Below are 56,388 nucleotides of genomic sequence, written 5' to 3' on the forward strand. Positions count from 1 at the left end.
CTTCGACAACGACGGCAACTGGCCTACCGCCTCTGATCTGGTGGATGCCGCCGAGGCCTGCGCCGACGCTGGCGCCTCGGTTATCAACATGAGCCTGGGTGGCGGCGGTTCGTCCACCACCGAGTCCAACGCCTTCAGCCAGCTGCTGAGTAACGGCGTGCTCTCTATCGCCGCTGCCGGTAACGACGGTGACAGCACCCTGTCCTACCCTGCCTCCTATAACTCGGTGGTGTCGGTAGCAGCGGTGGATAACAACGAAGACTGGGCCTATTTCTCCCAGTACAACAACCAGGTCGAACTGGCTGCCCCCGGTGTGGCGGTGCGCTCCACCGTTATCCCCGGTGACGGCCGCGAAGCCCAAATCACCGTCGGCGGCACCAGCTACGCCGACCAGGGCGTGGTGCCGCATCAGCGCTACACCATCAGCGGTAGCAGCTATGTGTCCAACGATGTCAACGGCTCGGTCACCGCCGATCTGGCAGCCTGTACCACCACCGGCTCCAGCGCCAGCTGTAGCGGCGCCAGCGGTAAAATCTGCGTGGTGGAGCGTACCGCCAACGAGTCTTCCGGCACCTATCCTGAAGGGGATGCTGCCCAGGCTTGTGCCAGCGCCGGCGGCGTCGGTGCCATCATCTACTCCAAGTCGTCCCTGCCCGGGCTGGAAGCGCCTTACCTGATTGATTCCACTGGTAATGCCGACTTCCCCACCGCCTCGGTTGACCGTGCCACCGGTCTTGCCCTGGCAGCCAAAGCCGGCCAGAGCGCCACCCTGACCGTGTCTGGCGGCCAGGATTACGACTACTACAACGGCACCTCCATGGCCACCCCGCACGTTGCCGGTGTTGCCGCCCTGGTGTGGAGCTACTTCCCGAGCTGCTCCGCCACCGAGATCCGCTCTGCCCTTGACGCAACCGCCAAGGACCTTGGCTCCAGCGGCCGCGACAACTACTACGGCTACGGCCTGGTGCAAGCCCAGGACGCCGTTGACTACCTGACCGAATACGGCTGCGCCGGCGGTAGCGACGGTGGCGATAATGGCGGCGGCGATGGCGACACTGGTGGCTTTACCGAAAGCAACCTGTCTGCCACCCGCAACAACTGGCTGTACTACCCGGTTGAGATTGCGGCCGGCACCACCAGCCTGGACGTGTCCATCAGCGGTGGCAGCGGCGATGCCGATCTGTACCTGCGCCAAGGCTCCCAGCCCACCACCACCAGCTACAGCTGCCGCCCTTACCTGAGCGGTAACAACGAAAGCTGCTCTATCAGCTCTCCTGCTGCTGGCACCTGGTATATCGGTATCCGGGCCTACCGCACCTTCAGCGGTGTCACCCTGACCGCCAGCTACCAGTAATAAAAAAGCCCCTCAGCGAGGGGCTTATCAATAAAAACGGCGCCCTTGGGCGCCGTTTTTGTCATCAGGCCACTGTGACCCTGGCAAACTTGCGTTTACCCACCTGGAACACCGCCGTGGTGCCTTTGGCCACCACCAGCTTGGCATCCTCGACCTTCTCGCCATCCTGCTTGACCGCGCCTTGCTTGATCATGCGCATGCCGTCGGAGGTGGAGCCCACCAGGCCGGCGTCTTTCAAGAGGTTGGCAATGGCCAAGCCTTCGCCTTCGGCCTGCACTGTCACGTCATCCATTTCATCGGGGATGGCGTTTTTCTGGAAACGCTGGATGAAGTCTTCGTGGGCCGCTTCGGCGTCAGCATCGCTGTGGAAGCGGGCGATGATTTCCTTGGCCAGCAGAATTTTATAGTCGCGGGGGTTGGCGCCGCCGCTGATGGCCTCTTTAAAGCCGGCGATTTCGTCCATGGGGCGGAACGACAGCAGCTCAAAGTAGCGCCACATCAGCTCGTCGCTGACCGACATGATTTTGCCGAACATCTCGGTGGGAGCGTCGTTGATACCGATGTAGTTGCCCGCCGACTTGGACATCTTCTTGACGCCGTCCAGGCCTTCGAGAAGCGGCATCATCATCACCACCTGGGTAGGCTGGCCTTCGGATTTTTGCAGCTCACGGCCCATCAGCAGGTTGAACTTCTGGTCGGTACCGCCCAGCTCCACGTCGGCCTTGAGGGCCACAGAGTCGTACCCTTGCAGCAGCGGGTACATGAACTCGTGAATGGCGATAGGCTGGTTGCCGGCAAAACGCTTTTTAAAGTCGTCCCGCTCCAGCATCCGCGCCACGGTGAGGTTGGAGGCCAATTTGAGCATACCGGCCGCGCCCAGCGCTTCAAGCCAGGAGGAGTTGAACACCACTTGGGTCTTGGCCGGGTCGAGAATTTTGAACACCTGCTCTTTGTAGGTCTCGGCGTTACGCAGCACATCTTCGCGGGTGAGCGGCGGGCGGGTGGTGTTTTTGCCGGAGGGGTCACCGATCATGCCGGTGAAGTCACCGATGAGAAAGATCACCTCATGACCCAGATCCTGGAACTGGCGCATTTTGTTCAGCACCACGGTATGGCCGAGGTGGATGTCGGGTGCGGTCGGGTCGGCACCCAGTTTGATGCGCAGCGGGCGGTTTTCCTTGAGCTTGGCGACAAGCTCCTCTTCAACCAGGATCTCTTCTACACCCCGTTTCAGGATTTCCAGGGCGTCCTGGGCCAAAGTCATGATCAAAACCTCATTTCACGGCAAAAAGTCATAAGGGCCTAGTGTATCCGATTGGCTAAGGCCAATAAAAGCCGATAGACTGCCCAAGGATTAGGCAGCTCAGCTGCATTCAATAACTTACCTGCCCAAATCGCCTATGCTGCAGCATTTTCAAGCCCTACCGAAGGGCCATAAAATTCTGGTGAGTGGTATCAGCGCCCTGTTGGCGCTGGCGCTGCTGCTTCCGTCCGAAGACGCCGAAGCCACCCGCGACCATGATCTTGAGAAGCTCAAGGTCGGGGAGCGCTACCCGCTGGTGGTTAATGTCGAGTCCCGCCCGCTGGTGGAATCCGACACTGCCCCGGAATACGCCTGGCACACCGAGACCGTAAAATCGGGCGATAGCCTGGCCAAACTCTTTGACCGCGCTGGCCTTTCGGCCCGTACCCTGCACGACATGCTGGCCAACCTCGGCGCCAAAGCCAAACCGCTCACCGAGCTTCGCCCCGGCGAGAAACTGGATTTCGCCAAAGACGAAAACGGCACCCTGCTGGCCATCCGCTACGCCATGAGCCGCACCCAGATCCTCAACGTGGTGCAGCAAGACGGCAACTACCAGCTGCAAAGCGACACCATTCCCGTTGAACACCGCGAAGAGTTCGCCACCGGCACCATTACCTCCAACTTCTGGAACGCCGGGGTCCGAGCAGGCCTGAGCCCGGCGGTGATTGACGGCATTGCCAACATCTTCGGCTACGACATCGACTTTGCCCTTGAGCTGCGCCACGGCGACAGCTTCGCGGTGCTTTACCAGCAAGATTATGTGGACGGCGATTTCGTCTCAGACGGCGATATCCTGGCGGTCAGCTTTACCAACCAGGGCATCACCTACAACGCGGTGCGCCACAGCGACGGCAACTACTACACCCCCAACGGCCAGTCCCTGCGCAAAGCCTTCTTGCGCTCGCCGGTGAGCTACAAGTACATCTCGTCGAGCTTCAACCCGCGCCGCCTGCACCCGGTAACAGGTCGGGTACGCCCTCATAACGGCATCGACTACGCCGCTGCCGTGGGCACGCCGGTGTATGCCTCGGGTGATGGCCGGGTAGTAAAATCGGGCTATTCGAGCCTTAACGGCAACTACATCTTCATCAAGCACGGCGAGCAGTTCGTCACCAAGTACCTGCACCTCTCCAAACGCTTGGTGGCAGCCGGCATGAAGGTGCGCCAGGGCCAGACCATCGGCAAGGTGGGCGCCACCGGCCGGGTTACCGGGCCACACCTGCATTACGAATTTTTGGTTAACGGCGTACACCGCAACCCCCGCACCGTGCCGCTGCCAGAGGCCGCCCCGGTGCCCAAAGCCGAGCTGGCCGACTTCAGGACCCAGGCCCAGGACATGATGGCCCGCCTGAGTAACCAAAAGCGCATCATGCTGGCCATGAAATAACCAGCCGCCGCACCAAGGCTGAACCCCGTCACAACGCCCGCATTTAGCGGGCGTTGTTGTCTGTGCCAAACCTGCCAAATCCGCCCCTTGCCATGTATGCTGGCCACAGTAAAAAGCCCTGTGCACAAAAGGGAGATTGGCATGAGCCTCTATATTGGCCTGATGAGCGGCACCAGCATGGACGGCATCGACGCGGTGCTGGTGGATTTCGAGCACCCGGCGCCCAAGCTGCTGGCCACCCACCTCGAACCGCTGCCAGACAAACTCTGCCAAGGGTTGCACCTGTTGTGCCAGCCGGGCAGCGACAGCCTCGATGCGGTGATGAGCATGAGCCTGGCCTTCGCCAAGGCCAGCGCCAAAGCCTGCCGGGCGCTATTGAAAAAAGCCGCCATCTCCCCTGACCAGGTCATGGCCATTGGCAGCCACGGCCAGACCATCCGCCACCGCCCTCAGTGGGGCTTTAGCGTGCAGATTGGCGACGCCTCCACCCTGGCGGTGGAAACCGGCATCGACGTGGTCAGTAACTTTCGGATGAAGGACTTGGCCCTTGGCGGCCAGGGCGCACCTTTGGTGCCGGCTTTTCATAAGGAAGTGCTGAAAAGTGATGCGGTGCTCAACATCGGCGGTATTGCCAATGTCACCTTCCTCGGCGACAGTGTCTGCGGCTTTGATACCGGCCCCGGCAACACCCTGATGGACGCCTGGATGCGCCGCCACCAAGGCCAGAGCTTCGATAAAGACGGCGCCTTCGCCGCCTCCGGCAAGGTGCTGCCCGAGTTACTTGAAAAACTGCTGGCCGAGCCGTACTTTTCCCAGCCCTGGCCCAAATCCACCGGCCGCGAGCTGTTTCATCTGGACTGGCTGGACGGCTTTTTAACCGGCAAGGAAGCGCCAGCCGATGTGCAGGCCACCTTGTTGCAGCTCACCGCCGAGTCGGTCGCCTTGCATTTAAAGGCCCTGGCGGTAACAGGCCGGGTGGCAGTGTGCGGCGGCGGCGCCCAGAACCCGGTGCTGATGCAGGCCTTGAAGGCCAAACTGCCAGCCCTTGACTGGACCACCACCGACCAGCAGGGCATTCCGGGCGACTGGCTCGAAGCCATGGCCTTTGCTTGGCTGGCCCGGCAATTTATCAACGGACTTCCTGGCAACCTGCCGGAGGCGACCGGCGCCGCGCGCCCCGCCATATTGGGACAACTGACCAAAGCCTTATAAAAGGCTGAGAGACTGCATGCATCACCCCAGCAAAATCATACGGTTGCTGGCCGAACACTGGTCTACCTTCGAGCGTTTGGTAGAGCACTTCGGCTTCAGCCCCTTTAGTTTTCAGGATCTCCAGGGCCTGTTTCGCCAGCAATACCCGGATTGGGGCCACGACAAGGTCTTTAAAGAGGCCGAGCGGCTGCTGAGCCTGGACCTCGTATTGCCGCTACCCAAATCCAGCTTGCTGGAGATGAACGGCGCCGTCTTCGAGTTTGTCCAGTACCTGGTCAAAGAACACCAGTTGGGCCTGGCCGGGGAAATTGAAGCCCAGCTCGAAGAAATTGCCCGCCTCAGCGCCAAACTCGAAGAAAGCCTCGAAGCCCTGGATAACGAAGACAGCCGCCGTTACCTGCGCCGCATCGACAACCTGGTGCGCAAGGTGGCCGGCCAGTTCAAAGACAACGAAGGGGCCATCTACCGCCTGGCGGAAACCGCCAAGGGCCAGAGTGATTTGTCTCTCAATCACCGCTACCAACTGGTGCTGGACGCCTTTGATGATTACGTCGAGCCCATGGTGGACATGCTCGACACCAACGGCCGCTTTGCCCAGGCCCTGGACGCCCTGGCGGTAAACCTGCATTACCAGCACCGCCGCCTGGAAAAGGCCGGCCACCTCTTTGAAGTGCGCAATGGCCTGTTGCTGCTGCGCACCCGCATCCTGGTGCTCTTTAACGAGGGCCGCGAAAGCCTGCGCCGCGCCTCCGACTTGTTGCTGCCGCTGCGACAAGAGCTGCGTAAGAACACCCTGATTGCCAAGGCCGCCTCGGCGCTCTTGGGCGAGGTGCGTAAAAAAGGCCTGGAGCGGGCCCTGACTGCCATGCCGGTGCTGGCCTCTGATAACCAGCGCCGCACCTTGGCCAGCCAACACCAGTTGCTGGCCTACTTGGGTGATATAGCCAACTTCCAAGAACAAGAAGTGGTACTGCCCGACGATGACGACCTGGCGCCGCCCAGCCACATGCACCTGCCAGACCCGGCCGAGGTGCAAAGTGCCTTCAAGGCCGCCAAACAAAAAAGCGCCATCCACTGGCTGGTAGCCAGCTACCCAGATCTGGCGGCAGACGAGCTTTTGCACCTCTACCAACACATTCAGCTTCAGGCCGAGGCGCCCCACGGCGAGCGCCAAACCCTGGAACTCAAAGACTGCACCATTCAACTTCATCCGCTGGAGATCCGCCATGCAGATTGATTTGGCCGAACTCAAGGCCCTGGAAGACATTCACCGCAAGCTGGCGGCCGGCTATCACCTGAGTGAAACCGAGCCCGGCCTGTGGCTGGAGCTAAGCGCCCAGCACGACGCCTACGCCGCCCTCTTTGCGGCTCTGGGCTACAGCCTCAAGCATGACGAACGCGGTTTTTTCTACTTCGACACCCCGGAAACCTCGGTGAACATGTCGAAGACCTCCCAGTGGTTTGCCCTGACCCTCTACTGCCTGGTGGAAGACTTTGCCGACGCCGGCAAAGACCCGGTCAACGCCCTTTTTGACAACGTCTTGGGCTTTACCGAGATGGACCAACTGGTAAGCCGCCACCTGCCGCTTTTTGAGCAGCTCAACGTGCAAAGCGCCTCGGACCTTCGCAAGGAAGTCTTTAACCGCATGGTGCGCCTGGGCTTTGCCCGCGAAGAGGGCGACGGCTTCAAACTGCTGGCCCCCTGCCACCGTTTCCTGGACGCCGCCCTGGCCCTGACCGAGGAGAAAGTCGATGGCTGAGTGTTATGGCCTGACCAAGCTGGCCCTTTTAAATACCGCCGGTTACGGCAAGTGCGTGCTGCCATTGGATAAATCGGTGTCGGTGTGCGCCCCCAACAACACCGGCAAATCGTCGGTGATCAACGCCTTGCAGTTTCCCCTGATCAACGACATGCGGCTCACCGAATGGGACGGCCACAGCTTTGAAGAAACCCGCAAGTTCTACTTCGCCACCGACCGCTCCTATGTGCTGCTAGAAGCGCGCCTGCCGGGCGACCGTGCCATGACCATAGGCGTTGCCGGCCGCGGCAAAGCCAGCGGCTACCAGTACCAGTACTTCTGCTACGAAGGGCCGCTGGACATGAGCGACTACATGGACGGCAAGGCGATACTGCCCTACGGCAAGCTGATGGAGCGTTTGCAGCAATACGGCCGCATTCCCCAGGAGCTGAAAGCCTCTGAACTGAACGCCCTTTTGACCGGTGGCGCCAGCCCTTACGACCACCTGGCCATGAAGCTCATTCCCCTCAATAACGTCTCGGACGCGCCGGTTTATAAAGAAATTTTCCGGCGCATGCTGAACCTGCACAAGCTCACCGCCCAGGACGTGAAGGGCTTTATGCTCAAGGTCTTCGACCGGCATTTTTCCAATGCCCGCATCGATTTTTTGGCGGTGTGGCACAGCGCCTTTGACCGGGTTAACCGCATGCGCGCCCAGCTTTTGGCCATGGAAAAAGAAGCCGACGCTGTTAAGGCCCTGGAGCATCTCTTAGACAGCCGCGCCGTGCTCAAGGGCAAACTGGCCGCCTACCAGCCGCGCCTGGACGAAGCCCTGGTGCAGTGGCACGACCATATGGACGAGAAACACCAGGAGCTGTCGTCCCGCCGCGAGCAACTGTCAGAAGACAAGGCCGGCCTCAAAGACAAGTTCAGCTTCTTGCAAAACCAGATGCTGGCCCTGGGCGGCACCAAGACCAGCCTTGGCCAATGGCTGGACGAGTACAATGCCCTCTACCAGGACTTTGCCCTGGTGGACGAACCCACCCTCAAGGCCAATATCGCCAGCCTCAAGGCCGAATACGAAGAATTGGTGGGCCTGCTGGCCTCGGCCAAGGCCCAGCCGATGTCCGCCATCGAGCGGCGCATCAAGGACCTTCGCCGCCAGCTCAGCTCCAACAAGCTGCAATTTAAGAACCTCGAGTACAACCTTTACTCAAGGCTCCGTGAAGATCTGGCGCCGGGAGAAATGGCCGAAGTCAGCAAGCTGCTGAACCCGGATCTGCTGGCGCTGTCCACCGCCAAGGGCGGCGAGGTGGAGATAAACGACGACAGCGCCTTTGGCGACTTCTTGGAAGCCGTGGCCAGCGCCATCAAGGGCCATATCATGCAGCTGCCGGGGGCGACGGTGGATTTGAGCCACCTGCACTCGGCGCAGTTCTCCGCCAGCGAAGACAAGCTGCATTTAAAAGAAACCATCGACCAGCAGGAAGCGGAGCTCAACCAGCTTAACGCCCAGCTGAAGGTGGCCCAGGACTTGGAAGCCAAACTGGCCGAAAAGAGCGCCCTGGAACGGCAGGTGGAAGAAGAACAAGCGGCCCTTCGCGCCTTCAAGCGCTTTGAGGAGATGCAGGCCCTTTACCCTGAGCGCCAGGCTCAATTCGACACCCTGGCCGAGGAAGAAGCGGGCCTTCGCGAGCAGCTCGAAGAGCTGAGGGCCATGGAAAGCCGCCTTAACGATCAGCTGATGCAACTGAAAGTCACCGAGGACCAGTTCAAGCGTCAGGACGAGACCCTAAGCCGGGTCAAGGGCCAGCGCATCGACGACCAACTGGATCTTATCAGCGGCCGCACCACCCCTTACATGATTGATATCCGTCTGGACATGGACGCCCTGAGTGAGAGCCTGGAGCACTTTAACCGCGAGTGCCGGGAGCTGCGCGACCATGACCTTGGCATCAGCAACACCTACATGCACCTGTTCAAGCAAGGCATCAGCCAGTTTGACGGCGAGCCGGACGAAGAAACCCGCTGCATGAAGCTCATTAACAGCTTCCACAACCTGCCGGCAGAGCGGGAAGTGATCGCCCGCCAGGCCCGCGCGGCGCTGGTAGACGTGGCCGGGACCTTAAGTTCCTTGCGTAACGACCTGCACCGCCTGCACGGCGAGATGGAGCGCTTTAACCAGGGCATCACCCGCCACCCCATCTCCAACCTCAAGGGCTTTAAAATCGAGGTGGTGGACAGGCCGCAGCTGGTGCAGCACATCGACACCATCTTGGAGACCTCCCGCACTTACGAGAGCGGCGAGAGCTTTGACCTTCTTGACCTCAACCAACCCACCGACGACAAGGCCCTGGGCGAAGCCAAGGATTACCTTATCAAGGTGGGCACCGACGCCGCCGGCCTGACTCTGGACGACCTTTTTGATATCCGCTTTAAGGTCACAGACCGGGCCGGTAACACCGACTCTTACGACAAAATCGACTCGGCCGGCTCCAACGGTACCCGCATCACCATCAAGCTGCTTTGCGGCATGCTGTTTATCCGCCAGCTACTCAGCGAAAAAGAGCGCGGCCTGTACCGCATTCCCCTTTATATCGACGAAGCGGCGGACATAGACCCCTCCAACCAGCGGGCCATTATCGACACCGCCCGCCACTTTGGCTTTGTGCCCATTTTCGCCTCAGTGAAACCGCAAATTTCCTGTGACGTGGTGGTGCCCATTCGCACCACCCGCGACGGCACCGTCAACCTGGTGGAAGAAAAAGACTGGATCTTTATCGACGCCAAGGCCCCCGAGCCGGAATCGGCAATGGAAGAAGCCTGATGCCTCGCCGCTACCTGTATCTGCAAACCGCAGACTTCGCCGATAACAACGCTTTTGCCCAATGGCTGCTTGGCGCCCTGGAAAAAGAAGGCGTCATCACCGGCAATGTGACCGACGAAGATTTTATGCAGGTGGTGGAGGCTAACGTTGCTGGCATGCCAGTGTCGTTTTATCTCGGTAAAACTGAGGATGACACCACGCCACCCACTTGGTTGGTCTGGCCGCAACAACAGTGGAGCTGGCTTAGCCGCTTACTTGGCAAGGCCAATTACGAGGCTGAAGCTGAGGCTCAAGCCTTACTGGAAAAGGCAGCGAGCAGCGCCGGATTCTTTACCCATATCGAATGGGACGACAAATAAAAAGGGAGGCAAAGCCTCCCTTTTTATTGTTTGAAGAGCTTATCCAATAGGCCAAGGGCCTCGGCCACTTCGGCCTCGCTGATATTGAGCGCTGGCATAAAGCGCAGGGTATTGGCCCTGGGGGCGTTGATAAGGAGCCCCAGCGCCATAGCCTTTTCCACCAAGGCGCTGGCATCCAGCATCCCGGTATTGAGCGCCAGCAGCAGGCCCTGGCCCCGCACCTCGCCAAGGCCGTACTTGGCGCTCAGCAGACCCAGGCCTTCTTTCAATTGCTGGCTGCGGGCATTGACCCCATCCAAAAAGCCGGGGGCGGTGACCGCCTCTACCATAGCCTGGCCCACGGCGCACATCAGCGGGTTGCCGCTGAAGGTGCCGCCCTGGTCGCCGTATTCAAAGCAGCTGACCGCGTTATCTATCAGCATCGCCGACAGCGGCACGCCGCCGCCCAGGCCCTTGGCCAGGGTCATGATATGGGGCTTGATGCCGTGGTGCTCATAGGCAAAGAGCTTGCCGGTGCGGCCAATGCCGGTCTGTACCTCGTCAAAAATGAGCAGCGCATTTTGTGCCTGGCAAAGGGCAGCCAGGCCTTGCAGGAAATCGCCGCTAGCCTCCACTACCCCCGCCTCCCCTTGGATGGGTTCGAGCATCACCGCCACCGTGGCGTCGTCCATGGCCGCCGCTACCGCCGCCAAGTCGTTAAAAGGCACCTTGATAAAGCCCGGCACCTTGGGCTCGAACAGCGCCTCAAAGGCCGGTTTGCCGCAGGCAGACATACAGGCCAGGGTGCGGCCGTGAAACCCCCCTTCGAAGGTGATGATTTTAAAGGCGCCGTTCTTGTGTTTTTGGCCCCAGCGGCGGGCCAGCTTGATGGCACCTTCGTTGGCCTCGGCGCCGCTGGAGGCAAAAAACACCTGGTCGAACACCGAATGCTTCACCAGGGTGTTGGCGAGCTCCACCATGGGGCCGTTGTAAAAACCGGGGCTGGCGTTCACCAGGGTAGCGGCTTGGCGGGCCAGGGCTTCTTGCATGACCAAAGGGCTATGGCCCAGGGTATTTACCGCCCAGCCCTGCACCAGATCCAGGTAGCCCTTGTTGGTATCGTCAAACAGATAACCTCCCTGCCCTTTGACAAAGAGTTGCCCGGGGCGCTTGGCTACGGGGATAAGAGCGGAATAGTCGGGGCTGGTCATAGGGTCTCCAGGCAATAAAAAACCGCAGCGACGGCTGCGGCTTGGGCGCGATACACCAAGCTCAGCCGCGGCGCCAAAGGAGGCGTCGGTACTGAGCGGGGCTTGAAAAACAGGCATCAGGTTGCATGGCAGCACTATCACGCCACAAGAATAAAAAATCAATATAAAAACATAAAAATTCAATTTGGATTTTTAAGGCACGCCTGTTCCTGCCTAAATAACCCTTTTATTACATTCTGTTGCCGGCCTTGATGTTGCCCGAAACTCTCCTAGGCTAAACAGATAATCAGCGAGCCCAAGCCAAGACTTGGCCGTCACCTCAGCATTTCGCAGCCCACATAACTCCCGCCGTCAGCCCCCTTGATAGAGGCTGGCGGCAACCTATGTTTTGCCCGGAGGAAAGACGTAATGGCGACAGCACAACAAGAGGTATCGGTGGATCTGGCGTTACAAGGCGGCGGCTCCCACGGCGCCTTTACCTGGGGCGTGCTGGATAGGTTACTGCAGGAAGAATGGCTGACTATAGAGGGCATTTCCGGCACCTCCGCCGGGGCCATGAACGCGGCGGTGCTGGTGGACGGCTACGCCGAAGAGGGCCGGGTGGGTGCCCGCCGAAAGTTGCACCAGTTCTGGCGAATGGTGGCCAATGCCGCCATGTTCAGCCCCATTCAGCGCACCCCGCTCAATGTGCTGCTGGGCAGTTGGTCGCTGGAGAACTCGCCGGCCTACCAACTGATGGACATGACCGCTCGCATGTTCTCTCCTTACGATCTCAACCCCTACGGCGGCAACCCGCTGGCGATGATCCTAGACAACTGCCTGGATTTCGAGCGTATCGCCAATGGCCCCATCAAGCTTTTTATCAGCGCCACCAACGTGCACACCGGCGCCGGCAAGGTGTTCCGCCAAGAGCAAATGAGCACCGCCGTGCTGCTGGCCTCGGCCTGCCTGCCCACCCTCTATCACGCCGTGGAAATAGACGGTGAATACTACTGGGACGGCGGCTACTCCGGTAACCCAACCCTTGGCCCGCTGATGCTGGGCTCAAGCGCCAACGACACCATTTTGGTGCAGATAAACCCGGTGCTGCGCGATGAAATCCCCACCACCGCCCACGCCATCACCAACCGCATCAACGAGGTTTCTTTTAACGCCGGGCTGTTAAAGGAGCTGCGGATGATCGCTTTTTTACGGCGCAGCATCTGCTCGCAATTCCAGGAGGGCAACCGCTGGGCCACCATGCGCATGCACCGCATCACCACCGACATGATGCTCAAGCTCGACTACTCCTCCAAGCTCAACGCCGAATGGTCCTTCCTGATGGTGCTAAGGGACGAAGGGCGCCGCGCCGCCGAGCAGTTCCTGGCCGAACACGGCCACCGCATCGGTAAGGAAGCCACCCTGGATCTGGACGCCATGCTGCCCAGCCAGGAATAAGCAAAGAGCCGGCTCACACTGCATCAATTGTCACTCAGCTTGGGTAAGGTAGGGAAAACACCCGGACAAGGACCCCCGATGCTGCGCTACCTACTGCTTACCTGCCTGGCCCTTGGCGGCTGCCAATCGGCCCCCAAAGTACCGGCCCAGGTGGGGCCACGCCCCTTTTATCTGGTCGATGACATGAGCCCAGGCCCCCTTAAAGACCGCCTGGAGCAGTGCCGCAAAGGGCCCTTTTATCGCAGCGATTTCGTGTTTGGCCACCGCGGCGCGCCGCTGCAATTTCCCGAGCACACCAAAGAGGCCTACCAGGCCGGGGCCGTAATGGGAGCGGGCACCCTCGAATGCGACGTCACCTTTACCAAAGACAAAGAGCTGGTGTGCCGCCACAGCCAGTGCGATCTGGCCACCACCACCAATGTGCTGCTCATCCCCGACCTTGCCGCCAAATGCTCGGTCCCCTTTACCCCGGCAAACGGCGACCAGCCCGCCCAAGCGCAGTGCTGCACCAGCGATTTCACCCTCGCCGAATTCAAGCGCCTTAAAGGCAAGATGGACGGCTTTAACCCCAAAGCCCAAACCCCGGCCCAGTACCTCTTGGGCACCCCGGGCTGGCGCACCGACCTATACAGCCAGACCGGCACCCTGATGACCTTAAAAGAGAGCATCGCGCTCTTTAAAAAGCTCGGCGTCAAACAAACCCCCGAGCTCAAGGCGCCCATGGTGAAGATGCCCTTTAGCGGCATGACCCAGCAGGCCTACGCCCAAAAACTCATCGACACCTTTGTCGACGCCGGCATCGACCCCAAAGACGTCTTCCCCCAGTCCTTTAACCTTGAAGACATCCGCTACTGGCTCAAAGCCGCCCCGGCCTTTGGCAAACAAGGGGTCTTTCTTGACGAGCGCGACGAGCAACCGGGTTTTGACCCCATGAACGCCGCCAGTTGGCAGCCTTCCATGGCCGAGCTAAAGGCAGAAGGGGTGAATATCCTGGCGCCGCCGCTGTGGATGCTGGTGACCCTGGACGAGAACGGCCAGATAGTCCCCTCTGCCTATGCCAAAGCGGCCAAGGCCGCCGGTCTTGACATCATCACCTGGAGCTTTGAGCGGGCCGGGCCCCTGGCCGGAGGTGGCGGCTGGTATTACCAAAGCATTGTAAAAGCCATCCACAAGGACGGCGACCGAATGGCGCTGCTGGACGTGCTGGCCCGCCAGGTAGGGGTGAAGGCCATCTTCAGCGACTGGCCCGGCACCGTCACCTACTACGCCAACTGCATGGGCCTTGACTGAAAGCCACTAGCCCGCCGCCCGGTCCTTTGTGCTTGCCCCTTACTCACAACACGGGAGGCAAGATGAAAACCCTCACCATGGCGGCCCTGGCCCTTGGCCTGCTGTCGCCCCTCGCCCTCGCCGACCCTGGCAACAACCAAGGTCGGCGAAGCGGCGGCACCCCCATTTATGTCACCAGCCAGGGCTTGTACTTCGACACCTTTGCCGCCGTCGATGCCCTGCCCGGCTCAGGCCGATTCCAACAGCTGGTCATGGGCCCCGATGGTGCCCAAACCGAGTTTGGCCCCGGCGATGCGGGCTACCTTGGCGGCCGCTGGTGGATAGATCTCAACGGCAACGGCCAGATGGACCAAGAAGACATGTACTTCCTGTGCCCGCTGCTTGGCCCAGGCCGCAGCGAGCCATAAGTATCAAGGGCCATGGAAGGCTCTTTACTCCAATCAGTACTGCCATCAAAGCCAGCAATAATCCAAGAGAACAAAAAATAACAACTTGTTGACAGGTTAATTTATGCTCGTTAACGTCTTGATTGAGCAGGGTCCTCTTGCTCAATCACATTCGCTACATCATGGAAGGAATCAAAGATGAACAAGCAAAAAGACACCAAGCTGTTTGCCTTTAAATTGGCCGAGAAGAAGCAGGACGTGAAACAGCAGAAGTGGACCGCCCGCGACAACGTCGCCACTGCCGCCTGCACCGGGCCCTTTACCCGCGCTTCCACTCAAACCTCCTACGACGGCGGCGTTTATTGCTAAGCCGGCAATGCCGAAAGCCTTGGGCTCTGCTCAAGGCTTTTTTCAAGCGCCAAACCCATGACCAAAAAAATTCTGATAGTCACCCACAGCGGCGATCTGCACGCCGACCTGCTTGAGCCTCTGCTGCATGTCAGGGGGCATCGACCGTTTCGGATTAATCTCGACCACTTTCCCCGGGATTATCAACTTACTCAGCATTTTGGCCCCTCAGCGCCCCAAAGCCTGCTGATCCATCTGCCCACCGGCCAACGGCTGGCTCTTGAAGATGTGGGCGCCACCTGGATCCGCAAGCCAGCGCCCTATGCCTTTTTAAGCTCGGATCTCAGCGCACAGGAACAGGCTTACGCGCAGCAGGAAACCGACCAGGCAATGTTTGGTTGGCTTTATTGTCTTGATTGCTTCTGGATGAGCCATCCCATGCAAATGCGCGGCGCCATTTGGAAAGCAGAACAATTGAAAAGAGCGGAGCGGTTGGGGTTTCGGGTGCCCCGCTCCCTGATAACCAACTGCCCTAAGACAGTAAGCGAGTTCAAGGCACAGATTGGCAGTGACATTATCTTTAAATCCCTTTCCAGCCCGCATTTGGCGGCCGATCAAGTCAGTGACGATGAGCGTGTCAGCCATGGCCTGCCAACCACCTTGATAACCGATGAGTTACTTAGCGAACTCGATGGCGTGCAAGAGCTTCCCTGCCATTTTCAGGAATACATCCCCAAGCAGTACGAGCTGAGAGTCACTCTGATTGGAGACGCCCTGTTCGCCGCCAAGATCCACTCTCAAGATGACCCTCGAACCCAAATCGACTCGCGAGACATGTCTGCTCCCATACGTTACCAAGCCACAGAGTTGCCCCCTTCCGTTGCCGAACGTTGCCGCTACCTGATGCGAAGCTACGGCCTTAACTACAGCGCCTTGGACCTCATTGTTACCCCAAGCAACGAGTACGTTTTTTTGGAGAATAACCCCAACGGCCAGTTTCTCTACGTTGAGCAGTTAGTGCCGGAATTTGGCTTGATGCAATGCCTGGCCGACACCTTGGTCAAGGAGGCCCAATGGCGCAGTCAATAATGGCAGGCCTAAAAAGTACGTTGATTCGCTTAAGCCAACACCGGCAACGCCAGCTCTTGGTAATAAGTGCCTCACACCTTGACCTTGAGCTACTGCCCAGGTTGCAACAAAGCCTTCGGCGAATGGGAAAGGTGGGGCAGCTAGACGTGCTGCTTCAAGCAAGAGGCGGCGAGGTCAACGCCACACGCAGAATTGCCCTGCTGCTAAGACGGTACTGCCAGCACCTGACCTTTATTGTGCCCTATCACTGCCAATCGGCAGCCACCCTGCTAACCCTGGCAGGCGACGAAATAATAGCGGGCGATCTAGCCCTGTTTTCCCCCATTGACCCTTTATTGCATGGCAGCGGCCCCGATGGGGCGCCACAGGCCATGTCTTGCCAGGACATCCGCCGCTTTGCTGCCCTTTGCCAAGACTGGTTCGGTCATGACCAGCAACAAGCCGAGCAGCAAGCTTTATCGCTCTTGTGTCAGAGCATTTTTCCACCCACTTTGACGGCCTTTTATCGCAGCACCCTGGAACTGCAAGACGTTGGTGAGCAATTACTGGCTTTCCAATTACCAGCGATGGCAAGCGCGCAACGCCACGCCTTGGTCCAAACCTTGATGTTTGGCTACCACTCCCATGATTACGCCCTTACGGCTGAAGAGCTGCTGGCCTTGGGCCTTAAGGTCAGCCGAGACGACGAGATAGAAGCCCAGGCTTGGGAGGCATCCTTGGCGTTACAGGCCTTGGTAGGCGGAGCTGCACGCTCTGCGGAGAACGATTGGCAGGATGCAATGATCGCTACCCCTGAATATTGCTGGCTGCGTATCCGCAATGCCGACATGGCACAACAAGGACTATGGCGCGAGGAGGTTTGGTAATGAGCACAGCCGACGGCTTTGCCACGTTAACGCGGTTGCTGACCGGGCTCTTTTTTGCCTTCTCGGCCATAGGGAAATTCCGATTTATTGAAGCGTTTCGCCACAATCTGGTAGAAAGTTTCGGGATAAAGCCTTTTCACGCTGGCCCATTGAGCGCCGGGCTTTGCACCTTTGAAGCCCTATTGGCTACAACCTTGCTGCTGAGCAGGCACGGTCGGCTTGCAGCTATGCTTACCGCCTTGCTGGCTTTAAGTGTATTCACCGCCGTGGTGAGCTGGCGTTACTACCAGGAAGGGAACCTTCGCTGCCACTGTTTTGGCAGGAGCAGCAGGCCTCTTTCTCACTGGGATATCGCTCGAAATCTGCTGCTATTAGCAATGATTGCCAGCTACCTCCTGTTTGGCGCCGAACCTCATCCACTGCCGTTTTCGACCGAACTCGTGCTAGGCGCCCTGGCATTGGTACTGGTGCAATGGCTGGTACACCTTCATGAAACGGTTGAGGCGCTCTTTTACCGGCAAGGCTCATCCCTATGAATCTCAGCCAGTGGGTACTGCTACTGCTGTCTTTGAGTGTGGCGCTCAATCTGTACCTGACGTTTCGGATACTGAGACGACTCGATGAGCCGCCCCAAATACCGGAACTACTGCCCACAGTGCCTGGCGAGCCGTTAGCAGCCGTAGTTGGCAAGAGCCTTCAAGGAACCAAGCTGGCTCTGGGCCAAGAAGGGAAGGCCAGTGCCCTGCTGTTTTTGTCCAGCAAGTGCCCTAAATGCCGAGAAAAGCTGCCGCAGATAACCGAGTTGGCTGAGCTGGCCGAACCAGCCGGCTTACAACTTTGGCTGGTGAGCACCGAAAGTAGTGCTAGGCTCCGGCGCTTTTTGGCCAGCACGCCGCTGTTGTCCAGAGTCGTCCGGGTGGCAGCCAGGCAACATAAACGCCTTAACCCCACGTTGAGTAGCCCCTTTTACCTCTTCGTTGATCACCTTGGGCAGTTGGAGGCAGGCGGTCATATTGGCGATGAAAACTGGCAGAGCTTTGCCGAGCAAATGCAGCAAATTCGTCAAGAACTGGCAGCTAGCTCATGAACACCCACTGGCGACGGCTAGCACTCCTTAAGCCTTATCGCTGGCGACTCCTTTCAGGACTGGCAGCAATGTCCGTCACTGTTGTGATTCAGCTCCTCTACCCCAAGGCCCTGGCCTACTTTATCGACCACCTTGGGCAAATCCAGGCGCCGGGGTGGTTCAGCCGCTTTGCACTGATGATGCTTGCGCTACTGCTGGTTCAGGCCGGAGCAACAGCGCTGCGTTATTACTTGTTTGAATCAACCGGATTGATGCTGGTTACAGCCGTAAGAGAACAGGTGCACCGGGTGTTGCTACGCCAAGAGGTGGCTTTTTTCGACCGGCATAATGTTGGCGAGCTGACCAACAGGCTGAGTGCTGATGTGGAAGCACTGCAAGACACTTTCACCATGGGCATGGCCATCTCCCTGCGCTCAGCACTGGTTTGTGTTGGCGGCATCGTATTGCTGATCGCCACCTCCCCTTTGCTGAGCTTGGCGATGCTGCCCTTTATTCCGCTCAGTCTCTACTTAGGCAAAAAGGTGGGCAGACAAATTCAAGCCCGCTCGGCAGAGATCCAGGCTAGCCAAGCCCTATGCGGCCAAGTTGCCCACGAGAACCTGTCTAATATCCGTTTGGTGCAAGCCTTCAATCGCCAGCCGTTAGCACAACACCGTTACCAGCAAGCAACGACCGAGGCATTTGGGCAATCACTAGGGCGAACTCGCTATCTGGCTCGTTTCCAAGGGTTTTCCAGCTTGCTGATTTACCTAGTACTGGTACTTACCCTGTGGTTGGGCGCCAACCTTATCGCCAGCCATGCCCTTAGCGTGGGGGAGCTGACCAGCTTTGTGCTCTATTCGGCCATGGTGACAGCATCAGCAGGGGCCATCAGTAACTTCTGGAGCGAATGGATGCGGGCCCTGGGAGCCACGCAACACCTGTTCAAGCTACTGGATGGCGATAGGCCTGACCCACCGAAAGGCCTTGTTGCCAAAGCTCACGCGATTCGCTTCGAGAATGTCAGTTTTGCCTACCCAGGGCGCCCAGACAAGCTAGCCCTTGACCAAGTTAACCTGGCTCTTCACCAGGGTGAAAAGGTAGCGCTTGTAGGCCCATCGGGGGCCGGTAAGTCCACCGTTGCCAGCCTGCTGCTGGGTTTTTACACCCCCGATACCGGGCAGCTTTTGTTTGACGGTATCGACAGTACCAAACTCGATTGGCAGGCGCTTCGCGCGCAAGTTGCCGTGGTCGAACAAGAACCTTCGCTCTTTTTTGGCACCATCAAAGACAACATCGCCTTTGGCGCCAGCAACGAGGCTCCTAGTCAACAGGCCATTGAAGCAGCAGCACGGCAGGCCAATGCTCACGACTTTATCAGCCAGTTTGCCAAGGGCTACGATACCGAAGTGGGTGAGCGGGGAGTGCAGTTATCGGGCGGTCAGAAGCAACGTATTGCCATTGCTCGGGCGCTGCTGCGAAACCCGCGCTTGTTGATTTTGGACGAAGCCACCAGCGCCCTTGACGGCGCCAGTGAGCAGCTGGTCCAAGAAGCCTTAGACAACCTGATGACGGGCCGCACCACCCTTATCATCGCCCATCGCCAGTCCACCATCGCCAAAGCGGACCGCATCTTGGTCATGGACCATGGCAAAGTGGTGCAGCAGGTCAGCCCTGGGGCTTTAGTAGACCAGCCTGGCACGCCATACGCGCGCCTGTTCGGCCAAGCACCGGCACAAAATAAAGAAAAACCGGCACCGGCTTAACAGGCAAAGCGGGCGTAGATGGGGTTGTGGTCGGAGATGACGTCAGTGTCGATGGCAATGGCCGCTTCCAAGGTCAGGCCACGGTAGAAGATAAAATCCAGGGGCAGGCGGAACATGCTTTTGATGTGGTGGGGATTTTCCATCACCGCCTGGGTTAGCCCCAGCTCCTTGGCAAAGGCGGCCAGGTAGCCGTTTCGTTTGTGGTTCCAGACATTAAAATCCCCCGCTACCACCATAGGCCCGTTGTGGTGGTGCAAGCGCCCGCGCAGCTCCTCCATTTCCGCCCAAAAACGCTTGTGATGCACAAAGTTCACCGCATGTACATTGGCCACCAGCAGCGGCCGGCCGTCAGGCAGCAGATGCCAGCTGAGCATGGCGCTTTTGTGGGTGGCAAAGCGCAGCTCGCGGCTGTGGCTAAGCAAGGGCTCAAGCTCACTGAAATGGCAGTTCGAGGCGGTCAGCACCCCGTATTGGTGGGAGGCGGTCTGGATATTGGGGGCCATGGCGTAGGAAAGGCCGGCCAGGTTGATACGCTGGCCAAGGGGCAGCTTGGCCTCTTGGAGCAGCAGCATGGCCGAGGGGTACTGATGCACCAGGCTCCACAGCCGATATTGAAAGCGCCTATCCAGGGTTTTCTTTTGGGTGTTCCAGCAAAGCACCCCAAAGCTCTGCTCCAAGTGGGTGTCTTGGTGGCAAAGGTGCTGAGGCAACGACAAGGGCTTTAGCATACCGGACCCAAAAACGCGGGAAGTGGCATTAATCCTAACACCGGCCACCAAAAGCCGCGCCTGACCTGGCGCAATTCTCTGTTGCTTTACTCAGGATATTTTTTAACCATTTTCGGGTGAAAACCCCGGTTCTGTGATACCTTTGGCTACTTAAGGAAAGCGTGAACATCTGGCATAGATAAAAGGATTTATTATGCTGCTCCCCCTCGTTATCGGCTCCATCGCCCCCTTGTTGATGAACCAAGGCGTCGACATTGCCTATCGCGCCGAAACCCTCGACGCAACCGGCGCCCCTCAGTACCAGGAATTTACCGCCCGCTCAGCGCGCTGCGAGCTTAAAGTGCTGGCCTGGGACACACTCAGCCGCCCTACCCCCAACCGCCTTGCCTACCAAGGCAATGTGCGTTTCAGCGTCAACGGCTGGCAATACAGCAGCGACAGCCTGGACGTGGAAAGCCCCCAAGGCCGTTACGACTGCACCTACAGAGCGCCAGCGGTTAAAGCGGGAATGAGTGAGTAAAGCCGCCCGAGGGCGGCTTTTTCAGCTGATTTGAATGGTTTTATAGGCGAGCAGCGAGCCGTCTTCGTTTTGTTGCCACTCGAAGAGGTAGTCGTCGTAATCACTGCCGTAAACGGTGTCGCGGCCACTGGCAAGGGTGGTGTCCTGGATGCCTCGGCTGGCGTAATCGCTTTGGGTGGTGCAGATATTGGCGGTCAGGGCGTCGGGGAAGCAAAACTGGGACACCAGTTCCTGGTTGCCGTTGCTGGTGATTTTGAAATGGATATGGATGGTGCGGCTCGAATACCAGCCGGGAAAGCAGCTTTTAAAATTGACCCGGCCGCTGCTGTCGGTCACCTGATAGCCGCGAAACCATTTCGATTGCAGCGCTTCGCTGTCGTTGTCGGTACAAAAGGCGCTGTTAAATTGTTGCCCGCCGTCGTCGGCATCGCTGGTGTCGCCAGAGTAAATTCCCGCTACGTCACAGTGCCACACCTCCACTTCCAGCCCGGAGACCGGGTTGCAGTCGCTGTCAATGACCTGCAGGCAAAGCTGCATCGGCAGGCCCTCCTGGCCCTCTGAAATATCGTCGAGACTACCAACGCTGAAGTAACAGGGCCCCTGGGTAAGGGTGCCGGTCAGGGCCAGGGCGCAGGCACTGGCGCTGTCAAAGAGGCTGTCGTCAGGGAAGTTGGCGGTCAGGGCGCTGGTGCCACCGCTGGCCCAGCTGTAGCTGAGGTCGAGATCCGAGCTGGTACCTGTTGAGCCAGTGCTGCCCGTTGAACCGCTGTTGCTGCTGTCAGTACTGGTAACAGTGGTGTCACTTGAATCTGACGAGCAGCCGCTCAAGGTCCAAAACGGCAAGGTAACGGCGGCCGCGCCTAGGCCGGTCAGTACGGTTCTGCGGCTCAGCGGCCGCTTGTTGTGATTGCTCATGTGTCCTCCGGCGGTTTGTTAATGCAATGCAAAAACCTGTCAATTGGAGGTTAGAGAGAAGGCTGGGAAAAAACCTGACAAAGAATAAGGAGAGCGGGCTCAGTTAAGCCCCATGCGGGTAAGAGCCCTTAGCCTTGCGCTATCGCGCACCGCCCAGCGCAGCACTTTGGCACTGCCATGAATGCCCCGGCGCACCCAGCGGCGCTTGGGCTCGCTCATATCGACCTCTAAGGCTTCGGCGGCCCAGCCGGGCAGCAGATCGCAGCCTCCGGCCATAAACAGCGCCAAAACCGGGGAGAGATGCGGCGCGCCATCCAGGCCGCCTCGCAGGAGATCGCGAACGGTGCGGGTCCGCTCATCCACTTTTAAAAGCGGCCGCATTGCTTCCAGATACTCGGCCACCTGGCGGCGATTTTTAGGCACCGACCTTGCCCCTAAAAGCTCGGCGGTACGGGCGGCCTCTTGGTAGTAGCGGTCTTGCTGATCAAGGCTCAAGGGGCCCTTATAGCGAAGGTAGGCGGCCAGGAAGCTCGACACCTCAGTGACGTGCACCCAGGTCAGTAATTGCGGGTCATTGGCGCTGTAGGGCTGGCCGTAGGGGCAGCTGCCGCTGACCTTGCCGTGAATGCGCTTAACCTGCTCGATAAGGGTCAGGGCTTGGTCTTCACTGGCAAAGGACGTGGCGGCGATAAAACGGGCGGTACGGCGCAAGCGCCCCAGCATGTCTTGGCGAAAATTGGAGTGGTCCCACACCCCGGCCAGGGTGCGCGGCTCCATCATCTGCAGCAGCAGGGCCGCGATACCGCCGCAGAGCATGGAGGTAAAATCGCCGTGGACCTGCCAGACCATAGACTCAGGCCCGTAAAGACCGGGGTCGTGCTTGGGGTGATGGTAATCCACCCCGCCAATGGCAAGGCCGGTCAGGCTCAGTACCTGTTTTTCGATCTGCTGGCGCATCACTGCCCTACCTCGGATATGCTCGCCACAGCCTACCCCAAAGCCTGCCCAACCTTAATAAAAACAAGCCATTGCTTGGGCAGATTGGCGCTTTTCTCCTAGCATGGGGAAAAACGCTCAAGGACTTTGCCATGAGGTTATGGCTGTTAAGCCTGCTGCTGACCGGCTGCACCGGCCTGCCCATCAGCCAAATGCCTGCCAAAAGTTACAACGACAGGGTGCAGTTTCTGGTGCTGCACTTTACCGCCGAGGATTTTGCCGGTTCGGTTGGAGATCTGGCCAAGGGCGATTATGTCTCCAGCCACTATCTGGTGCCCGAATCGGGCGACCCCAGCTACCCCTACGGCAGGCTCAAAATATTCCAACTGGTGGATGAAAACCAACGAGCCTGGCACGCCGGCGCCAGCGACTGGCAGGGCCGCAGCAACCTCAACGATACCTCCATCGGCATCGAAATTGTCAACGTACCCCAGTGCGATCCGCCCCCTTATCCGCAAGGCATTATTCTGCGCCACTGCGACTACCCGCCCTTTGACAAAGCGCAAATCGCCTTGGTAATTGGCCTGGCCCAAGACATCCTAAAACGCCACCCGGACATCGGCCCTACCCAGGTGGTGGGCCACGCCGACATAGCCCCTCTTCGCAAGGACGACCCTGGCCCGCGCTTTCCCTGGCACCAGCTTTACCTGAGCGGTGTCGGCGCCTGGTACGACGCCGATACCCAATCGCGCTACCGGCAGCTGTTCGAGCAACGCTTGCCGTCCACCTTATTGATGCAAAAGGCCTTAAACGCCTACGGCTACGCCCTGGAGCCCAGCGGCCAACTGGACACCCTGAGCCGGGCCGTAGTGACCATGTTCCAAATGCATTTTCGCCCCAGCCGTTATGATGGCGTCTGGGACAGCGATACCGCCGCCTGCCTCTTTGCCTTGTTGGAGAAGTATTTTCCCGAGCGGGCCGAGGCGCTGATGGCCCAGTACCGCCAAGAGCCGCTGCAAACTGCGCCACCTGCGTCCACGTCCACGTCCACGTCCACGTCCAAAAAATAATCATCAAGGCCTTGCATTGGCCATTAATCCGATCAAATATTTGCATACTCAAACATCAAGCAAGCACGACGCAAATGTCTATTCATAGCGATGCCCTGTTGACGATTAACGCCCTTAACAGCCAGCTCACCAAGCAACTGGAACGGCGCTTAAGCCTGCACGGGCTAAGTTTTACCGAGCTGCAGGTAATGCAGCAGCTGGCCCGGGCGCCGCAGATGAGCCTGCGCCGTATCGACTTGGCCGAGCAAACCGGCCTCAGCGCCTCGGGGGTCACCCGCCTGCTGCTGCCCATGGAAAAGCTGCACTTGGTGGAACGCGAGGCCAACCCGCGGGATGCCAGGGTCAGCTTGGTCAGGCTGTCGGCCGCCGGGCAGCAGCGCCTGGCAGAAGCCGAGGCCACCTTCCACCAAAGCGCCGACGAGCTGCTGGGCACCTTGCCAGAGAGCGACATCGCGGCGCTGACCAGCCTTTGCCAACGCTTGTTGGAGCGAAAATAACATGCGCGATCTCACTCAAGGCTCGGTAACAAAGCAGATCCTGGCCATGGCCCTGCCCATTACCGTCGGCATGGTGGTGCAGACCCTGTACCTGATGGTGGACCTGTACTTCGTTGCCAGCCTCGGCAGCACCGCCCTTGCCGGGGTTAATGCCGCTTCCAACGTGATGATGCTGGTGATGGCCCTGACCCAAATGCTGAGCGTGGGTACCGTGGCCCTTATCGCCAGGGCCGTGGGCGCCAGGCAGACCGGCAATGCCAACCTGGTGTTCAACCAGGCGCTGTTGATAGCCCTGCTGCTCACCGCCCTCACTTTGGGCTTTGGCTATTGGGTAGCAGATACCTATATGGCGTCCCTTGCCGCCGACGCCCCAACCCGGCAAGCCGGCATCGTTTATCTGCACTGGTACCTGCCGGGGCTGGCGCTGATGTTTGTCAGCAGCGTCATGGGGGCCGCCCTTCGCGGCACCGGCATCGTTAAACCCACCATGGTGGTGCAGATGCTGACGGTGCTGGTCAATATCATCCTCACCCCCATCATGACCGCCGGCTGGTTAACCGGGCACCCGCTGGGGGTGATGGGGGCGGCCTTTTCCAGCACCTTGGCGGTGCTGGTGGGGGTGGTGCTATTGGCCTGGTATTTCCTGCGCTTAGAGCACCTGGTGAAACTCGATATTGCCCTGCTCAAACCCAACTTCACGGTGTGGAAGCAGCTTTTTAATATCGGCCTGCCCTCGGGGGGCGAGTTTTTGATGCTGTTTGCCTCCACCGCCCTTAGTTACTGGGTTATCAAGGACTTTGGCAGCCAGGCCCAGGCCGCCTACGGGGTGGGTAGCCGGTTGATGCAGTTCTTCTTTATGCCGGCCATGGCGGTGTCCTTCGCGCTGCCAGCCATCGTCGGCCAGAACCTCGGCGCTGGCCAGGGAGGGCGTATCCGCGAGGCCCTCAACAAGGCGCTGCTGATTGAAGTGGTGCTGATGACCCTCGCCATGCTGCTGTGCCAATGGCAGCCCCAGGCCCTGGCCGAGGTCTTTACCCAAGACCCTGCGGTACTGGCCTTTGCCGAGCAGTTTTTGGCCATTATCTCCTTTATCTTTGTGGCCAGCGGCATCAACTTTACCTGCTCCAGTTTCTTCCAGGGCATGGGTAACACCTGGCCGGCGCTATTTACTGCCGCCAGCCGCCTGGCACTCTTTGCAGCCGGCGCCTTTTACCTGGCGCACCAGGAGGATTTTGCCCTGACGGAGCTCTGGCATTGGTCGGTGTGGGTGGGCTTTATGCAGGCGGCGCTCAGTTATGTTTTGGCAAGACGCGAGATGGCCAGAAAACTGCCTGCCCTGGTGCCAATGGATGCACAAGGCTGAGGCGAGGCAATAAAAAAGGCAGCCAACTGGCTGCCTTTTTTTGCGGCTATGGCTTAGACAGAGAAGCTCGAGCCGCAGCCGCAGGTGGTGGTGGCGTTGGGGTTATTGACCAGGAAGCGGGAGCCTTGCAGGCCTTCGGTGTAGTCGACAGTGCCGCCAACCAGGTATTGCAGGCTCATGGGGTCAACCACCAGGGTCACGCCTTCTTTTTCAATCAGGGTGTCGCCGTCGTTTACCTTCTCGTCGAAGGTAAAGCCGTACTGGAACCCAGAGCAGCCGCCACCGGTCACATAAACCCGCAGTTTCAGCTCAGGGTTTTGCTCTTCCTCAATCAGGCCTTTGACCTTGAGGGCCGCCGCATCGGTAAACTGGATGGGCATGGGTGCTTCGCTCATTAGAGACTCCGAAAACCAAAGTACCGGACATTATCCCCCCGCTAAGGCCCCGGCTTCAACCATGGGCCTTGTGAGGTTATTCAGGCCGAGGCCGCTTCTTTTTGTGTATCCATCTGTTGGGCCTGGGCTTTGGCCCGGGCCTCTGCCGCCAGGGTGCGGGCTAAAAGCTGGCCATAAAGCGGCTTGCCGCCCAGCGCCTGGGCCACCATGGTGGCGCCAAGGCAGGTGATGAGTAGCGGCAGAATCAGCAGATAGTTGTTGGTCATTTCGATGACCAAAATAATTCCGGTCAATGGTGCCCGCACTGTGGCGGCAAAAAGCGCCCCCATGCCGGCAATGGCGAAGGTGCCGGGTTGGATATCCAGCCCCGGCAGCAGGCTCTGGCTCAGGGAGCCAAAACACATGCCAAAGAGGGTGCCAAGGGCCAGCATCGGCGCGAAAATGCCCCCCGGCGCCCCTGAGCCAAAGCACAGCAGGGTGGTTACCACCCGGCCGATAAAGAGCAGCAGCAACATGCCGACGGTAAAGCTGCCCACGGTCACCGCCGGGATGATCTCGATGCCGCCACCGGTGAGATCCGGCCCGTACACGGTGAGGATGCCCAGCACCGCACCCAAAATGGCGCCAATCACCAGGCGCCGGCCAAGCTGGCCTTGGTGGTAGCGGGCGTACCAGTCTTGGGTCCAAACCACCCCTTTATTAAAGAGGATGCCAAAGGCGCCAAAGAGGCCGCCCAGCAGCAGGTACAGGGCCAGGGTGTTGAGAGCAGGGGCGCTATAGCTTGGCATCTCGATAGAGGCCTGCTGGCCAAGAAAGGCGCGGCACACCACGTTGGCCACCACGGTGCCAATCAGCACGCATTTGATGGAGATAAGGCCGTAGCGAAACTGCGGGCGCATCTCTTCAATCACAAACAACACGCCCGCCAAAGGCGCGTTAAAGGCCGCCGACAAACCGGCCGCCGCCCCTGCCGCCAGCAGCGCATGGGCGTTGTCTTTACTGACCTTGAAAAGGTCGGCCACCATCTTGCCAGCGGCGCCGCCCAGCTGCACCGTCGGCCCTTCGCGGCCCAATACCAGGCCGCCGCCCTGGGCCAAAAAGCCGCCAAACAGTTTAACCGGCAGCACCCGCCACCAACGCACCGGGCGCAGGTTATCAAGAGCCCCTTCGATTTCGGGAATGCCGGAGCCGGCCGCTTCAGGGGAGAATTTAAAGGTGAGCCACAGCGCCAGCACCGTCATCAGTGCGGTGCTCACCATGGCCAGCAGCCAGCGCGGCAAGCCCCACTGCGCCCAGAGGCTGATGCCTTCGAGGCGCAAGGCCAGCACCTGATGCAGGCCGGCCTGAAAGCCGGTTGCCAGCAAACCGGCGATGCCTCCCACCAGGGCCGAGAGCAGCAAAAGCCAAAGCGGCACCTTGTCGGCTGCGAGAAAAAGCCGGACCAGGCTGCTTGACTGTGCTTTCGGTTGCATGGCGTTGGAAGTCAGTAGGTTGTGAAGGCTTGGCAGTATATCAAAAGCGACGCAAAAGTTGGCTTTTGTGAGGACGCCATAACCACTATAATGTCGGTCCAGCCAGGCCAGCCCAGCTGGACGGCGCCCTGCCCCCACCAAACGAGGACGCCCATGAATTTCACCGGTACCAATATCCTTTCCGTCAAGCAACTGGACCGCGATGCCATTAACGACATCTTCGGCGTTGCTGACCGCATGGAACCCTATGCCCATCGCCGCAAACGCACCAAGGTGCTGGAAGGGGCCATCCTCGGCAATTTGTTTTTCGAGCCCAGCACCCGTACCCGGGTGAGTTTTGGCTGCGCCTTCAACCTGTTGGGTGGCATGGTCCGCGAAACCGTGGGCCTGGCCAGTTCGTCGCTGAGCAAAGGCGAGAGCCTCTATGACACCGCCCGGGTGCTTTCAAGCTACTCGGACGTGATTGCCATGCGCCACCCCGACTCCTTCTCGGTGGCCGAGTTTGCCAAGGGCTCGCGGGTGCCGGTGATTAACGGCGGCGACGGCGCCAACGAGCACCCCACCCAAGCCCTTTTGGACCTTTACACCATCGAGAAAGAGCTAAAGGGCCGCGGCCAGGGCATCGACGGCATGCACATCGCCATGGTCGGCGACCTCAAGCATGGCCGCACCGTGCACTCTTTGGCCAAACTGCTGCGCCTGTACAAAGACATTCGCTTTACCCTGGTGTCGCCGCCTGAGCTTGCCATGCCTGACGAAGTACTGGGCATCCTTGACGATGCCGGCCACCAGTTTGTCATTACCGACCGCCTCGAAGGCAGCCTCAGCCAAGCCGATATCTGCTACCTGACCCGCATCCAGGAAGAGCGCTTTCCGTCTTTGGAAGACGCCCGCCAATACCGCGGCCGCTTTCGCCTCAATCAAAGCATTTACACCCAACACGCCAAGTCCAACACCGTGATCATGCACCCCCTGCCCCGAGATTCGCGGGCCGAGGCCAATGAGCTGGATAACGACCTTAACGAGCACCCCAGCCTTGCCATCTTCCGCCAGGCCGACAACGGTGTGCTCATTCGCATGGCGCTGTTCGCCCTGACCCTTGGGGTCGACCACCTGCTGGAAAAATACGACGCCCCCGTGCTTTGGCACTCCACCAAGGCATCGCTATAAGGAATTGACATGTCCCGTTCTGAAGACCTGTTCAGCAAAGCCCGCCGCCGCATCCCCGGTGGCGTAAATTCACCGGTTCGCGCCTTTAACGGCGTGGGCGGCACCCCGCTCTTTATCGAGCACGCCGACGGCGCCTACGTCTTTGACGAAGACGCCAAGCGCTACATCGATTACGTGGGTTCCTGGGGCCCGATGATCCTCGGCCACAACCACCCGGCGATCCGCGAAGCGGTGATCAAGGCCGCCGAGAAGGGCCTGTCTTTTGGCGCGCCCACCGAGCTGGAAGTGGCCATGGCCGAGAAGGTCTGCACCCTGGTGCCGAGCATGGACATGGTGCGGATGGTCAACTCCGGCACCGAGGCCACCATGAGCGCCATCCGCCTGGCCCGTGGCTACACCAACCGCAATAAGATCATCAAGTTCGAAGGTAACTACCACGGCCACGCCGACACCCTGCTGGTCAAAGCCGGCTCCGGTATGCTGACCATGGGCGTGCCCACCTCCCCAGGGGTACCGGCCGAATTTGCCAAGCACACCCTCACCGCTACCTATAACGACTTGGCCTCGGTGGAAGCCATTTTCAAAGAAGTGGGTGACGACGTGGCCGCCATTATCGTCGAGCCGGTGGCCGGCAACATGAACTGCGTACCGCCCATCAAAGGCTTCCTCGAAGGCCTTCGCAGCCTTTGCGACCGCTACGGCGCGGTCTTGATCTTCGATGAAGTCATGACCGGCTTTCGGGTCGCCCTTGGCGGCGCCCAGGCCTTTTACGGCGTGAAACCGGATCTCACCACCCTGGGCAAGATAATCGGCGGCGGCATGCCGGTAGGCGCCTTTGGCGGTAAGCGCGAAATAATGGAATTTTTGGCGCCCCTGGGCCCGGTGTATCAGGCCGGTACCCTCTCCGGTAACCCGGTGGCCATGTCGGCGGGCCTTGCCGCCCTTAACGCCCTGGACCAACCCGGCAACGAAGCGGCCCTGGCTGCCAAAACCGAGAAGCTGGCCCTGGGCCTCAAAGCCGCTGCCGATAAGGCCGGTGTGCCCCTGGCGGTAAACTACGCCGGCGCCATGTTCGGCTTCTTCTTTACCGGCGAACAGGCCGTCAGCAACTTCGAGCAGGCCTGCGCCTGTGACGTGGAGAAATTCAAACGCTTCTTCCACCTGATGTTGCAAGAGGGCATCTACCTTGCCCCCAGCGCCTTTGAAGCGGGCTTTTTGTCCCTGGCCCATACCGACGCCGACATCGACGCCACCCTGGCGGCGGCGGCCAAGGCATTCGCCGCGCTGTAAGTACCACTCAAGGGGCTGTCGCAACAGCCCCTTTACATTTCACCTGCCCCCGGTCTAGATTGGCCTGACGCTCACTCATTATAAAAATCATGTTCAATACGAGCTGGAGTTTGGCCCCCGACAGTCGTCAGGCGGCCGCCCAATTGGTTAGGCGCCAACCCAATGTTCAAGGCGCACGCTGGGGGCTGTTATTTGCCAGCGGTTTTCATGAAGCCCAGGGGCTGTTCTCGGAAGTGCAGCGCCGTTTGGGCTCCCTTCCCCTTGTTGGTGGCAGCTGCTGCGGCATCATCACCCCTAACGGCGTCGAATACGGCGGCTTTGAAGCCATGCTGCTGCTGTTTGACAGCGAGCCGGACTACCACGTCTTCAAGCAAAGCGAGCTGGCCCATGTTGCCGATTGGCAAGGCCAGGACTTTGCCCTGTGCTTTTTCGACCACTTGGCTGGCTGGCCAGCCAAGGCCCTGGAGCCCCTTCGCCATTGCACCCTGATGGGCGCGTCCTTGCTGGGGGATTTTAACCGCCAGTCCAGCTTCCTCTTTTGCGGCGACCGGGTTGCCAACGACTGCCTGGTGGCGGTGAAAATACCGCAGCCGGCCCAAAGCGCCGTCAGCCATGGCTCGGTGCCCATCAGCGAGCCGCTGACCGTAACCCAGGCTGACGGCCAATGGGTGCAACGCCTCGACGACCAACCGGCGCTGGAAGCCATCAGCCACATCACCGGCCTTGATGAAGCAGAGCTTCGCGGCGCCTTTCTTCGTCATCTCTCTTTGGGGCAACCCTGGCAGGAGCATTTTTCCAGCCACCTTATCGCCGAAGCCAATGCCAAGGATAAGAGCCTGCGCATGGCCACCGGTTACTTTCCGCCAGGCCAGCAGGTGGTGCTGATGAGCCGCAGCGCCGACAGCACCTTTGTGGATGTAGAGCAGCAGCTGGGTGGTTTTACCCCCAACAAGCCAAGCTTTTATATCAACTGCGCCGGACGCACCGGCGCCTTTAGCGGCGCCTTGCAAGAAGAAGCCGACCTAGTGCGCCAGTACCTGGGTAAGGATGTGGCCGGTATTTTCTCCGGCGCCGAGCTTGCCTCCCAAGGCGGCGAGAGCCGGCTTATCAACTGGAGCGGAGTGCTGCTGCAATGGTAGAGCATCAGATCCGCCAGCAGCTGGTGGCCGGGCTTGCCGAGCGCACCCGCCTTAGCCGTGAAGTGCGCCGCAGCCGGGTGCTCTCCCGGTTGGTACGCGACGGCTACCAGGAAGCCGCCGAGGCCGAGGAAGAATCGGCTCTGATTCGCACCCTGCTGCACCTTTTTTTGAAAAGCGGCCTGCTGGACGCCGTAGCCCTATATCGGCCGGTAGACAATGCCTGGCACTGCATCGGCCAGCTTGGCCGCTGGCAAGGCGCGCTGCCGGTGCTTGCCCGCGGCGAGAGTCAGCTCCTTTGGCAAGCCTCTGAGCCGTTGCCGCCCTGGCTGGCCGGCTTGGGCGAGCCGCCTTCGTTTTCGCGCCTGGCCTTTGGAAGCAACCACGAGCTAGCGCTCCTTATCGGCCTGAAAAGCGAAGACGGCTACGGGCTTAAGCTCAGCAGCGATGAAGTGCCCTTCCTCGAAGCGGTGTTGTCGCTCTTTTGTGAGCTTATTCATCGCTTTCGCATGACCCAGAGCCTGAAAAAGCAAACCACCCTCGACAACCTCACCGGCCTGCCCAACCGGCTGCTGGCCTTTGACCGGTTGCAACAGGCCATGGTCGGCCACGAAAAAGACGACGGCCATGTGATGGTGCTGTTTTTAGACCTGGCCCGCTTCAAAGACGTGAACGATTTACACGGCCACTGGTTGGGGGACCAATTGCTCTCAGCCCTGGCCTGCCGCTGGCGCGCCGCATTGCGCCCGGCCGATACCCTGGCTCGCCTGGCCTCAGACCAATTTATTGTCATTCTCGAGCGGGCCGCCAAGGCCAAAACCGCCGAGGTGGTGGCGGCCAAGCTTATCGATTGTCTCAAGGCGCCTTTTCGCATTCAGGGCAAGGAGATCACCGTCGATGCCCACGCCGGTATCGCCATGTACCCCGAGGACGGCAACGACCCTTCGGTATTGATCCGTAACGCCGAAGCGGCCATGGCTCAGGCCCGCGAATCCGACGACACCCGCTACCGCTTCTTTACCCCGGCTCTGAACGAATCCCTGTCCCGCCGTATCCTGGTGGAACAAGCCCTGCGCCAAGCCCTGGGGTATAACGAGTTCCAACTGGTCTACCAGCCCCAGGTCAAACTGGACGACAACCAGGTGGTGGGGGTAGAGGCGCTGCTACGCTGGTACAACCCCAAACTGGGCCAGGTACCGCCAGACCAGTTCATTCCTATCGCCGAGGAAGACGGGCAAATCCTGCCCATCGGCCTTTGGGTGCTGGAAGAGGCCTGCCGCCAATTGGCCGCCTGGCGCGAGCTGGGTTTTAACCCGGTGATGTCGGTCAACCTATCGGCCCGGCAGCTGCGCACCCATGAACTGCACACCCAGTTACAGCGGCTGCTGGAAAAGTACCAATTGCCGTCCGGGCAACTGGAGCTGGAACTGACCGAGAGGGCGGTGCTGGACACCTCGCACCCGCAGGTGCGCCAATCGTTGGCGGTGGTGGAAGAACTGGGGGTGGGCTTGGCGCTGGATGACTTTGGCACCGGTTATTCGTCGCTGCGTTATCTCACCGAGCATCCCTTCAACGTGCTGAAAATAGACAAAAGCTTCGTGCAGGCGCTGCCCGAGCGTGACCGCGAGTACACCCTGGTGGCGGCGCTCATTGCCATCGCCCACAAGCTGGGGATGGACGTGGTGGCAGAGGGGGTGGAGACCGCCGAGCAACTGGCGATTTTGCAGTCCTTGCAGTGCCCTGTGGTGCAGGGCTACTACTTCAGCCGGCCGCTGGCGCCGGATGATTTGCTGGCCCGGCTAGAGCGCCGGGGCCAACACTGGCAGTTGGCGCTTTAGAAAATGCGCTCCAGCACGTTACGCACCAGCTCACCGCCGGCCAGGGCCATTTGCGCCCCGGCGGTGCGCACCTTGATGGCGGTACGGGTCAGGGGGTATCCCTTGAAGATCCAGCGTTTGCGCAGCAGGTTGTAGTTGTCGAAAAACTGTTCCCGGTGCGCCGACAGCGGCTCTTCGCACAGGCTCTTCCAGGCTTTGTAAACGCCGCTCAAATCGGCGCCACGCATAAAGCCCTGCACCCAGCTCGGGAAGCGCACATAGCGCAGCGACGATTGAAAATCGATAAAGTGCGGCTTGCCGTCGTCCCCTACCAGCACATTACCCAGGTTACGCAGATCCAGGTGCACCACCCCACGGCGGTGCATCTCGGCCACCATCTTCTCGAGCTCCAAAAAGAACTGGCGCGGCAGGCGCTGCTCGGTTTTTTTGAGATTGCGAAGGGGAGTGCCTTCGATAAAGGGATAAGCCAGCATCAGTTCGTTAAGGCGATAGCTCTGGGGAGCCACCCCCTCAATGCCTTGCAGGCGCGCCAGGGCCTTGGCCTCTCGGCCCACGAAAAAGCGCCCGGCGGTAAAGCGCACCGGCCAGGGGCAATGGGAAAAGTCTTTGATAACCAGATCCACGTCGTCATCGCGATAGCGCATGACAATGGCGTTGGCAAAACGCCCTTTGTGCATCACTTCCAGCTTGTCGTACGCGAAGGACTTGTCGCTAAAGCGGCTTGCAAGCGCGGTCAATACACGGCTTTTTAGAGAATTCATCACCACAACCTCAACCCGAGACGGTGCTTTGGCTCCAAAGGAGCACATGCCTTAGCGCCCAAAGGGCGGCGGCGAAAAAGCGAAAACCAATGAAAATGAGCAACATTACCTGTTGCTAAAACCACCAGCCCCAACCGGGGGGCCATGGCCAAGAAGAAGGCGGCTAAGTTGCTGCCAGGGAGTTAGTCAGTCCGTTGATGCCCACAACAGGCGTCTTGCCTTTGCATCATCAAGACAGCGGTAGTGACCTTGAGCCAATACCAGCAGGTAGGGAGGAGAGCCCGGCCAAAAGGCCGCGTTACCGACAGTTCCGTTGTCAGGTACCACCGAGGCGCCAGCGCCAACCGTGACAGTGTCTTGAAATCTAACTGTCACAATTTTAAAGGCCAGCGGACATTACCTTCAACCTTAAGGTTTCATTAAAAACTGAGAAACTATATCTACTATTTTCGAACAATACTCTTTTTCCGAGTAAGCGGATAACGCTAGCCCCCCGTTTTTACTGGCCTACAGGAAGGTAGGAGAGAAAAAAGCCGAAGCGGTTGCTTCGGCTTTTTCTAAGGTTAATTGCCAAAAAGGCGGTCGAGGAAACTTCGCAACTTATCGCACTGCACCTCGGGCAGGTAGCGTTTGTCGGCGGGCAACAGGCGGCCGCTGCGGTTGCAATCCCCCAGGTAGTTGCCGTCGTCGTCAAACACCGCATCGACGATATTGGCAGGCGGGCGCAGCCGCAGGCTGATGGGATGGCGGTAGTCGAGATAACTGCCGTACATACGAGCCGCGCCGGTGGCGCCGGTGAGGTTGGCCGGGCCGTTATCGTCTTGCCCCACCCAGATGGTGGTGACATCACGGGCGTCAAAACCGGAGAACCAGGAGTCGCGCAAGTCGTCCGTGGTACCGGTTTTACCGGCCAGGACCTTGCCGGGGAAACGGTTACCCACAAAGCGGCCGGTGCCCTCGCTCATCACCTGGGTCAGGGCGTAATCGGTAAGATACGCCGCTTCCTTGCTGACATTTTGCACCGCGTTATCGGCCCGCTTCCACAGCAGCTTGCCATCACCACTGGTCACTTCGGACACCGCCGCCAGAGGCACCTGGGCGCCACCTTTGGCCAACGTCAGGTACATCTGGTTGACCTGCCAGGGCGACAGCGCCGCCGTGCCCAAAAATACCGAAGGATAAGGCGGCAGATCGGCGTCCACCCCCAGGGCCCGGAAGGTGTCCAGCACCGCCGGCACCCCAAGGCGCATACCAAGGTTGACGGTCGGCACGTTCAGGGAATGGGCCAGGGCGTCTACCAGCGCCACCTGGCCGCTGTAGGTACGCTCGTAGTTCTGGGGCTGCCAGACATCACCGTTTTGGGATTTGAGGGTAATGGGCTTGTCTTCAAGCTGGGTGGCCAGGCTGTAGTCTTTGCTGGCAAGGGCGGTCAGGTATACCGCCGGCTTGGCGATGGAGCCTATCTGGCGCCGGGCATCGAGGGCGCGGTTAAAACCGGCAAAATCCACGTCCTTGCCGCCAGCCATGGCCTTGACCAGGCCGCTGCGCGGATCGGAGATCACCGCCGCCATTTCCAGCGGTTTCTTGCCGGCAATGGCCGGGAAGGTGGTGCTGATGGATTTTTCCAAGGCCCGCTGCGCCAGTGGCTCCAGGCCGGTAAAGACCCGCACCCCTTGCTGGTCGTCAATAAAGGGTTTGACGATACCGGCCAGCTCGCGCCGCACTTCCTGCATGTAGGCCGGCACCTTGGTGCTGAGCACACTGCGCTCTTTGCTGACCCCAAGCGGCGACATCACGCTGCGCTGGTAGGTGCGGTTATCGATAAGGCCGTTCTCAAGCATGACTTTGAGCACCAGGTCGCGCCGCTCCTTGGCCCGCTCCGGGTGGCGGCGCGGATCGTAATAGGACGGCCCCTTGATGATCCCCACCAACAGCGCTATCTGATCCGGGGTCAGCTCCTGTACTGGACGGCCGAAATAAAAGCGCGCCGCCAGGCCCATACCATGCACCGCCTGGGCGCTGGACTGGCCAAGGAAAATCTCGTTGAGATAGGCCTCGAGGATGCGGTCTTTGTCGTAACGAAGGTCAATGATGAGCGCCATCAGCGCTTCGTTGACCTTGCGCACCAGGCTTTTCTCGCGGGTCAGGAAGAAGTTCTTGGCCAGTTGCTGGGTCAGCGTCGAGCCCCCTTGCACCGTGTGGCCGGCCCGCAGGTTGACCCACAGCGCCCGCAGGATGGACAGCGGCGACACCCCGTAATGGTCATAGAAGTTACGGTCTTCCACCTGGATAAGGGTCTTGGGCAGCAGCTGCGGCATTTCATCCAAGGGCACGAAAATGCGCTCTTCGTCGTCGGTGGTTTGGCTTAAAAGCTCCACCAGCACCGGCTCGACCCGCTCAATGGCCACCGGCTGTTGGCTGGCGCTGTCGTAAACCTCGTCGATACGGTCACCGTCAAAGGCCACCAGCAACCGCCGGGCCGGCTCCAGGCCCTCGGGGAACAAGAAGGGGCGGCGATACAGCTCTACCTTGGTGCTGGACGCGGAAAACTCCCCCGGCTGGTCAGGATTGGCCACCTTGCGGTATTTCAACAGGCGCAGCTCGTCGATGAACTGGTCGCGAGACAGGGGCGCCCCGGCATAAAGGGCCAGCGGCCTTGAGTAAATTTGCGCCGGCAGTTGGAAGGTCTGGCCTTCAAAGCGGTGGCGTACCTGGCCGTCCAGATAAACGCAGTAAAGCGCCAGGGCGGCAATCAAGGCCAGGCTCACTTTGAGCAGCAAGGCCCAGGGGCGAAACCGCTTGGCGGCGACCTTAGGCTGAGCCGGTTTTTTGGGGCTGGTTTTCTTCTTGGTCACTGAAACTCACTTGGGTTGCCGGTTTTTGGTAAAACGGGTGGGCTTGGCATTGGCCGGATCTTCCGGCCATTCGTGCTTGGGATAGCGGCCACGCATTTCCTTTCGCACATCCTTGTAACTGCCGGCCCAGAACCCGGCCAGATCGCGGGTTACCTGCAAGGGTCGCCTGGCGGGCGAGAGCAAAGCGCAGGTCACCACCACCTGGCCGTCACAAAGGGTGGGAGACGTTAATTGACCATAAAGGGCCTGAATCGGTACTGACAGTACCGGCGGCTCCTCCAGGCGGTATTCCAAGGCAAACTGCTGGCCGGTGGGCACTTCCAGGCGGCCGGGCAGCTTTTGGGCCAGGGTCTGGGGTAACGGCCAGGCCAGGTAACTCTCCAAGGCTTGGCGAAGGTCAAGGCGAGCCAGGGCCTGCTTGCTGCGCACCTCCCCAAGATAGGGGCCAAGCCAGCTTTGCAAATCCCTAAGCAGTGCCTCGTCACTGACATCAGGCCAGGGCTCCTTTGGCAGCCATTGGCGGGCACATAGGATACGGGTTTGGTATTGGCGACTGGCTTCGTCCCAGGGCAAGGCGCCCATGCCCTGGCGGCGCAGCCAGTCGCAAAGGGCGGTTACCCGCTGCTGCTCAGTGAGGCTCGCCAAAGGCCGGGTGGCCAGCACCAGCTCGCCATAGCGCTGCTCTTCCTGGGCGGTGAGGCGCTCGCCTTCCCAGTCGAGGCGGGCCTGCCAATAAAGGTGGCGGCTATGCAGCGCTTGCCATTCGTCAAGATTAACGGCAGCGGCCAGGCGAATAAGGGCATCGCCCTTGTCGCCGCTCATCTGCGCCACCACCAGCCAGGGGCTGCCCCAGAGCCGGTCGCCTTCGGCAAGCTTGGCGCCGCGGCCCATGGCCAGCCGGTAACGCCCCGGCGCCACCGCCATGGCAATGCGCTCGGGGTACGCCAGGCTCAGCATGGCCCCAAGGGACCACCGCGCCTGGCCTTTGCCTTTGAGCTGGCGCTGATAACGCTCGGCCTGGCGGGCGATGGGGTGCTTGCCAAGGGCGCCAAGGCGCCCTTCGATATCGCTGTCCCAGCCCGGGAAAGGGTCGCGCTCTTCCAGCAATGCCGCCAGTAGCGAGGCTTCTTTGAGGCCGAGGCTGGCCTCTTCGGCCACTTGGGTCAGCATGTGCGCCAGACGCGGGTGGCACCCGAGGCGAGCCATGGCGCGGCCCTGAGCGCTGATGCGCCCTTCGTCGATGGCGTCCAGCTGCGCCAGCAGCTTCACCGCTTCACGCCAAGGCCGGGGCGGGGGTAAATCGAGCCAGTTCAGGGTTGCCGGGTCGCTGACGCCCCACTGGGCCAGCTCCAGCACCAGCGGGGCCAGGTCAGCTTCGGTTATCTCGGCCGGGGTTTGGGCGCTCAGGCTCTGCTGCTGGCTCTCGCCCCAAAGGCGAATGGCAATGCCGGGCTCCAAACGCCCTGCCCGCCCGGCCCTTTGGGTGGCGGAGGCTTGGCTGACCCGGCACAGTTTGAGCTGGCTCATGCCGGTGGCCACATCCAGCATCGGCCGGCGGCACCAGCCGCTGTCTACCACCAGGCGGATGCCTTCGATGGTGAGCGAGGTTTCGGCAATGGGAGTGGCCAGCACCAATTTGCGCCGGCCGGCTTTGGGCGGGGCTATGGCCTCGTCCTGCAAGGCTTTGTCGAGATCGCCATAAAGAGGGTAGAGATCGACATCTGCGGGCAGGCGCCCTTCTAAATCCGCAGCCAGGCGGCGAATTTCGCCGCCTCCCGGCAAAAATACCAGCATCGAGCCGGGCTCTTCCGCCAAGGTGTTGACCACCACCGAGCCGCACAGCCCCAGCCAGGGCTGGTTGACCTTGGGGGCCTGATAGCGCACCTGTACCGGGAAGCTGCGGCCCTGGCTTTGTACCCGGGCGCAGGGGCTGAGCAGCTTTTCCAGGCGATCGCCATCGAGGGTGGCAGACATCACCAGCAGCTTGAGGTCATCGCGAAGCCCGGCCTGCACGTCCATCGCCAGAGCCAGGGCCAAATCGCCGGTCAGGTTGCGCTCATGAAATTCGTCGAAAATCACCAGGCTGACCCCATCAAGCTCCGGGTCGCTTTGCAGGCGGCGCACCAAAATACCTTCGGTGACGATTTCAAGGCGGGTCTCGGGGCCAACGGCGCTGTCGGTGCGGGTGCGATAGCCGATGGTCTGGCCGGGCTTTTCGCCCAGGATGCCGGCCATATAGCGGGCCAGGCTGCGGGCCGCCAGCCGCCTTGGTTCAAGCATGATGATGGCGCCGCCAAGGGTTTTTAACAGATGCAGCGGCACCTGGGTGGACTTGCCGGCACCGGGAGGCGCTTCCAGAATAAGCCGCGAATGCTGGGCCAGGGCCGAGGTCAGTTGTGGCAATACCTCATCAACAGGCAGGGAACGCAAAGCCGGAGTCTTCCTCATCGAATAATGCCGGCCAGTGTATCATGGCTGACAACGGAGATTTCCCGCCGGGCCTCTTCACCCCTGGTGACAACTCTCTACATTTCGGCAGCTACCTGTCGTTTTGTGGTCGGCGTATAGTTCTGGTGCGTTCTTTGACGCCCCGTCAATCTTGGAAGACAAGCAGCTGAAGAGGTCTTCATGTCAATCAGCCTGAATCAATACGCCAATATCTACTCCACTTTTGAAAATGAAAGAACCCGCCCCGTTTTAGACTTATTAACCCATGTTCCTTCACAACACATAAAAAGCGCCATCGACTTAGGCTGTGGCCCCGGCAACTCCACACAAGTGCTGGTGGATTTATTTCCCGGTGTAACAATCGCGGGCATCGACAGCTCCCAGGACATGATTAACAAAGCCAAGGCTCGCCTGCCCGAAGTTAACTTCGACGTAGTGGGTATCGAAGCCTGGGCCCCAACCGCAAGCTACGATCTGATCCTCGCCAATGCTTCATTGCAATGGGTACCAGACCACCAACAGCTCTATCCAAGGCTACTGAGCTATTTGAATAAGGGCGGGGTTTTAGCAATACAAACGCCGGACAACTTAGCAGAGCCGGCCCATTGCTTGATAAGAGATGTGGCAACACGCGGTAAATGGCAGGGCAAGCTGGCAGGAATTGAACGCACACCAAGGCCGAGTGCCGATTGGTATTTTCAATTGCTCAACGAAAAATGTGCCCAGCTCACGGTATGGCGAACCTGTTATTACCACCACTTAAAGGGCGGTATTGACGATATTATCGACTGGTTCAGAGGAAGTGGCTTACGCCCGTATTTGTCACGACTAAACGAGACTGAACAGCAAATTTTTGTAGACGATTACAAAGCGGAATTGCAAAAGACCTACCCCGTCATGGCCGACGGTTCAGTACTACTGCCTTTTCCACGGCTCTTTATCAACGCCACTCGCTAGGCGACATAAAGAGGTTTACATCGGCACTGATAAATCAGGTAATTGAGGTAAAAAACGCCGGCATCAATGCCGGCGTTTTTATTGGGTGTGGCTTTTTAAATCAGCCTTAACCGAGGTCGGTCAGGCTGCGGGCAATGGTGCGGATAACCCAAGCAGCTGTTGGATCTTCTTCGCTATGTTAGAATTTCCAACCAGCTTCCAACATATCCGACAAGAACATGAGCATGCTCGATCTTCACACCCGCATTCGTCGCAACCCTGGACAAATTTTCACCGACATGGACGGCGATGTCGTCATGATGGATATGGAAAAAGGCACCTATTTTGGCATCGGCGGCGTCGGCAGCCACATCTGGACCTTGTTAGATGAACCCAAGACTGTGGGCGAGCTAATCGAAGTGATCCACGCCAAATATGAGGTGTCTGAAGCGCAATGTCAGGCGGACATCCTAGCCTTTGTCAACGACCTACTGGCCAAAGGCCTAGCTCAGTTAGCGCCTTGAAAGGGACCCTTGTCAAATTTGCCCGCCAAGACACCTTCGTTCAGGTGTGGGCTTTGCCAACCTGGCTGCTTTTAGCTGTTTGCAAGATGGCTATTTATTGCCTGCCCTTCAAACTCATAGCAGCCAAAATGGGCACGTCGGTTGGCGATCAGTTTTGGGTCCCTCTGTTAACCCCGGCTCAGCAGCGACGAGCCAAGCAGATCAGTCGGCTGGTCCAGGGGATCGCAGACTTTACCCCTTGGGAGTCCAACTGTTTTCCCCAAGCCTTGGCGGCAAGAGTGCTGCTGGGTCTCTATTGCATCCCTTGCGCGCTGTTTCTTGGGGTACGTAAGGAAGCAGGGCAACTTAGGGCTCATGCTTGGTTAGCTTCGGGGCAAGTCAGGGTTACAGGTGGTGTCGGCTTCAGCCAATTCAGCGTAGTTGCTGCTTTCCTAACCCCACGTCTTAAAAGGTAAAATATGGGCGCATTAAAGACCCTGCTTCCCTTTTTCAAAGTGGCCCCAAAGGGGCAAATCATTGGAATGCTTGCATTGATGGTAGCGGCAGGACTCACTGAAGGTTTCGGTATTCTGCTGTTAGTGCCCTTGTTGCAATCTTTGCAAGAGGAAGGTGCCGCCCACCCAAACTTATTGGTGAAACTCCTCGCAACCATTCATCTTCCACTATCAACCGAAGGATTGATGGCTGTATTGCTGTTGCTGGTGCTGCTTAGAACCGCACTGCAGTATGGTCGAGAGAGAGCCAGCACTCGCCTCCAGCACCAGTTGGTAGATCGCATGAGAGCCAAAAGCTTCGCCCTGTTGCTGGGAGTGGAATGGCGTTGGCTAACCCAACAGCGGCGCTCCGACCATGCCAACAGCCTGCTTACCGATATCAACCGAATAGGAACTGGCTTTAACTTTGCCCTGGGGCTATTGGCCTCATTAGCAACTATGGCTGCCTACGTAGTGGCAGCTTTCAGCTTATCCTGGACGGTAACACTGTTGGCTCTTGTTACTGGAAGCGTGTTGCTGGCACTGTTGGCTGGCCAGCGTCGCCGGGCGCTGAATTTGGGCCAAGGGTTGGGTCTGGCCAATAAGTCTATGCAGGCCACTGTCCAAGAGAGCCTAGCCGGTATCAAGGTGGCCAAGATCCTTGGCAGGGAAAGCCAATTACTGGCCCAATTTGAAAATGCCACACAAGGGCTCAGACAACAGCAGTTGGCATTTCAGGCTGATACCAGCCTATCCAAGGCACTATTTCAATTTGGTGGTGCCTTGTTGCTGGTTACCTACCTACTAGCTGGCTTGAAGTTATGGCATCTGGAAGTCGCCCAATTACTGACCTTAGTGGTCATCTTTAGCCGCCTTATTCCCCTGTTTATGGCTGCCCAGCAGCAATTGCATTATTGTCTTCACGCCTTGCCTGCCTTGCATGATGCCCAGCGCCTGCAACACGAATACCAAGCTCATGCAGAGCCCCAAAACAGCCCAGCTTTAACACCTTTATCTCTGACCAAAACCATTCGCCTGGAAGGCGTGGGTATAAGCTACTCGGGCACTGACCATGCACTCATAGATATATCCGTCACCCTACCGGCATATACCACTACCGCCATCATCGGTCCTTCAGGCGCAGGGAAAAGTACTTTAGCCGACCTCCTTACCGGTCTATTAACTGCCGACAGTGGTCATATCTACATTGACGATGAACCACTCACCGGGCAAAAGCTCCAAGCCTGGCGCCAGGCAGTGGCCTATGTTCCTCAAGACGTATTCCTATTCAACGACAGCATCAGAGTCAACCTATTGTGGGGCAACCCCCACGCTAGCAATGAGGCGCTAGAGCAAGCCTTGCACCTGGCTGCTGCCGAGTTCGTTTTCTCTCTCCCAAAGGGGCTAGATACCGAGGTAGGCGACGGTGGCCTGCGTCTTTCAGGCGGAGAACGCCAACGCTTAGCACTGGCCAGAGCCTTGCTGAAACAACCGGCGTTGTTGGTTCTGGATGAGGCTACCAGCGCCCTGGATCTGGATAACGAGCTACGTGTCCGTGAGGCCATAGAGCGACTGCACGGCAACCTTACAGTAGTAGTAATTGGCCACCGCTTGCCGACGCTGGAACATGCCGACCTGGTACTGCAATTGGACCAAGGGCGTATCCTTGCCCAAGGCACCTGGCAAGACATAAAGATAAGGCAAGGGTCTACCTAATGAGCAAATCCCTATTGCTGGATCTCTTATCCAGCACGCAATCTGTCACCCAGCAACGCCTGGATGAAGCAGATTGGCCAATACTGATGGATATGGCGCACCAACATAGGTTGGAGCCCTTGTTGTATTGGCGCCTTAAAGAGCGCCAACTTTTCTCCCCTGACCCCATCAACGGCCAGCTCGCCAAGTGCCACCAAAGAGCAACCTTACGCGCCCTTGCCTTACAGGCAGAACTGCTTGCCTTGCATCGGCTTTTAGCACAGGCCAATATCCCCCATCTTGCATTGAAGGGGAGTTACCTTGCCTGCCACGCTTATCCGCAAGCTGGCCTGAGGCCCATGCGTGATATCGATATGCTGGTGCCGAAGTCAAATCTAGAAGAGGCCTACCATTTACTTTTGGCCAAGGGATACACTCACCCCTCAAAATACAAGGGCAGGCCAGAAGCCTATATCCAAAAAGGAAAGCACCTGCCACCACTGCGAACCCCTTCGGGAAAGGTACTGGTTGAGCTGCATGACAAAGTGTTCCACCCTGAAGACTGGCCAGGGCAGGACCTCACTAAAGAGCCAGGATTCTGGGAACGCGCAACGACTGTGACTACAGCCGGAGTTCCATTGCCAGTCATGGGCGCAACCGACCTTTTATTGCATCTCATCGTACATGGTAGCTATGACCACAAGTTCAATAACGGTCCTTTACTGTTTTCTGATATCGCTTACCTGCTTCACACCCAAAGGATCGACTGGTCACTTTTCTGGAAAATGGCCAAGGCTGGTAAGGGTGAAAGAGGTTGCCAGTTAGTGCTGGAAATGGTGCGCCATTATCACGGCACATTGGGGATGGATTGGACGAAAATCCTAGGCGAAGATACTGCTGCGCTAAAAAGCCAGGCGCAACGCTTTGCATTACTGACACTGCAAAATTATGAATTACGCAACGATCAGGCTGTGGTTGGTATGCTCATCGAAAGAAAGAGCCTTAAGTCTAAGGGGGGATTGGTTTTAAGAAAGTTTTTTCCTCCCAAGCACCAGCTGAGTAGTCGTTATCCGCTTCAAGCGAACTCGCCGCTGATCTACCTATGCTATCCCCTCAAATGGTTGCAACTTATTAGCCGCTTGCCTTCTGTGCTGCGAGTAAAAAACAACAAGGAGCTGAACGCCGAGAGCAAGGAACTCGCCGCTTTAAATACATTTCTAAAAGAGAACACCAGCCCTAAGCCGTAACTTGGTTTCGACCCAACACCAATTCACGGCTGCGCCTAAAGATAATGACGCAAAACGTCAGAAGGCCAAAAAAAAACCCAAAAAACAATAATGGGAGAACGGGAACTTTCAGATAAGGCGACTCCGGCACAACCGCCCAATCCAGAACCCAGAAGGCGGGAGAGAGCTGCTCATTTTGGGTCAAGAGTTCCCCTTTAAGGAACTGCTGGTTAGCCAGCAGAATACTGCGAATCATAGGGTTACTCTCATTATCCGCCTTAGCGGTAAGTGCGGCCTCTAATGCCTCTGTTGTCATTTTTTCTTTCTGAGCAATATAACGATTTGCATAAGGAATAAAAGCATTGATCAGGTCACGTCCCACCTCAGGTTCATCATGCCAAAGCAAGCTAATATTGAGAACATTACGCTGTTTGTCAGGTTTTACCTTTAATGCTGTTTCTAATGCCTTGACTGCCTTACCGATGCTGGGCTCAAGAGGCTCCTTAATCTCTTTGTTATTTCTAAATAAACGCATCACCGCACCCAGTGGGCTAATTTGTCGAACCCAACGTTTTGCAACGGGGTCCCAGCGTTTATTGAAAAGAAGCGGTTTAAGTCGTTTTTCTTCTATGAAAGCAGCCAGGAAGGCCCTAGATTCAAGGGTAGCCAGCTTAGTTTGAAAGCTAAATAGACTCTCACTTTGTTGCTGACGAAATTGGCCTACCATTGCTCGCCTGAGACTTTTATCTAGATTTCGCAGCCCTTGAAAAGCCCCTTTTTTAAACATCAGGGGCGATTGCTTCATTACAACGGTCACCTCTAGGCGATACCAAGGCTGACGATTAACAACGAACACGATGGCAATACAAAGCAGCAATGGCACCAGCAACAACGCTGACCACTCCTTGAGGGAGAGCTTAAAGCCCAGCTTAAATGCCATGAAAACCCTTTTTTACACCGCCGAGGTTTGAGAAAAATTTCGAACAATACAGGACTATCAGAGCCTGAATATGGAGGACTCATGTTACCATTTACCCTCCACAAGATCCCTTTTGAAACAAGCCCTAGGGCTTGATGAAAACAACATGGCGTCCTCCATGCTCTATACCGCTTACCAACTGACTTTAGCCAGCGACATCTCCCTTCCCGAACTGCTACCGGCTCAAAGTGGCAATGTTGATATACAGATTCGGCTCACCAAGGTCCCGGCCCAAGGTCTTGAACATGGTAAGCAGCTTGGCCCCTTTTTATGGGCCAGTCCGAGCAGTCTCTGGTTGGAAGTGCCTAATGTGGCACGTTTCTTAATCAATGATGGGAAAGAGATCTTGGTGGAACCGGCAAAAGGCGTTGACGAAGACAGCATCCGTGTCTTTCTGCTCGGTTCTGCTTTGGGTGCCTTGTTGTTCCAACGGGGGCTGTTGGTGATCCACGGCAACGCCATTCGTATCGGCAGCCAGTGCCTTATCTGCGTGGGGCCATCAGGGGCAGGCAAATCCACCCTGGCGGCGGGCTTCATGCGCCGAGGCTACCAGGTACTGGCAGACGATGTGGTGCCCATTAACAACCAAGGTAAAGCCCTGCCTGGCTTTCCCCGCATCAAACTGTGGCAGGACGTCGCCGACAAGCTGGCCATCGACACAAGCCCCTTGCGGCGCATTCGCCCAAGCATGGCCAAGTTCAATCTGCCGGTTTCAGAGCCCGGCCCTCAGGAGGCGCTGCCCGTACGCTGGATGTACATCCTCGGCAACGATCATGTGCAGGATATCGCCATCGACCCCATCCGCGGCATGGCCAAGTTCAAGCCACTGCAGAACAATACTTACAGGCATAAGTTCCTAGATGGCATGGCCCTCCAAACCCAGCACCTCAAACACTGTGGCCAGTTGGCCGGGCAAGTCCACTTGGCTCGCCTCACTAGACCAAAGCAAGGGTTTACTCTGGATGCCATGGTCGACGCCATTTTGGCCGACACCGAGGTCAATCCATGAGTGGCATCTATTGGCTGGCCTCCTATCCTAAATCCGGTAACACTTGGTTCCGCGCCTTCTTGCAAAATTTGCTGGCAGATGGCGAACAACCAATTGAAATCAACGACCTCAATACCGGACACATAGCCAGTAGCCGAGCTTGGCTAGATGAAACATTGGGCTTTGATACCGCCGACCTCATGCCAGATGAAATAGATGCCCTGCGCCCCGCCGTCTACGACTGGGCGCAGCAGAACGTAGAGCTTGGCTATCACAAGAACCACGACGCCTATACCTTGACCGCAGCCGGTACCCCGCTGATGGGCATCAAAGGCACCAAAGGCGCCCTGTATATTGTGCGTAACCCGTTAGATGTGGCGCCATCCTACGCTAACCATATCCAGTGCAGCCTAGACCAGGCCATCATCCATATGGGCAACCCAGGCCATTGCATGGTGGGCAGCCCCAAGCGGCTGAGCGGCCAGGTGCGGCAAAAACTGCTGAGCTGGTCAGGGCATGTAGCCAGTTGGCTGGACGCCCCTGCGCTCAACTGCTTGGCTCTCCGCTACGAAGATATGCACGCCAACCCTTTGGAAACCTTTACCAAAGCCTGCCACTTTCTGGAGCTACCAACCGACACCACCCGCATCCAAAAAGCCATCGCTTTCAGTGATTTTAAAGTGTTAGCAGCCCAGGAGCAGGAGCAAGGCTTTAAAGAAAGACTCCACCATACCGCCCGTTTTTTTCGTCAAGGCCACAGCGGCAGCTGGCAAGGAAAATTAAGCCCAGAGCAGGTGGCCCAGATCATTGCCGACCACGGCCCCATGATGCACCGCCTGGGCTATCTGGATGACCATGGGCAGCCTATCTGACAAAGTCCAAAGGGGTATACGCTTGGCTTGGCACGACTGGGCAAGACGCCGCTTGCCCCATGGGCTCCTTGGCTGGCGCTACCTTTGGCCGGGCAAAGATGAAAGGGTAAGACAGCACCGCCGCTTCTGGTGGCAAGCGTCTAGCCCATGGCCTAGGCCGATTTGGTGTTTGCTGCAAGTCTGGCTGTGGCTGCGCTGGCAGTGCTGGTTCAGTTGGCGTGCCCTTTACAAGGCACTGAAGTGCCATGGGCTAGAGGTTAAAGAACAAACCGGCCTAAGCCTCTTAAGCCAAGCCTGGCGGCTGCAATCCCTAGCCCTGGCTTGGTGCATCCCCCCCCAAGCAGCCTACCGTTTTGGCTTGCATCTTGCCCCCCATCAAGCCCTGGATTTTATCTTCGGCCAGGAAGCTCAAAGCTATCACCGGCTGCAAAGCCTACCCTTGGGGCTGAGCCAAGGTTCCTTAAGGCTGCTAGAAGACAAGGACGCCCTGGCTCAAGCTCTGGCACCACTTGGGGTGAAGACGGTTACCACCCAAACCGTGGTTGCAAAAGGCCAAGCTCAGCCCTTGGCCCAGTTAATAGCGCCAATGCAACGGTGCTTTATCAAAAGCCGTTATGGCAATCAGGGACGCGGCGCCTTTGCGGTTTGGCTTCAAAGTGGCACCCTGGCAGGCAAAAGCTTCGAAGGCCAATCATTAAGTGGAGCTGAAGTTGAGCAAGCTTGGCATACCCTGCTGGCTAGCGACGATGCCCTGGTGCAACCCTTATTGGCCAATCACCCAGCTCTTACATGCCTTACCGAGGCAGAAGAAGCGATTACCCTGCGCTATATCAGCCGCTGGCAAGGGGCTAAAGTCGGCTACCTGAGCGCCTTCCTAGAAGTGCCCTACCAGGAAGACAAAGAAATGGAGTACGGCTTTTTGAAGGTCTCTGAGCGAGGCGAACTGGCGCCGCTAACCAGCGCCTTAGCTTTGCCAAAGGTGGCTAGGAAGGAAGCCCTGGCGCAGGGAGCCAGAGCCCTGCCCTTGCTCCCCTATTGGCAGGAGGTGGTGGCGCAAAGCGCGCTGGCCCACAGCCACATTGCCGACATCCAAACCATCGCCTGGGATTGGATCATTACCGAAGCCGGGCCGGTACTGCTGGAAGGCAACAGCGGCTGGAGCACCACTATGCCCCAGATGGCAGGCGAGAGATTATTACATCTTCCCACCGTGGCCAATTAAGAGCCAAATGTTGCCCCAGACTCCCCACCAGATAGGGGTTTTCCTTCAGTTTCTTGAAAATCCAGATCTTGTATCACGGGAGCCTGATAAGGCAGGCGTTGGTTGGTCGCTTCTTTTTGTTGCAGGTCCATGTGCTATCTCCTTGGTTGTAAGATTTTCTGTTACCAATAATATCAGCGAGTTAAAAAACGAAAAAGCCCAACACGGCCAGTCGCCTATTTCTCGCCCCAAAGCCAGTTATTAAGCCAATGCAAATGGCTGGCATTTTTCATCAGTGCAAAGCTAAGCCCCAGGTTCGGGCCTGCTTCGATCACCTCGCCCTGGCCTTTCAGCTTACCCTCGTCCACCAGTTCCTTAAGAGCCGGATGCAGCTCGGGTAATGCTGCTAGTCTCCTCTTCCCCTGCTCAGCACGGACGCTCACCAATGTGGAGCCATTGCCCATGTTTTTACTGGGTTTCCAAGCCACTTTGTGGGGCACGGTACCGCTGATGGCGCGCCGGTGCAGATAACGGCCCATACCGCCAGGGCCTACTTTTTCGATAGCAGGGGTGGAGAGATATTGCTGTACCAAGCGTACATCCCACAGCGGCCAGCGATAATCAATGCCGGAAGCGGCCGCCATCAAGGTGCAATTTTCTAAACGGGTGCTGACATCCAGCCGAGCCAGGTGATGCTGAAGAATAAAGTCATTAATACGCCGGTAAGGGGCGTCATAACGCGCTGATTCCATATAGTGATGGTGAATATCAAACTCGGCGATCACCTCATCTTTTAACGGGCAATAAGGCCAACGCGCCTGCCAGGCAGCAAGATAGTTAGGATTGAACGGGACGTTATGTCGCTTGGCTTTGGCTTTGGCTTTGGCTTTGGCTTTGGCTAGTCTCAAACTCTTTGTCAGCAGGTTGCCAGGCAAGATATCCCATAAGGCCCTGTAGTTACCGCCATCCAGGAGCTCATACCGTAAGTGTTGACCGGGATTGGAGACCACTTCGTCACCACCGAACCCGGAAAACAGCACTCGTACCTCCCGTCTTTCGCATTCGTTATAAAACGGTAGGTGCAAGCTGGCATTGCCGTGCTCCTCTGGGTAGCCCAGCACCTTGAGACCACGCTCAATACGCTCATCTTCGTTATCTTGCTGGCCACTGACCAAATAGTTATGAACGATATTGCAGGCTTGGCTGGTTTCGAGAATATAGGCAGGCTCCTGCTCGCAAAGTGCAAAACCAAAGCTATGCAGATTATCCCTCGGCTGGCCAAGGAACTTGGCCAGGTAAGCGGTAATGGTGGCCGAATCAATACCGCCACTGTTTTCGGTCCCCAGGGCAAAAGGGCTACCCATACGGCAGCGGATCGCCTCTTCCAGTAAGACTCGATAGTCTTCGACCCAGCGTGGATCGCGCTGGGTCGCCTGAGGGGCGTCGTCACGCCACTGGTGAAAAGCCCGCAGCTTTCGCGTTTGCCCAGACACCAGACTCAAGCAATGGCCGGGTGGGAGTTTGTGTATCTCGGCATAGGCGGTGTGCACTTTGTCCTTGGACATGCCCCAGAGATAACGGGCCATCCACTGGGTATTTCGGCTTAAGGGTAAATCAAGGACTTTCAATGCTGCTACTGAAGAGGCAAAAGTCAGATGGCTGCCATCCTGCCGGTAGTAAAGGGGTTTTACCCCCAGAGGGTCCCTTGCCAGGAAGGCCTGACCTTTTTTTTCATCCAGTATCACCAGGGCAAAATCCCCCAAGAGCTGTTCCGGCAATGCTTCGCCAAATCGCTGCCAAGCGGCCAGAACTAAACGGGCGTCGGTCACGTGCACATCTTTATGATCAAGCCCTAGGCGGCTCGCCAATAAAGGTCTATTGTCGAGCCGCCCCCAGAAAGCGACCACCAAGCCTGACTCAAGGCAGCGCAGAGGCAATTTAGCGTCCCGGTCAAAACAGCCATGGTGATGGCGCTGCTCATACAGCCACCCCAAATGGCCTTGCCAAAAACCACTGGCATCTGGTTGGCGGTAAGGCGCCAAAGCGGCAGCAATAGCATTAACGGTTACCGGCACCGGCTTACCATTAAGAGCAAAACTTCCAACAAACATCAAAGACCAACCTTCCTGTCACAATACGGTGATGCTAATGAGCACTAGCAGGCCAAGGCAAGCCTTTCTAGGCCTCAATCCAGGGGCATTTCCACAAGAAATAGAGACTCGCTGTCTGACACAGCCCCAATAAAAACGCCGGCATCAATGCCGGCGTTTTTATTGGGTGTGGCTTTTTAAATCAGCCTTAACCGAGGTCGGTCAGGCTGCGGGCAATGGTGCGGATACCGCGGGCGGTGCCGCCGGCAGCCCAGAGGCTGTTTTCGCTGTTGTTAAAGCAAGCGGCCAAATCCAGGTGTACCCAGCCTTTGCCGTTGTCTCGCACAAAGCGGGACAAGAAGCCGGCAGCGTTGGACGCGCCGCCGGTGCCACCGCCTTTCATGGGGCGGCTGTTGGCGGTGTCGGCATAAGCACTGGGGCACTCAAACTGGTGGAAGGGTTCCAGCGGCAGTGGCCAGGCCGGCTCGTTTTCGGCGCTGGCGATGGCGTTAACCTGGCCGGCGATGTCTTTATCCAGAGCAAACAGGGCGTTGTAGTGGCTGCCCACGGCGGTCATGGCGGCACCGGTCAGGGTAGCGGCGTCGATAATAAGCGGCGCGCCGGACTCACCGGCCACCAGCAGGCCGTCGGCCAGCACCAGGCGGCCTTCGGCGTCGGTGTTGACCACTTCAACGGTGGTGCCGTTTTTGTAGGTAAGGATGTCACCCAGCTTGTAGGCGTTGCCGGACACCAGGTTCTCGGCGCAGCAGAGGATGAGCCGTACCCGCTTATCGAGGCCGCGCAGAATAGACAGCGCCAGGCCACCGGTAACCATGGCCGCGCCGCCCATGTCGGCCTTCATATAAAGCATGCCTTCGGAGGCTTTGAGGGAGTAGCCGCCGGAGTCAAACACGATGCCTTTACCCACCAGGGCGGCGCTGACCGGGGTGTCTTCGCCGCCGGGGTTGTAGTCCAGCACCAGCATTACCGGCGGGCGGATGGAACCGCGGCCCACGTTGTAGAGGCCGGTCCAGCCTGCGTCTTTGAGGGCTTCGCCGGAGATCATCTTGTAGCTGACCTTGTCGCCGCCGATGGCACTAATAAAGGAAGCCGCTTCTGAGGCCAGCACCTGGGGCGATTTTTGCTCCGGGCCTTTGTTGGTAATGTCGCGCACCCAGCGGGCCACCTTGAAACGGGCGTCCAGCTCTTGGGACTCGCCAGCCCAGCGGATCTGCTCGCCGCCGAGGGTAGACATAAAGCCTTCGGCAAAGGCCCATTGCAGCTCCTGGTCGGCAAAGCTGCTGCCCAGCTGCACGGCCATAATGCCTTGGCTGCGCAGGCGGCGGCCGGCCTGTTGCACCCGGCGCAGCTCGCTGGCATGCACGGTGGCGCCGTTTTCTTGAAAACTCAGTAAGGCGTTGTTGCCCCATTGGCTGGCAGCAGCTTCGCCGGAAAGATTTACCTCAAACCAGTCACTCATCTGTTACTCCTATTGGACGGCGAGTGGGCCTTGTAGGCAGCAAAGCATACACTAGAGCCGAATTTGAACCCAGACGAGGCCCCATGAAGTTTCAACCGCCCCTGGAAAAAGCCCTTTTATTAAAACGCTACAAACGTTTCTTGGCCGACATCGACAGTGACCGCGGCGCGCTCACCGTTCACTGCGCCAACACTGGCGCCATGACCGGCTGCGGCGACAGCGGCGATACCATCTGGTACCGCTATGATCCCAGCCCCAAGAAAAAGCTGCCAGGCAGCTGGGAGCTCACCGAAAAAGACGGCAACCTGATTTGCATCAACACCGCCCGGGCCAATGCCCTGGTAAAAGAAGCCTTGGCCAATGGCGCCATTGAGGCCCTTAGCTGGGCCGAGAAAGTGCTGCCCGAACAAGACGACGGCCACGGCAGCCGGGTGGACTTTGTGCTGGAAGGCCAGGGCCGGCGCCTGTGGCTGGAAGTAAAAAGTGTCACACTGCTGACCGATAATGGCGTGGGCGCCTTTCCCGATGCAGTCAGCAGCCGGGCCCTTAAACATCTCGACGCGCTGATGGCCAAGGTGACCGGCGGGGAAGAAGCTGCACTTTTATTTACGGTGCTGCACAGCGGCATCAACCAAGTGCGGGCGGCAGCCGAGATTGATCCTGTCTATGCTCAAAGGCTTAAGGATGCAGCCCAAGCCGGTGTCCAGGTCTTGGCGGTGAAGGCCAATATCGGGATCGAGGGCATGGTTATTGACAAGTCTGTAAAAGTCGTCATCTAAGCGTTGTGCAGGCAGGGACTATCTGCTATAGATAGCCGCCTTAAACGAGCTGAAGGCTCACATCATCCTGATGATTAGGAGAGTCAGCATGGCTGAAATCAAGAAGAAAAGCTCCCTGGGGGTCCTGGCAATTGCCGAGGTGGAGCCTTATCAAGAGAAGCCAGGCGAAGAGTACATGAGCGAGGCTCAGCTTGCGCATTTTCGCAAGATCCTCGAAGCATGGCGTCGCCAGCTCAGGGAAGAAGTGGATCGGACCGTGACCCACATGAAGGATGAAGCAGCCAACTTCGCCGACCCGGCCGACAGGGCCTCGCAAGAGGAAGAGTTCAGTCTGGAGCTGCGCACCCGCGACCGCGAGCGCAAGCTGATTAAGAAGATTGAAAAGACCCTGCAGATCATCGAAGACGGTGATTACGGCTACTGTGAGTCTTGCGGTGTTGAGATCGGCATTCGCCGCCTCGAAGCCCGCCCTACTGCCGAACTTTGCATTGACTGCAAAACCCTGGCAGAGATCCGCGAGAAGCAAATGGCCGGCTGATGCCCGGTTATGTGGGGCGTTTTGCCCCAAGCCCTTCAGGGCCGTTACACCTGGGTTCCCTGGTGGCGGCCCTTGGTTCTTTTCTGGACGCCAAACGCCACCAAGGCCGCTGGCTGCTCCGTATCGAAGATATCGACCCTCCCCGTGAAGTGCCCGGTGCCAGCGACGCCATCTTACGTACCCTGGATGCCTTTGGCCTGCATTGGGACGGCGCCGTTCGCTATCAAAGCGCCTGCCATGACCGCTACCGTGAACGCCTGGCCTTTTTAGCCAGCAACGGGCTGAGTTATCGCTGCGCCTGTACCCGCAAGCAACTCAAAGCCCAAGGCCTACACCAGCGCGAACTGTGCCGATGCCCGGCAACTGCTGAGGCTGCGGCGCTGCGCTTTAAAAACGACGAACCCCAAAGCCAATTTACCGACCGGCGCCTGGGCCAAATAACGGTACCGGCAGCCCTAGCCTGTGAAGATTTCATTATCCACCGTAAAGACGGCCTTTTCGCCTACCAACTGGCGGTGGTGAGCGACGATATCGACCAGGGCGTTACCCAAATTGTGCGGGGGGCCGATCTGCTGGAGGCCACCGTCTGGCAATTGCAGCTGTACCGGGCCTTTGGCGCCCAGCAGACCCGGTATCTGCACCTGCCGCTGGTGATGGGCGAAGACGGCCAGAAGCTCTCCAAACAGAACCACGCCGCCCCCATTGACGATGCCAATCCGCTACCGGCGCTCAACATGGCCCTTGGTTATCTTGGCCTTGAAGGGCGCGACGACAGCTCGGTAGAGGCCATGCTCAAAGACGCCATCATGCAATGGTCATGGCTGGATGATTCTCAACCGGCGCAAGCTCGGGTATGATTTGCGCCTTAATCAGCTTGTATGTGCATTCAGGTGAACGCCATCATTTCCAGAGTTATTGATTTTTGTCGCCGGGTTGTCGGCGGTAAAGAAGAAGAAGTCACCAGCGTTATCCCCAGGGACGACCACTCCATCAGTCGCAAGGACATCAGCGACAACGCGCTCAAGGTGCTTTACCGCCTCAACAAGGCCGGTTACCAGGCTTATCTGGTGGGCGGCGGTGTCCGCGATCTGCTGTTGGGCCTTCAGCCCAAGGATTTTGACATCGTTACCAACGCCAGGCCTGACGACATCAAAAAACTGTTCCGCAACTGCCGCCTGGTTGGGCGGCGGTTCCGCCTGGCCCATATCCTCTTTGGCCGCGACATCATCGAAGTGGCCACCTTCCGGGGCAGCCAGACCGACGACCCCCAGGCCGCCCGCTCCGACGAAGGCATGCTGCTGCGCGACAACGCCTACTCCGACTCGGTCGAAGAAGACGCCCTGCGCCGCGATTTCTCCATCAACGCCCTTTACTACAACATCGCCGATTACAGCATCCTCGACTTTGCTGGCGGCATGAAGGCGCTGGAGAACCGCCGTATCGAGCTGATTGGCAACCCTGCCACCCGCTACCGCGAAGATCCGGTACGGATGCTGCGGGCGGTGCGCTTTGCCACCAAGCTCGGCATGGATATCGCCCCGGCGACTGCCGCTCCCATCCGCGAATTGGCGCCACTGCTGGACGACATTCCGGCAGCGCGCCTTTTTGAAGAGAGCCTCAAGCTGTTCATGGCCGGCAAAGGCCTGGATAACTTCCAGATGCTGAGCGAGTACGGCCTGCTGCAACGGCTGTTCCCGAGCCTGGTGCCGTTTTTGGACGACCCGCGCGCTGGCCGCTTTATCGAGCTGGCCCTTGAGAACACCGACTATCGGGTCCGTAACGATCTGAAAAGCACCCCGGCATTCTTGTTTGCCGCCCTGCTGTGGCCGGTGCTGGACGTCAGAGCCCAGGACATCCTCTTGGAGTCTGGCCTGCCCACCAACGACGCCTATCAGATAGCCATGAACGAAGTGCTGGACGAGCAATGCAAACGCATCGCCATTCCGCGCCGCTTTACCACCACCATCCGCGAGATTTGGACCTTGCAGACCCGCCTGGACAAACGCGCCGGCCGCCGCGCCGACCGCCTGTTCGAGCACCCGCGTTTTCGCGCCGCTTTTGATTTCCTGGAAATGCGTGGCGAAGTGGAAGGCAAGGAGATCAAGGCCCTGGCCCAGTGGTGGCACCAGTATCAGGAAACCGACGGCAGCGGCCGCCAGCAGTTGGTGTCTGGCCTGTTTGAAGCCAAAGGCCCCAAACGCCGCAAGCCCCGTAAGCGCAAACCTCGCCCCCGTACCCAAGGCGAGGCGTGAGGGTCAGGGCCTATATCGGGCTGGGCGCCAATTTGGCCAGCCCCGCCCGCCAGCTTTGGCAGGCCCTGCATCACCTGGCTACCATCGAGCACAGCACGCTGGTGGCCAGTTCCAGTTTCTACGGCTCCAAACCCATGGGGCCGCAAGACCAGCCTGACTATGTCAATGCCGTGGCGGCTCTGGATACTGCTCTGCCCCCTTTGGCGTTGCTGGACGCCCTGCAAGCCATAGAGCAGCGCCAGGGGCGAGTGCGCCAGCGGCGCTGGGGCGAGCGCACCCTGGATTTAGACCTGCTGCTTTACGGCCAGCAGCGGCTGGCACTGCCCAGGCTTACGGTGCCCCATGAGGGCCTTAAAGCCCGCCCTTTTGTCCTAGACCCCTTGAAAGAGCTGGCTCCCAAACTGGTATTACCAGACGGGGAGTCCTTGGAAAACCTGCCTTCCCAAGCCGGGGAGCTGGTCAAGGTAGCAGCGCCTCTTTGAGTCGGCTGCACCTTGAGTTAGAGTAATCGCCCTAATTTCGCTCGGAAGGTCCTCTTATGAGCAAGGTAAACGAAGCGGCGCTCAAAAAGCGCACCAGCATTTCCACCCTGCATAAGATGAAACAAAAAGGTGAGAAGTTCGCGACCCTCACCGCCTACGACGCCAGTTTTGCCCAGCTTTTTGACGAGCAGGGCGTTGCCATGTTGCTGATTGGCGACTCCCTTGGCAACGTAGTCCAGGGCCTGGACGACACCCTGGGCGTTACCACCGAAGACATCGCCTACCACACCCGCTGCGTACGCCGCGCTACCCAGGGCGCCCTTATCGTCGCCGACCTGCCGTTTATGAGTTACGCCACCCCCCAGCAGGCCTGCGAAAATGCCGCCATGCTGATGCGCGCCGGCGCCCAGATGGTCAAGCTTGAAGGCGGTGAGTGGGTGTGCGACACCATCCGTACCCTGGTGGAGCGCTCAGTGCCGGTGTGCGCCCACATCGGCCTGATGCCCCAATCGGTACATGTGATGGGTGGCTATAAGGTGCAGGGCAAGAGCGAAGAAGACGCCGCCCGCATTCTGCGTGAAGCCAAAGCCGTGGAAGCCGCTGGCGCCCAGCTGTTGGTGATTGAATGTGTCAGCAAGAAGGTGGCCAAGGCGGTAACCGAGGCGCTCAGCATTCCGGTTATCGGCATTGGCGCCGGCCCCGACACCGACGGCCAGGTACTGGTGATGCACGACCTGTTTGGCATCAGCGCCGGGCATATTCCCAAGTTCTCCAAGAATTTCCTGATAGAAACCGGCAACATGCAAGACGCGGTTGCCCGTTATGTTTCCGACGTGGCCGAAGGGCGTTTCCCGGCG

At 58.5% G+C, this 56,388-nt stretch carries 52 protein-coding genes (2 of these 52 cut by a window edge); 38 read left to right on the forward strand and 14 right to left on the reverse strand.

Annotated elements, in window-relative coordinates:
* Positions 1 to 1,354 carry the 3' portion of a S8 family serine peptidase gene (locus AC22G1_RS15810; RefSeq protein ID WP_487314215.1) on the forward strand. 680 nt of this gene lie to the left of the window's left edge, so only the last 1,354 of its 2,034 coding nucleotides appear in the window; its start codon lies off the left edge, out of view; its stop codon occupies positions 1,352 to 1,354.
* Between the two features lie 64 nt (positions 1,355 to 1,418).
* On the opposite strand, the gene tyrS is transcribed toward AC22G1_RS15810, so the two are convergent.
* A complete protein-coding gene (tyrS, locus tag AC22G1_RS15815) occupies positions 1,419 to 2,618 on the reverse strand; it encodes a tyrosine--tRNA ligase (protein ID WP_487314216.1) in 1,200 nt (399 codons plus the stop codon).
* 181 nt (positions 2,619 to 2,799) lie between these two features.
* On the opposite strand from tyrS, the gene AC22G1_RS15820 reads away from it, so the two are divergent.
* From AC22G1_RS15820 to AC22G1_RS15845, 6 genes are all read left to right on the forward strand, one after another.
* Positions 2,800 to 4,047, forward strand: a complete 1,248-nt coding sequence (locus AC22G1_RS15820; RefSeq protein WP_487314217.1) for a peptidoglycan DD-metalloendopeptidase family protein — start codon at positions 2,800 to 2,802, stop codon at positions 4,045 to 4,047.
* 141 nt (positions 4,048 to 4,188) lie between these two features.
* A complete protein-coding gene (locus AC22G1_RS15825) occupies positions 4,189 to 5,259 on the forward strand; it encodes an anhydro-N-acetylmuramic acid kinase (RefSeq protein WP_487314218.1) in 1,071 nt (356 codons plus the stop codon).
* Between the two features lie 16 nt (positions 5,260 to 5,275).
* Positions 5,276 to 6,496: an MksB family condensin complex protein gene (locus AC22G1_RS15830; RefSeq protein ID WP_487314219.1), complete on the forward strand. Its 1,221-nt coding sequence runs from the start codon at positions 5,276 to 5,278 to the stop codon at positions 6,494 to 6,496.
* Positions 6,486 to 7,019, forward strand: a complete 534-nt coding sequence (locus tag AC22G1_RS15835; RefSeq protein WP_487314220.1) for a condensin complex protein MksE — start codon at positions 6,486 to 6,488, stop codon at positions 7,017 to 7,019. Before AC22G1_RS15830 ends, AC22G1_RS15835 begins: the two co-directional genes overlap by 11 nt.
* Positions 7,012 to 9,825 (forward strand): Mks condensin complex protein MksF, encoded by a 2,814-nt coding sequence (locus tag AC22G1_RS15840; protein WP_487314221.1) that lies wholly within the window; start codon positions 7,012 to 7,014, stop codon positions 9,823 to 9,825. Before AC22G1_RS15835 ends, AC22G1_RS15840 begins: the two co-directional genes overlap by 8 nt.
* The gene (locus AC22G1_RS15845) at positions 9,825 to 10,184 is read left to right on the forward strand and encodes a hypothetical protein (RefSeq protein WP_487314222.1); all 360 of its coding nucleotides are present in this window, start codon (positions 9,825 to 9,827) and stop codon (positions 10,182 to 10,184) included. Before AC22G1_RS15840 ends, AC22G1_RS15845 begins: the two co-directional genes overlap by 1 nt.
* Before the next feature lie 23 nt (positions 10,185 to 10,207).
* On the opposite strand, the gene AC22G1_RS15850 is transcribed toward AC22G1_RS15845, so the two are convergent.
* A complete protein-coding gene (locus AC22G1_RS15850; RefSeq protein WP_487314223.1) occupies positions 10,208 to 11,374 on the reverse strand; it encodes an acetylornithine transaminase in 1,167 nt (388 codons plus the stop codon).
* A 408-nt stretch (positions 11,375 to 11,782) separates the two neighbouring features.
* Here AC22G1_RS15850 and AC22G1_RS15855 point away from each other — a divergent pair, with 408 nt between their 5' ends.
* From AC22G1_RS15855 to AC22G1_RS15895, 9 genes are all read left to right on the forward strand, one after another.
* Positions 11,783 to 12,811, forward strand: a complete 1,029-nt coding sequence (locus tag AC22G1_RS15855) for a patatin-like phospholipase family protein (protein ID WP_487314224.1) — start codon at positions 11,783 to 11,785, stop codon at positions 12,809 to 12,811.
* Positions 12,812 to 12,889: 78 nt separating this feature from the next.
* A complete protein-coding gene (locus tag AC22G1_RS15860) occupies positions 12,890 to 14,101 on the forward strand; it encodes a glycerophosphodiester phosphodiesterase family protein (protein WP_487314225.1) in 1,212 nt (403 codons plus the stop codon).
* Positions 14,102 to 14,163: 62 nt separating this feature from the next.
* Positions 14,164 to 14,508, forward strand: a complete 345-nt coding sequence (locus AC22G1_RS15865; protein ID WP_487314226.1) for a hypothetical protein — start codon at positions 14,164 to 14,166, stop codon at positions 14,506 to 14,508.
* A gap of 177 nt (positions 14,509 to 14,685) precedes the next feature.
* Positions 14,686 to 14,856, forward strand: coding sequence for a hypothetical protein (locus AC22G1_RS15870; protein WP_198173976.1), 171 nt, complete (start codon positions 14,686 to 14,688; stop codon positions 14,854 to 14,856).
* A 57-nt stretch (positions 14,857 to 14,913) separates the two neighbouring features.
* A complete protein-coding gene (locus AC22G1_RS15875; RefSeq protein ID WP_487314227.1) occupies positions 14,914 to 15,924 on the forward strand; it encodes an MvdC/MvdD family ATP grasp protein in 1,011 nt (336 codons plus the stop codon).
* Positions 15,924 to 16,790, forward strand: coding sequence for an SDH family Clp fold serine proteinase (locus AC22G1_RS15880; RefSeq protein ID WP_487316738.1), 867 nt, complete (start codon positions 15,924 to 15,926; stop codon positions 16,788 to 16,790). Before AC22G1_RS15875 ends, AC22G1_RS15880 begins: the two co-directional genes overlap by 1 nt.
* On the forward strand, positions 16,790 to 17,326 hold the full coding sequence (locus tag AC22G1_RS15885) for a MauE/DoxX family redox-associated membrane protein (RefSeq protein ID WP_487314228.1): 537 nt from the start codon (positions 16,790 to 16,792) through the stop codon (positions 17,324 to 17,326). Before AC22G1_RS15880 ends, AC22G1_RS15885 begins: the two co-directional genes overlap by 1 nt.
* Positions 17,323 to 17,877, forward strand: a complete 555-nt coding sequence (locus AC22G1_RS15890) for a TlpA family protein disulfide reductase (RefSeq protein ID WP_487314229.1) — start codon at positions 17,323 to 17,325, stop codon at positions 17,875 to 17,877. The genes AC22G1_RS15885 and AC22G1_RS15890 overlap by 4 nt, the downstream gene beginning before the upstream one ends.
* 68 nt (positions 17,878 to 17,945) lie before the next feature.
* On the forward strand, positions 17,946 to 19,622 hold the full coding sequence (locus AC22G1_RS15895) for an ABC transporter ATP-binding protein (RefSeq protein ID WP_487314230.1): 1,677 nt from the start codon (positions 17,946 to 17,948) through the stop codon (positions 19,620 to 19,622).
* Here AC22G1_RS15895 and AC22G1_RS15900 read toward each other — a convergent pair.
* Entirely contained in the window at positions 19,619 to 20,350 is a 732-nt protein-coding gene (locus tag AC22G1_RS15900) for an endonuclease/exonuclease/phosphatase family protein (RefSeq protein WP_487314231.1), read from the reverse strand. The two genes, AC22G1_RS15895 and AC22G1_RS15900, sit on opposite strands and share 4 nt — an antisense overlap.
* Positions 20,351 to 20,543: 193 nt before the next feature.
* Here AC22G1_RS15900 and AC22G1_RS15905 point away from each other — a divergent pair, with 193 nt between their 5' ends.
* Positions 20,544 to 20,870, forward strand: a complete 327-nt coding sequence (locus AC22G1_RS15905; protein WP_487314232.1) for a hypothetical protein — start codon at positions 20,544 to 20,546, stop codon at positions 20,868 to 20,870.
* Positions 20,871 to 20,891: 21 nt separating this feature from the next.
* On the opposite strand, the gene AC22G1_RS15910 is transcribed toward AC22G1_RS15905, so the two are convergent.
* Positions 20,892 to 21,785, reverse strand: a complete 894-nt coding sequence (locus tag AC22G1_RS15910) for a dioxygenase family protein (RefSeq protein WP_487314233.1) — start codon at positions 21,783 to 21,785, stop codon at positions 20,892 to 20,894.
* 99 nt (positions 21,786 to 21,884) lie between these two features.
* Positions 21,885 to 22,742, reverse strand: a complete 858-nt coding sequence (locus tag AC22G1_RS15915) for an oxygenase MpaB family protein (protein ID WP_487314234.1) — start codon at positions 22,740 to 22,742, stop codon at positions 21,885 to 21,887.
* A gap of 191 nt (positions 22,743 to 22,933) precedes the next feature.
* Between AC22G1_RS15915 and AC22G1_RS15920 the strand changes: the two genes are divergently transcribed.
* From AC22G1_RS15920 to AC22G1_RS15930, 3 genes are all read left to right on the forward strand, one after another.
* Positions 22,934 to 23,791, forward strand: coding sequence for an N-acetylmuramoyl-L-alanine amidase (locus tag AC22G1_RS15920; RefSeq protein ID WP_487316739.1), 858 nt, complete (start codon positions 22,934 to 22,936; stop codon positions 23,789 to 23,791).
* Positions 23,792 to 23,865: 74 nt separating this feature from the next.
* The gene (locus AC22G1_RS15925; protein ID WP_487314235.1) at positions 23,866 to 24,288 is read left to right on the forward strand and encodes a MarR family winged helix-turn-helix transcriptional regulator; all 423 of its coding nucleotides are present in this window, start codon (positions 23,866 to 23,868) and stop codon (positions 24,286 to 24,288) included.
* A gap of 1 nt (position 24,289) precedes the next feature.
* Entirely contained in the window at positions 24,290 to 25,651 is a 1,362-nt protein-coding gene (locus AC22G1_RS15930) for an MATE family efflux transporter (RefSeq protein ID WP_487314236.1), read from the forward strand.
* Between the two features lie 53 nt (positions 25,652 to 25,704).
* Here AC22G1_RS15930 and erpA read toward each other — a convergent pair whose 3' ends face one another.
* Complete coding sequence (gene erpA, locus AC22G1_RS15935) at positions 25,705 to 26,046, reverse strand: iron-sulfur cluster insertion protein ErpA (protein ID WP_050657756.1); 342 nt, start codon at positions 26,044 to 26,046, stop codon at positions 25,705 to 25,707.
* 80 nt (positions 26,047 to 26,126) lie between these two features.
* Positions 26,127 to 27,518, reverse strand: coding sequence for a H(+)/Cl(-) exchange transporter ClcA (clcA, locus tag AC22G1_RS15940; protein ID WP_487314237.1), 1,392 nt, complete (start codon positions 27,516 to 27,518; stop codon positions 26,127 to 26,129).
* 153 nt (positions 27,519 to 27,671) lie between these two features.
* Here clcA and AC22G1_RS15945 point away from each other — a divergent pair, with 153 nt between their 5' ends.
* The 4 genes from AC22G1_RS15945 to AC22G1_RS15960 all read left to right on the forward strand — a co-directional run bounded on the left by AC22G1_RS15945 (position 27,672) and on the right by AC22G1_RS15960 (position 32,952).
* Entirely contained in the window at positions 27,672 to 28,688 is a 1,017-nt protein-coding gene (locus tag AC22G1_RS15945; RefSeq protein WP_487314238.1) for an aspartate carbamoyltransferase, read from the forward strand.
* A gap of 9 nt (positions 28,689 to 28,697) precedes the next feature.
* Complete coding sequence (gene hemL / locus AC22G1_RS15950; protein WP_487314239.1) at positions 28,698 to 29,978, forward strand: glutamate-1-semialdehyde 2,1-aminomutase; 1,281 nt, start codon at positions 28,698 to 28,700, stop codon at positions 29,976 to 29,978.
* An 89-nt stretch (positions 29,979 to 30,067) separates the two neighbouring features.
* The gene (locus AC22G1_RS15955; RefSeq protein ID WP_487314240.1) at positions 30,068 to 31,117 is read left to right on the forward strand and encodes an FIST signal transduction protein; all 1,050 of its coding nucleotides are present in this window, start codon (positions 30,068 to 30,070) and stop codon (positions 31,115 to 31,117) included.
* A complete protein-coding gene (locus AC22G1_RS15960; protein WP_487314241.1) occupies positions 31,111 to 32,952 on the forward strand; it encodes a putative bifunctional diguanylate cyclase/phosphodiesterase in 1,842 nt (613 codons plus the stop codon). Before AC22G1_RS15955 ends, AC22G1_RS15960 begins: the two co-directional genes overlap by 7 nt.
* Here the strand turns inward: AC22G1_RS15960 and AC22G1_RS15965 are convergent.
* The 3 genes from AC22G1_RS15965 to hrpB form a co-directional block, all read right to left on the reverse strand.
* Positions 32,949 to 33,689 carry an RIO1 family regulatory kinase/ATPase domain-containing protein gene (locus AC22G1_RS15965; RefSeq protein ID WP_487314242.1) on the reverse strand — a complete coding sequence of 247 codons (741 nt, stop codon included), beginning with the start codon at positions 33,687 to 33,689 and terminating at the stop codon, positions 32,949 to 32,951. The genes AC22G1_RS15960 and AC22G1_RS15965 overlap by 4 nt on opposite strands.
* 587 nt (positions 33,690 to 34,276) lie before the next feature.
* Positions 34,277 to 36,568 (reverse strand): penicillin-binding protein 1B, encoded by a 2,292-nt coding sequence (gene mrcB / locus AC22G1_RS15970; protein WP_487314243.1) that lies wholly within the window; start codon positions 36,566 to 36,568, stop codon positions 34,277 to 34,279.
* A 6-nt stretch (positions 36,569 to 36,574) separates the two neighbouring features.
* On the reverse strand, positions 36,575 to 39,016 hold the full coding sequence (gene hrpB, locus AC22G1_RS15975; RefSeq protein WP_487314244.1) for an ATP-dependent helicase HrpB: 2,442 nt from the start codon (positions 39,014 to 39,016) through the stop codon (positions 36,575 to 36,577).
* A 180-nt stretch (positions 39,017 to 39,196) separates the two neighbouring features.
* Between hrpB and tam the strand changes: the two genes are divergently transcribed.
* From tam to AC22G1_RS16000, 5 genes are all read left to right on the forward strand, one after another.
* Positions 39,197 to 39,973, forward strand: a complete 777-nt coding sequence (gene tam / locus AC22G1_RS15980; RefSeq protein ID WP_487314245.1) for a trans-aconitate 2-methyltransferase — start codon at positions 39,197 to 39,199, stop codon at positions 39,971 to 39,973.
* Between the two features lie 218 nt (positions 39,974 to 40,191).
* A complete protein-coding gene (locus AC22G1_RS15985; RefSeq protein WP_487314246.1) occupies positions 40,192 to 40,476 on the forward strand; it encodes a lasso peptide biosynthesis PqqD family chaperone in 285 nt (94 codons plus the stop codon).
* A gap of 86 nt (positions 40,477 to 40,562) precedes the next feature.
* The gene (locus tag AC22G1_RS15990) at positions 40,563 to 40,931 is read left to right on the forward strand and encodes a lasso peptide biosynthesis B2 protein (RefSeq protein ID WP_487316740.1); all 369 of its coding nucleotides are present in this window, start codon (positions 40,563 to 40,565) and stop codon (positions 40,929 to 40,931) included.
* A gap of 3 nt (positions 40,932 to 40,934) precedes the next feature.
* A complete protein-coding gene (locus tag AC22G1_RS15995; protein WP_487314247.1) occupies positions 40,935 to 42,665 on the forward strand; it encodes an ABC transporter ATP-binding protein in 1,731 nt (576 codons plus the stop codon).
* Positions 42,665 to 43,891, forward strand: coding sequence for a nucleotidyltransferase domain-containing protein (locus AC22G1_RS16000; protein WP_487314248.1), 1,227 nt, complete (start codon positions 42,665 to 42,667; stop codon positions 43,889 to 43,891). The genes AC22G1_RS15995 and AC22G1_RS16000 overlap by 1 nt, the downstream gene beginning before the upstream one ends.
* On the opposite strand, the gene AC22G1_RS16005 is transcribed toward AC22G1_RS16000, so the two are convergent.
* The gene (locus AC22G1_RS16005; protein ID WP_487314249.1) at positions 43,881 to 44,810 is read right to left on the reverse strand and encodes a hypothetical protein; all 930 of its coding nucleotides are present in this window, start codon (positions 44,808 to 44,810) and stop codon (positions 43,881 to 43,883) included. The two genes, AC22G1_RS16000 and AC22G1_RS16005, sit on opposite strands and share 11 nt — an antisense overlap.
* 388 nt (positions 44,811 to 45,198) lie before the next feature.
* Here AC22G1_RS16005 and AC22G1_RS16010 point away from each other — a divergent pair, with 388 nt between their 5' ends.
* The 3 genes from AC22G1_RS16010 (at position 45,199) to AC22G1_RS16020 (ending at position 47,931) form a co-directional block, all read left to right on the forward strand.
* Entirely contained in the window at positions 45,199 to 45,858 is a 660-nt protein-coding gene (locus tag AC22G1_RS16010; RefSeq protein ID WP_487314250.1) for a P-loop NTPase family protein, read from the forward strand.
* Complete coding sequence (locus AC22G1_RS16015; protein WP_487314251.1) at positions 45,855 to 46,709, forward strand: sulfotransferase domain-containing protein; 855 nt, start codon at positions 45,855 to 45,857, stop codon at positions 46,707 to 46,709. The genes AC22G1_RS16010 and AC22G1_RS16015 overlap by 4 nt, the downstream gene beginning before the upstream one ends.
* A 169-nt stretch (positions 46,710 to 46,878) precedes the next feature.
* Positions 46,879 to 47,931: a sugar-transfer associated ATP-grasp domain-containing protein gene (locus AC22G1_RS16020; protein WP_487314252.1), complete on the forward strand. Its 1,053-nt coding sequence runs from the start codon at positions 46,879 to 46,881 to the stop codon at positions 47,929 to 47,931.
* On the opposite strand, the gene AC22G1_RS16025 is transcribed toward AC22G1_RS16020, so the two are convergent.
* The 3 genes from AC22G1_RS16025 to pepB all read right to left on the reverse strand — a co-directional run bounded on the left by AC22G1_RS16025 (position 47,928) and on the right by pepB (position 51,480).
* Positions 47,928 to 48,062, reverse strand: a complete 135-nt coding sequence (locus AC22G1_RS16025) for a hypothetical protein (RefSeq protein ID WP_487314253.1) — start codon at positions 48,060 to 48,062, stop codon at positions 47,928 to 47,930. The two genes, AC22G1_RS16020 and AC22G1_RS16025, sit on opposite strands and share 4 nt — an antisense overlap.
* Before the next feature lie 84 nt (positions 48,063 to 48,146).
* Positions 48,147 to 50,021, reverse strand: coding sequence for an asparagine synthetase B family protein (locus tag AC22G1_RS16030; protein ID WP_487314254.1), 1,875 nt, complete (start codon positions 50,019 to 50,021; stop codon positions 48,147 to 48,149).
* Between the two features lie 187 nt (positions 50,022 to 50,208).
* Entirely contained in the window at positions 50,209 to 51,480 is a 1,272-nt protein-coding gene (pepB, locus tag AC22G1_RS16035) for an aminopeptidase PepB (RefSeq protein WP_487314255.1), read from the reverse strand.
* An 83-nt stretch (positions 51,481 to 51,563) separates the two neighbouring features.
* Between pepB and sfsA the strand changes: the two genes are divergently transcribed.
* The 6 genes from sfsA to panB form a co-directional block, all read left to right on the forward strand.
* Positions 51,564 to 52,259 carry a DNA/RNA nuclease SfsA gene (sfsA, locus tag AC22G1_RS16040; RefSeq protein WP_487314256.1) on the forward strand — a complete coding sequence of 232 codons (696 nt, stop codon included), beginning with the start codon at positions 51,564 to 51,566 and terminating at the stop codon, positions 52,257 to 52,259.
* Positions 52,260 to 52,347: 88 nt separating this feature from the next.
* On the forward strand, positions 52,348 to 52,797 hold the full coding sequence (gene dksA / locus AC22G1_RS16045; RefSeq protein ID WP_487314257.1) for an RNA polymerase-binding protein DksA: 450 nt from the start codon (positions 52,348 to 52,350) through the stop codon (positions 52,795 to 52,797).
* Positions 52,797 to 53,654, forward strand: coding sequence for a tRNA glutamyl-Q(34) synthetase GluQRS (gene gluQRS, locus AC22G1_RS16050; RefSeq protein WP_487314258.1), 858 nt, complete (start codon positions 52,797 to 52,799; stop codon positions 53,652 to 53,654). The genes dksA and gluQRS overlap by 1 nt, the downstream gene beginning before the upstream one ends.
* A gap of 42 nt (positions 53,655 to 53,696) precedes the next feature.
* A complete protein-coding gene (gene pcnB, locus AC22G1_RS16055) occupies positions 53,697 to 55,049 on the forward strand; it encodes a polynucleotide adenylyltransferase PcnB (protein WP_487316741.1) in 1,353 nt (450 codons plus the stop codon).
* A complete protein-coding gene (folK, locus tag AC22G1_RS16060; RefSeq protein WP_487314259.1) occupies positions 55,046 to 55,531 on the forward strand; it encodes a 2-amino-4-hydroxy-6-hydroxymethyldihydropteridine diphosphokinase in 486 nt (161 codons plus the stop codon). Before pcnB ends, folK begins: the two co-directional genes overlap by 4 nt.
* A 56-nt stretch (positions 55,532 to 55,587) precedes the next feature.
* A protein-coding gene (gene panB, locus AC22G1_RS16065; RefSeq protein ID WP_487314260.1) for a 3-methyl-2-oxobutanoate hydroxymethyltransferase crosses the window boundary here: on the forward strand, positions 55,588 to 56,388 show its 5' portion. The gene runs 21 nt beyond the window's last position; only the first 801 of its 822 coding nucleotides appear in the window; its start codon is at positions 55,588 to 55,590; its stop codon lies off the right edge, out of view.

Source organism: Gallaecimonas zhanjiangensis, assembly GCF_057624825.1.

What these genes read in the sequence shown, in the direction of transcription:
- dksA (WP_487314257.1), top strand. Translation starts at nt 52,348, where the DNA reads ATGGCTGAAATCAAGAAGAAAAGCTCCCTGGGGGTCCTGGCAATTGCC.
- tyrS (WP_487314216.1), bottom strand. Translation starts at nt 2,618, where the DNA reads ATGACTTTGGCCCAGGACGCCCTGGAAATCCTGAAACGGGGTGTAGAA.
- AC22G1_RS15890 (WP_487314229.1), top strand. Translation starts at nt 17,323, where the DNA reads ATGAATCTCAGCCAGTGGGTACTGCTACTGCTGTCTTTGAGTGTGGCG.
- AC22G1_RS15945 (WP_487314238.1), top strand. Translation starts at nt 27,672, where the DNA reads ATGAATTTCACCGGTACCAATATCCTTTCCGTCAAGCAACTGGACCGC.
- gluQRS (WP_487314258.1), top strand. Translation starts at nt 52,797, where the DNA reads ATGCCCGGTTATGTGGGGCGTTTTGCCCCAAGCCCTTCAGGGCCGTTA.
- AC22G1_RS15830 (WP_487314219.1), top strand. Translation starts at nt 5,276, where the DNA reads ATGCATCACCCCAGCAAAATCATACGGTTGCTGGCCGAACACTGGTCT.
- AC22G1_RS15850 (WP_487314223.1), bottom strand. Translation starts at nt 11,374, where the DNA reads ATGACCAGCCCCGACTATTCCGCTCTTATCCCCGTAGCCAAGCGCCCC.
- AC22G1_RS15910 (WP_487314233.1), bottom strand. Translation starts at nt 21,785, where the DNA reads ATGAGCAATCACAACAAGCGGCCGCTGAGCCGCAGAACCGTACTGACC.
- AC22G1_RS16005 (WP_487314249.1), bottom strand. Translation starts at nt 44,810, where the DNA reads ATGGCATTTAAGCTGGGCTTTAAGCTCTCCCTCAAGGAGTGGTCAGCG.
- hemL (WP_487314239.1), top strand. Translation starts at nt 28,698, where the DNA reads ATGTCCCGTTCTGAAGACCTGTTCAGCAAAGCCCGCCGCCGCATCCCC.
- AC22G1_RS15995 (WP_487314247.1), top strand. Translation starts at nt 40,935, where the DNA reads ATGGGCGCATTAAAGACCCTGCTTCCCTTTTTCAAAGTGGCCCCAAAG.
- AC22G1_RS16030 (WP_487314254.1), bottom strand. Translation starts at nt 50,021, where the DNA reads ATGTTTGTTGGAAGTTTTGCTCTTAATGGTAAGCCGGTGCCGGTAACC.
- AC22G1_RS15870 (WP_198173976.1), top strand. Translation starts at nt 14,686, where the DNA reads ATGAACAAGCAAAAAGACACCAAGCTGTTTGCCTTTAAATTGGCCGAG.
- AC22G1_RS16000 (WP_487314248.1), top strand. Translation starts at nt 42,665, where the DNA reads ATGAGCAAATCCCTATTGCTGGATCTCTTATCCAGCACGCAATCTGTC.
- AC22G1_RS16025 (WP_487314253.1), bottom strand. Translation starts at nt 48,062, where the DNA reads ATGGACCTGCAACAAAAAGAAGCGACCAACCAACGCCTGCCTTATCAG.
- AC22G1_RS15990 (WP_487316740.1), top strand. Translation starts at nt 40,563, where the DNA reads ATGGCTATTTATTGCCTGCCCTTCAAACTCATAGCAGCCAAAATGGGC.
- AC22G1_RS15885 (WP_487314228.1), top strand. Translation starts at nt 16,790, where the DNA reads ATGAGCACAGCCGACGGCTTTGCCACGTTAACGCGGTTGCTGACCGGG.
- hrpB (WP_487314244.1), bottom strand. Translation starts at nt 39,016, where the DNA reads ATGAGGAAGACTCCGGCTTTGCGTTCCCTGCCTGTTGATGAGGTATTG.
- AC22G1_RS15855 (WP_487314224.1), top strand. Translation starts at nt 11,783, where the DNA reads ATGGCGACAGCACAACAAGAGGTATCGGTGGATCTGGCGTTACAAGGC.
- clcA (WP_487314237.1), bottom strand. Translation starts at nt 27,518, where the DNA reads ATGCAACCGAAAGCACAGTCAAGCAGCCTGGTCCGGCTTTTTCTCGCA.
- AC22G1_RS15860 (WP_487314225.1), top strand. Translation starts at nt 12,890, where the DNA reads ATGCTGCGCTACCTACTGCTTACCTGCCTGGCCCTTGGCGGCTGCCAA.
- AC22G1_RS15900 (WP_487314231.1), bottom strand. Translation starts at nt 20,350, where the DNA reads ATGCTAAAGCCCTTGTCGTTGCCTCAGCACCTTTGCCACCAAGACACC.
- AC22G1_RS15915 (WP_487314234.1), bottom strand. Translation starts at nt 22,742, where the DNA reads ATGCGCCAGCAGATCGAAAAACAGGTACTGAGCCTGACCGGCCTTGCC.
- erpA (WP_050657756.1), bottom strand. Translation starts at nt 26,046, where the DNA reads ATGAGCGAAGCACCCATGCCCATCCAGTTTACCGATGCGGCGGCCCTC.
- AC22G1_RS16015 (WP_487314251.1), top strand. Translation starts at nt 45,855, where the DNA reads ATGAGTGGCATCTATTGGCTGGCCTCCTATCCTAAATCCGGTAACACT.
- sfsA (WP_487314256.1), top strand. Translation starts at nt 51,564, where the DNA reads ATGAAGTTTCAACCGCCCCTGGAAAAAGCCCTTTTATTAAAACGCTAC.
- AC22G1_RS15845 (WP_487314222.1), top strand. Translation starts at nt 9,825, where the DNA reads ATGCCTCGCCGCTACCTGTATCTGCAAACCGCAGACTTCGCCGATAAC.
- AC22G1_RS15875 (WP_487314227.1), top strand. Translation starts at nt 14,914, where the DNA reads ATGACCAAAAAAATTCTGATAGTCACCCACAGCGGCGATCTGCACGCC.
- AC22G1_RS15985 (WP_487314246.1), top strand. Translation starts at nt 40,192, where the DNA reads ATGAGCATGCTCGATCTTCACACCCGCATTCGTCGCAACCCTGGACAA.
- AC22G1_RS15905 (WP_487314232.1), top strand. Translation starts at nt 20,544, where the DNA reads ATGCTGCTCCCCCTCGTTATCGGCTCCATCGCCCCCTTGTTGATGAAC.
- AC22G1_RS15895 (WP_487314230.1), top strand. Translation starts at nt 17,946, where the DNA reads ATGTCCGTCACTGTTGTGATTCAGCTCCTCTACCCCAAGGCCCTGGCC.
- AC22G1_RS15960 (WP_487314241.1), top strand. Translation starts at nt 31,111, where the DNA reads ATGGTAGAGCATCAGATCCGCCAGCAGCTGGTGGCCGGGCTTGCCGAG.
- AC22G1_RS15925 (WP_487314235.1), top strand. Translation starts at nt 23,866, where the DNA reads ATGTCTATTCATAGCGATGCCCTGTTGACGATTAACGCCCTTAACAGC.
- pepB (WP_487314255.1), bottom strand. Translation starts at nt 51,480, where the DNA reads ATGAGTGACTGGTTTGAGGTAAATCTTTCCGGCGAAGCTGCTGCCAGC.
- AC22G1_RS15955 (WP_487314240.1), top strand. Translation starts at nt 30,068, where the DNA reads ATGTTCAATACGAGCTGGAGTTTGGCCCCCGACAGTCGTCAGGCGGCC.
- AC22G1_RS15840 (WP_487314221.1), top strand. Translation starts at nt 7,012, where the DNA reads ATGGCTGAGTGTTATGGCCTGACCAAGCTGGCCCTTTTAAATACCGCC.
- AC22G1_RS15825 (WP_487314218.1), top strand. Translation starts at nt 4,189, where the DNA reads ATGAGCCTCTATATTGGCCTGATGAGCGGCACCAGCATGGACGGCATC.
- AC22G1_RS15930 (WP_487314236.1), top strand. Translation starts at nt 24,290, where the DNA reads ATGCGCGATCTCACTCAAGGCTCGGTAACAAAGCAGATCCTGGCCATG.
- AC22G1_RS15835 (WP_487314220.1), top strand. Translation starts at nt 6,486, where the DNA reads ATGCAGATTGATTTGGCCGAACTCAAGGCCCTGGAAGACATTCACCGC.
- AC22G1_RS15880 (WP_487316738.1), top strand. Translation starts at nt 15,924, where the DNA reads ATGGCAGGCCTAAAAAGTACGTTGATTCGCTTAAGCCAACACCGGCAA.
- AC22G1_RS15865 (WP_487314226.1), top strand. Translation starts at nt 14,164, where the DNA reads ATGAAAACCCTCACCATGGCGGCCCTGGCCCTTGGCCTGCTGTCGCCC.
- AC22G1_RS15920 (WP_487316739.1), top strand. Translation starts at nt 22,934, where the DNA reads ATGCCTGCCAAAAGTTACAACGACAGGGTGCAGTTTCTGGTGCTGCAC.
- tam (WP_487314245.1), top strand. Translation starts at nt 39,197, where the DNA reads ATGTCAATCAGCCTGAATCAATACGCCAATATCTACTCCACTTTTGAA.